Origin of the sequence: uncultured Pseudoflavonifractor sp. (assembly GCF_944387275.1) — a bacterium.
In the GTDB taxonomy this organism is placed as follows: domain Bacteria; phylum Bacillota; class Clostridia; order Oscillospirales; family Oscillospiraceae; genus Pseudoflavonifractor; species Pseudoflavonifractor intestinihominis.
Genome location: NZ_CALXEG010000005.1, coordinates 1 through 57,671, shown reverse-complemented (window position 1 = coordinate 57,671; position 57,671 = coordinate 1). Strand labels below are relative to the sequence as shown.

The window sequence follows — 57,671 nt, the reverse complement described above, 5'->3', positions numbered from 1 at the left end:
CCTGCCGCAGTTCGTCCAGCATGCCGCTCACCGCCCTCTCAGCTTCCAGGCCAGGTCGGAGAGGAAGAGGTCGTGCTCCAGACGCTCCGGCGTGGTGCCTGCGGTGATGTGGACGAACTCGATGTCCATCATCCTGGCCCAGTCCCTCATCTGCCCGGCGGTCACGTCGTAGCTGAGGACGGTGTGGTGGGCGCCGCCTGCGGTGATCCAGCACTCCACGCCGGTGGTCAGGTCGGGGAGGGGCTGCCACATCACCCGGGCCACCGGCAGGTTGGGCATGGGGAAGATGGGCTTGACGCAGTGGATATCCTGGCAGATGAGCCGGAACCGGCCGCCCATGTCCACCAGACTGACCACAATGGCCTTGCCCGCGTGGCCCTCAAACACCAGCCGGGCGGGGGGCTCCCGGTCGCCGATGCCCAGGGGATGGACCTCAATGCGGGGCCGTGCCGCCGCCACCGAGGGGCACACCTCCAGCATGTGGGCGCCCAGACTGTACTGGTTGCCCGGCTCCAGGTGATAGGTGTAGTCCTCCATAAAGGCGGTGCCGCCGGTCTGCCCCTCGCTCATGGCCTTGAGAATGGCGGTCATGGCCGCCACCTTCCAGTCTCCCTCGCCGCCGTATCCGTAGCCCTGGGCCATCAGGTGCTGGGTGGCCAGGCCGGGCAGCTGGCGCATGCCGTACAGGTCCTGGAAGTTGTTGGAGAAGGCCCTGCAGCCCTCGCCGTCCAGCATGGCCTTCATGGCCAGCTCCTCCCGGGCCTGGTAGCGGATCACCTCCAGGTCGGCGGGGTCCAGGTCGTAGCTCTTGCGGTACTCCTCCACCAGGGCATTGATCTGTTCCTCGGTGACGGCGTCCATGGTCTCCACCAGCCGGCCCACCGGCCAGGTGTTCACCTGCCAGCCCAGCTTGATCTGGGCCTCCACCTTGTCGCCTTCTGTGACGGCCACCTCCCGCATGTTGTCGCCGAAGCGCATCACCTTCAGCGAGCGGGAGAAGGCCACGCCCACGGCGGCGCGCATCCAGTCTCCCAGGCGGCGCTGGACGGCCTCGTCCCGCCAGTAGCCGGCGATGACCTTCCGGGGCAGACGGAGCCGGGCGCCCAGAAAGCCGTGCTCCCGGTCCCCGTGGGCGGCCTGGTTCAGGTTCATGAAGTCCATGTCGATCTCTTCGTTGGGGATGTCCCGGTTGTACTGGGTGGCCAGATGGCAGTAGGGCTTGCGCAGGTCCACCAGCCCGTTGATCCACATCTTGGAGGGGCTGAAGGTGTGGCACCAGGCCACGATACCGGCGCAGCGGGGGTCGTGGTTGGCCTCCCGGACCAGGTCGGTGATCTCACCGCAGGTCTTGGCGGTGGCCTTGTACACCAGGGGGCAGGGGAGGCGCCCGGCGGCGCTGAGGGCGGCGGCCGCCGTCTCGCCCAGCAGACGGACCCAGGCGTCCAGGTCGGAGGTGCAGGTATTGCAGTGGACCATGGCCGCCGGGGCCCCCGACGGGGTGGCCACCAGGTCGATCTCCGGGTAGACCCTGGACAGAGGCCGCTCCAGCACCACCATGGCGAACAGGGAGGTGCCAGCGGACACATTGCCTGTCCTGGGGGCCACACTGTTGGTGGCGGCCATGCCGGTGCCCGCGTCCCCCTCCGGGGGACAGCAGGGCACGCCGGGCTCCAGTGTGCCGGTGGGGTCCAGCAGCCGGGCGCCGGCAGCGGTCAGAGTGCCCGCTGCGGTCCCTGCCGGGAGCACCCTGGGCAGCACCTGCCGCAGTGTAAAACTGTGGCCGTGGGCCTGGAGCAGGCCGTCGAACCGATCCAGCATGTCCTTGTCGTAGTCCACGATGTCCGGACCGATGGGGAACATGCCGGAGGCGTCTCCCACCCCCAGCACCTTCTCCCCGGTGAGCTGCCAGTGGACATAGCCGGCCAGGGTGGTGAGAAAGTCCAGATGTGCCACGTGGGGCTCGCTGTCCAGCACCGCCTGGTACAGGTGGGCGGCGCTCCACCGCTGGGGGATGTTGAAGCCCAGACAGCCGGTCAGCTCCTCCGCCGCCTGGGCGGTCTTGGTGTTGCGCCAGGTGCGGAAAGCCGTCAGTTGGCGGCCCTGCCGGTCAAAGGGCAGGTATCCGTGCATCATGGCGGACACACCCAGAGCGCCCGGACGGCGCAGGGTGACGCCGTACCGCGCCCTGATCTGGGCGGCCATCTGGGCGTAGGCAGCCTGGATACCCTGCCACATGTCATCCAGATGGTAGGTCCACAGCCCGTTTTCCAGGCGGCTCTCCCAGCTGTATGCGCCGGAGGCCAGTGGGGCGTGGTCGGGCCCGATGAGGACCGCTTTGATGCGGGTGGAACCCAGTTCAATGCCGAGCGCCGTGCCGCCGCTGAGGACGGCCCGGGCCGTTGTCTCCTGTTCCATAAAAATGGCTCCTTTACGCTGGCCTGTGCAGGGTCAGCTCTGGGTTTTGCTCTCAGGAAAGATGATTTTCATGATGGGGAAGAACACCCAGAAGGCGATGCAGCACTGGAGGAAGGCGGCCACCAGGCCGCCGGGCCCCTCGCCGATGGTGCTGTAAAGCCAGGGCTGATATACGCCGTACAGGGCGTTGGCCCCCACGGTGATGACACAGAAGGCCAGAAAGTACCATATGGCCTGCCAGGCCACGTTGCCGTCGGACTTGAAGGTGACCTTCCGCTGCATGAAGAAGCTCACCACCTGGGAGAGGATCAGGGGGATGAAGGTGGCCAGAAAGTAGGCCAGACCGCCGTGGGCCAGGTAGTCGCCGGTGATGCCGTTGAGGGTGGTGTGCACCAGGGTGTTTACCGGTCCGGCGGTGAAGTTGAATACGTAGTAGGGATTGAGGCCGGTGACGGTCTCCCCGGCCACCGTCACGGTGGTGACAGCCGCCGGGTCGCCGATGGGCCCGAACAGGTGCAGGTCCACGTCCACCAGCCCGGTGGCCCCAAAGACGGGCTGGAGCACCGGGATGAGTACCACCTGTACCAGAGTGGCCAGGTTTCCTACCAGGAAATAGGTGATGAACTGGGCGATCTTGGGGTGGCGCCGCCACAGGTCTACCAGAGTGCGGATGGGGCCGGACTGGCCCAGCTTTTTTACGCTGCCGCTCATCTGCCGCCCTCCTCCCGGCAGGGCACGCTGGCCTGGGCGCTGCCGTAGGGGCTGTCGGCCCGGACCGTAATGGTACCGGTCCCGTCCGCACGGACAATGGCCAGAGCCTGGCCGTAGTAGGTGTCGGTGGTGTCGGTCAGGTAGCCCCGCTCATTGTAGGGGCAGGCGCTGCCCAGGGCCAGCAGCTCGCCGCCCTTCACCGCCACATGGATTTCCCCGCGGGCCAGGGGCTTGAGGCTGCCCTTTTCGTCCGTATATCTCAGGCGGATATAGCATAGCCCTCCGGCTGTCACCTGAGCCTGCTCTGGCTCCACGGCGAGACAGGTCTCCTCTCCGGCGCTGGAGAGGCTGGTGCGGCCTAGCTCGGCACCGTCGGAGCTGTAGACCACGGCGGTCAGCTCCCCCGGCTGCCAGGCCACCCGGAAGGCCGCCCGGCTGTCCCGGTCCAGCCGCTTCTCTCCCATGGGCCTGCCGTTGAGGATCAGGGCCACTTTGGCGCCCCGGGCGTAGACCTCCACCCGTGTCTCCTTGCCCTCACAGCCGTTCCAGGCCCAGGTCTCATGGGTGTTGCTCATGCGCCAGGCAGAGGGAGAGTGGGGCTCGAAGGCGTGGTCGGCGGGGACCACGCCGATGCGGATGGGGGACAGCTCAAAGGCCACCTGGGTGTAGGCGGTCTGGCCGGTGGGTGCGCCGGTCAGGTCCAGCACGCCCACGCCGGCGGCGATCCAGCCGGGGCCGTGGTCAAAGTCAGGGGCGTAGCTTTTGTACTCCATGGCCCCCAGGCCCACCTCGCCCAGATAGTCCATGCCCGTCCACACAAAGTCGCCGATGAGGGCCGGGTACTCCTTGGCCAGGTCCCAGAACCGGGCCGCGTCGGCGCAGAAGGTCTCGCTGCCCAGAATGACCCGCTGGGGGTACTTCTTCAGGTCCCGCAGATAGCGCTTTTCACCGTAGTTGTACCCGGCTACGTCCAGCCTGGCAAAGGCGTCCCGGGTCCTGACGTCGCTGCCGTGGAGGGTGGCGCCGAATTTCATGAAGTCCGCGCCCAGCAGACCGGCCAGGTTGTTGAAGAACTCGCTGCCCACGGCCTTCTTCTTCGCCGGGGCGCTTTTGCGCCGCTCCGCCTTGGCCGCCTCCTGCTCTGCCTTCTTGTCGCTGTACACGCCCAAGCCCATGGAGCTGAGGAAGTTGAAGAAGATGTTGATGCCGCAGGTCACAGGGCGGTCGTCCAGCTGGTGGAGGTACTCCGTCATCTGCCCGGTCAGCTCAATGCCACGCTTCTGGGCGGTTTCGGACACCTCGTTGCCGATGGAGTACATGACCACGCTGGGGTGGTTGAAGTCCTTGTCCACCAGGTCCCGCAGGTCATTTTTCCAGTTGTCCGGCACGTGGGAGGCGTAGTCATACCGGGTCTTGTGGATGTACCACATGTCGGCGTACTCGTCCAGCACCAGCATGCCCAGTCTGTCGCAGGCGTCCAGCAGGGCCTTGGAACAGGGGTTGTGGGCACAGCGGATGGCGTTATAGCCCGCCTGTTTCAGCAGGCGCACCTTCCGCTCCTCCGCCTCGGGGAGGGTGACTGCCCCCAGAATGCCGTTGTCGTGGTGGATGCAGGCGCCCCGGAGGATGACCCGGTCGCCGTTGATGCACAAGCCCTGCCTGCTGTCGCAGGCGACGGTGCGGATACCAAAGGATTCCTCCCGCACGTCCTCGCCGAAGACTGCCCGGCAGGTGTAGCACTTGGGGTGGTCCGGGCTCCACAGCTCCGCGCCGGGGAGGGAAATGTCCACCGCGCCGCCGGGATTGCAGCTGCACTCGGTGCGGGAGAGCTCCCGGTCCCCGTCCAGAATGGCGACCTGGACGTTGCCGGGGCAGGACAGGGCCAGGGACACCCGTACAGTGGGGTGGACATGGTCCAGCGTCTGGATCTTCAGGCCGTCGAGGCCGATGTGAGCTTTGGGGAGGACATGGAGCCATACCGGGCGGTAGATGCCCGCGCCAGAGTACCAGCGGGAGTTGGGCTGGTCGGCGTTGCGGGCAATGACCCGGAGCAGGTTCTCTTCTCCCAGCCGTACCCTGCCGGTCAGAGGGACGTAGAAGCCGGTGTAGCCGTAGGCGTGGAAGGCGATCTGCTCGCTGTTGAGCCACACCTCGGCGTTGCGGTAGACGCCCTCGAACTCCAGATATACGTCCCGGTCCGCCCACTCTGCCGGGGCTTCAAAGACCTTTTCATAGACGTAGTCCCGGCCCTGGAACCAGCCCGTGTTGGTGCCGCCCGCCGACTCCGCTGTGCGGGGCTCGGAGAGCATGGCGTCGTGGGGGAGGCTGACGGGAATGGCCTTGTCCTCCTCGCCCAGGTGGGCCACCAGCCAGCCGGAATTCAGGGAGAAAGTTGACATAATGAGACCTCCATATTTGAGACTCCGACCCGACCGGCAGAAGCTCCGGCCGGGTCGGACAGGGACGGCTTAGGCCTTTTTTTGGCGGAAGCAGCTGGACACCGTGGCCAGCACCGCGGCAGCCATCATCAGGCCCAGGAAGGTTATAATCATCTGGAAGGAACTTCCGGAGTTGCCGATGGCGATCTGGTTGAAATAATTGGACATGGTCATCAGTTCCCGCTTCAGGTAGAGGCCGAAGGCCAGCACGTAGCACACGCCGGGGGCAATGGGCAGGAAGGGAAGACCGGTGGCCCAGGCCGCCCCGGCGCAGACGGCACCGGCCAGGAGAAGGAGAAAGGCGGCGGGTAGGAAATCACCGACGGACTGGCCGTAGATCAGCAGGGCTAAGGCGGTGACAATGGCCAGCACGGCGGCAAAGAGCCCCACAAAAGAGCCTGCGGTTCTGTTTTTGAAGAATTCTTTCATAATGCACCCCACATTTCAGACAGATTGACAGGGAATGTCACTGGATTCCGGCGCTCCGCTTTTTGTGGAGAAGGGCGGAGGCATACAGCGCGCAGGCCGCCGCAGTGAGCACGCCGACAGTGCAGTCCGCGGCAATGATAACGGTTTTCCACCAGGGGTAGACAGTAACAAAGGTGGTGTCGGGATTCAGGCCGTTGATCAGGTTGGTGTGGACAAAGGCGTAGTAGAAATTGTGGTTTGCCTCCCGCAGCAGGCCCAGCAGGTAGCCGTCGTCGTTGGCTTCGATGTAATTTTTCAGCTCTACATTCCGCAGCTCAGCGCCGGGAACCACCATGTTGTAGAAGCCGGACATACACCAGAAGTCGGTGCCGCCTACCAGGCCCTCCAGGGCGTGCTGGTAGTTGTTCATGGCGGCGTCGGAGATGATGACGCCCTGGAATCCCCACTCGGAACGGAGGATCTCCCGCTGCAGCGCGGCGCTGTGGCCCACGTAGGTGCAGCCCATGCGGTTATAGGAGGTCATGGTGCCCAGGGCGCCGCCCTTGGTGAAGGCGCCCTCAAAGGCCTTCAGATAGATCTCCCGGGCGGTCTGCTCGGTCATAAAGGTGGCCAGGCCGTGACGGTTGGTCTCCTGGTCGTTGCCCACAAAGTGCTTGATGCTGGCGCACAGGCCCTTGGCCTGCATGGCCGCGGTCTCGCTGGCTGAGCAGAGGTAGGCCAGAACGGCGTCCTCGGAGTAGTACTCAAAATTCCGGCCGGAGAAGGGGGTGCGGTGCATGTCTCCGCCGGGGGCCCAGAGGTGGGAAACGCCTGCGAAGATGGCGTCCTCAGCCAGGAAGCTGCCACGTTTGGCCAGCATGTCCAGGTTCCAGGTGGCGGCTGCCAGGGACTGGCCCACATAGGCGGTGGGCGTGGCGGTCTGGTCGCCCTGGAGGTAGGGGCCGCTGACGCCGCCGGGGCCGTCCTGATTGCGGGATTCCGGCTTGTTGACCTTGTCCACAGCGGGGGAGGACCAGGTCTCATCGATGATGGAGACCATATCGTCCAGGGTAAGCTGGTCCAGGAATTCGTCCCACACGGGGCTGTCGTAGGTCTCGTCCTTCATGTCCACAAAGGTGATGCCGTTGTCCGCTCCCATGGTGAAGGAGCGGATGGAGGGGGCGTCGTCAGGCGTCTCGTAGAGGTGGCCGTCCAGCTCCCGGATCATGTCCTCAGTGGCGGTCAGACCGGTTACCGGCTGGGGGAAGGTGCCCTCCCAGTCCTGGCGGGTCAGGTAGGTCACGCTGTTATCGATCCAGTGATTGAGGTCCGCGTCGTCCAGCTGATTGGTGACCTGTACGCCGGTCTGGAGAGAGTATTTGTAGGTCTCCGTATCCAGTTGGGCCTGACTCCAGGTGTAGGTCTTTCCGGCGTCACCGGGGACGCTTTCGCCGTCCTGGTCCACCAGGCCGTCGGCGCCCTTGGCCGCCAGGACATTGTTCAGCGCGTCGTGAGCGTCGCTGCCGATGGCGAGCTAGTAGTCCCCCGCGTCCAGAATGTAGCCCTTTGCGTTAGTGTAGTCGTAGCTGGCCAGCAGATACTTGTCACACGTCACGGTGACCGGCTCAGACTGGCCGGGCTCCAGCAGGCCGGTCTTGCCGAAGCCCAGCAGCTGGATGGCGGATTTCTCCACCAGGTTCTCCCGGTCGTAGTCCGTGTAGGGCGTCTGGGCGTAGACCTGCACCACGTCTTTTCCGGCGGTGTCGCCGGTGTTTGTCACGGTCACGCTGACGGTGAAGGTGCCGTCCGCCTCTGTCACGCTGTCCAGGGTCTGCTGGAAGGTGGTGTAGCTCAATCCGTAGCCGAAGGGATAGACGACCTCATCCGCGTAGCTCCAGGCACCGTTCTGAGAGGCGAACACGCCCGAACCGCTGGACGCACCGCCCTGCCCCAGGACACAGTCTTCATAGCGGGTCTCATAGTACTTGTAGCCCACATAGATGCCCTCAGCGTACACCATGTAGTGGGTGACATACTTGTCGTCGTCCGCGCAGTAATCCGTGATCTCGGTGCTGTTTTCAAAGGTAAAGCTGCCGTAATTCTGCACGGAGGGGGCGGAGAGGGAGCTGGCGGCGTAGGTGTCCACCAGACGGCCGGAGGGATTGGCCGCCCCGGTGAGCAGGTTGACCACCCCACGGAAGCCCACCAGGCCGGGATTCCCGATCCACAGGCAGGCGTCCACGTGGTATTCGTCCAGCCATCCCAGTTCCAGCGGGTTGGGGCTGTTGTTGATGAGGATGATCTTGTCGAACTGGCCGGACTGGTAGATCATGTTCAGCATGTCCTTCTCATCCTGGTGGAGGGAGAGGTAGCTGACGCCGTCCTCGTCGGAGGTGGGCAGGTCGCTGTCCTCGCCGCAGGCCCTTGTGAGGACTACGATGGCCACGTCGTTGTAGTCGGAGAAGGTGGATTTCAGTTCGTCGGTATAGAAGGAGATAGGCTCTTCGCCGATGGACCAGGAGTCCGTGCCGCCGTAGGTGCCGGCGGACTGCTCGTTGGTGACCACGATTTTTCGGGTGGTGGGGCTGTTCAGGTAGGCCTGATAGAGGGCCTCGTTGATGGTGAAGCCCTCGTCCTTGAGCGCCTGATAGAAGCTAACCTCCCGGCTGGGATCGTTGTCGCCGCCGCCGGAGTTTCCGTGATACAGCGGCTTGGCGGACCCGCTGCCGAACAGGGTGACCCGGCGCTCGTCCTGCGCCAGAGGAAGCGCGTTGTTGTCGTTCTTTAGCAGAACCGCGCCCTCTTCCATCTCCTGGACGATGAAGGCGTCCTCGTCCGCGTTCAGGCGGTCAAGGTCCTCCTCCGTCAGGTGGTTGACATCGCCGTAGTCGCTCTTGTAAAAAGCGGTGTCCACCGTGGAGCTGGATTCCGACTCCACGGCCTTGCGGGTGGTGACGTTCAGGGCCGAGTTGATCAGGTTTTCATACCCCCAGGCCACGTTTGTCATGACAAACAGAAATGCCAGCAGGACTGCCAGCACTGACGTCAGACCCCGCCAGAGTGCTTCCTTTTTCATTCCGGAAAACCTCCCCTAAAATAATAGCCCATGTGGTGGTGCCGCCAGCGGTGCGCCTTCGCCGGCAGGACGGACAGGAATTTGCTACGGCCGTACCATTTGCTGAGTATACGGTATCAGACGGCAGAGGGTTTTACAATATATTTGTCTTGAAAAAATGTTTTATGGTCAATAAAACAATATAAATTTTAGAAAAGTTATAAAAAGAAATACAATATAAAAAATATATGGACTATAGTTGATAATTTCATTTATTATGATATAATAAATGAAAAAATAAAGAAAAATAAGAAGGGATGAGAAGAGAAAAAGAACGGAATTTGTATTGATTTTTGAGCAAAAACATATCTGATCTGTACAGAGAGGGGGCGGCGCTATGGCCTTTAAATATCTTCAGCTGGCAGCTCAGCTTCAGGCGGAAATCGCCCGGGGCACCTTCCCGGACAAGCTGCCCACCGAGCAGGAGCTGACCCAAATCTACTCGGTCAGCCGCCAGACGGTGCGGCAGGCGTTGGACAAGCTGGTGGAGCTGGGGCTCATCGAGAAGCGGCAAGGCAGCGGGTCCCGGGTGCTGGACCGGGGCCGCTCCGGCGGCAGCGACCGGATCGCGGTGGTCACATCCTATTTAAACGACTACATCTTTCCCACGGTCCTCCAGGACATCCAGGCGGTGCTCAGCCGGAAAAACTACTCCACCCTCCTCTACTCCACGCAGAACAAGGTGTCCAACGAGCGGGACATCCTCCAGGGCCTGCTTCACCAGCCGGTGGGCGGGCTGATCGTGGAGGGCTCCAAGACCGCTCTGCCCAACCCCAACCTGGACCTGTACGAGAAGCTGGACCTGGCGGGCATCCCGGTGGTGTTCATCCACGGCAGCTACGGGGCGCTGCCAGGGGCGGTGTGCGTATCGGACGACAACTTCGGCGGCGGGTATCAGCTGGCCCGCCATCTCATCGCCCGGGGCCACACCAAGATCGCCGGTATCTTCAAGAGCGACGACATCCAGGGCCACCAGCGGTATCTGGGCTACCTGGCCGCCATGCGGGACGCCGGATTGCCCCTACCGGACGACCGGGTCCTGTGGTACACCACCGAGGAACGGCGCTACCTGCTGGACTACGGCCACAACGACCTGCTGAAACACTTTACCCAATTTTACCTCAAGGACTGCACGGCAGTCATCTGCTACAACGACGAGATCGCCGACCGGCTCATCCGCATGCTCCTGAGCACCGGACACAAGATCCCTGCGGACACGGCGGTGGTCAGCTTTGACAACAGCTATTACAGCGACCTGTGCCCGGTGCGCATCACCTCTCTGGCCCATGAGGCCCACCGGCTGGGCGGTATGGCCGCTGAGCTGCTGCTGGAACGGATGGCCGGACGGCAGGTCCAGTCCCAGTCCATCACCTGGCGGCTGGTGCGCAAGGAGAGCGGCTGAACAGACAAGAGAAACGGGAGGAAAACCATGAAATACGGAACCATTTCCGGGCTGGACAAGCCCGTGTCCCGGCTGGTGCTGGGCTGCGCGGACCTGAAGGACACCGCTGTGCTGGACGCGGCGGTGGACGCGGGCGTCAATGCCTTTGACACCGCCCATGTATACGGCGGCAGCGAGGAGCTGCTGGGCCGCTGGCTGAAGGGCAGGGACCTGGATAAGCTGGTCATTGAGACAAAGGGCTGCCATCCCACGCCTCTGCGGCCCGACCGGGTGACCCCGGCCTGCCTGGTGAAGGACGTGGAGACCTCCCTGCGGCGGCTGGGGGTGGAGTGCATCGACCTGTTCCTGCTCCACCGGGACAGCCATCACGCCCAGGCGGGAGAGCTGGTGGAGACCCTCAATGATCTGAAAAAGCAGGGCAAGCTGCGGGCCTTCGGCGGGTCCAACTGGACGGCAGAGCGGATTCAGGAGGCCAACGACTACGCCGCCGCCCACGACCTGGAGCCCTTTACCGTGTCCTCCCCTCACTTCGGCCTGGCCTGTCAGATCCGGGACCCCTGGGGCGGCGGCGCGGGCTGCGTCACCCTGACGGGAGCCGACCGGGAGGGGGAACGGGCCTGGTACCGGGAGAGCGGCACGGCGGTGCTGGCCTTCTCCAGCCTGGCCCGGGGGATGCTGTCGGGCAAGATCTCCGCCGCTGACCCCAAGCGGGCGGACAAGCTGGACGCCGCCGGGCGGCGGGGATACGACTGCCCGGAGAACTGGGAGAGGCTGAGGCGGGCGGAGGTCCTGGCCAAGGAGAAGGGCTGTACCGTGGCACAGCTCTCCCTGGCCTGGCTGTTCCACCAGGACATGAACGCCTACGCCATCTTCTCCACCGGCAACCCGGCCCGCATCGCCGCCAACTGCGGCGCGCTGGAGGTGGCCCTCACCCGGGAGGAGTGCCGCTGGCTGAACCTGGAGGCGGACGGACGCTGAGAAATTCCCACCCATTACCTGCAAATATGGGCAAAACGCCTTTCCAGCGGACCGGAGAATGTGGTATACTGAGACGATAACAAAAAAGGGGGAAACCCAGGATGAATACCATGGTGATCGGCATCGCCGGTGGCACCGGCTCCGGCAAGACCACCCTGACCAAGCATCTCATCGACAGCTTTGGCGGCAACATCTCGGTGGTGTACCACGACAACTACTACAAGGCCCACCCCAACATGACCTATGAGGAGCGGGCCGCCCTGAACTACGACCATCCAGACGCCTTTGACACCGACCTGATGGTGGAGGACCTGCAGACCCTCTGCTCGGGCAAGACCATCCACTGCCCGGTGTACGACTACACCATCCACAACCGGTCCACCGAGACGGTGGAGGTCAAGCCCACCAAGGTGGTGATCGTGGAGGGCATTCTGATTTTTGAGAACAAGAAGCTGCGGGACCTGATGGACATCAAGATCTTTGTGGACACCGATGCGGACGTGCGCATCCTCCGCCGGATCCTCCGGGACGTGAAGGAGCGGGGACGCAGCCTGGACAGCGTCATTGACCAGTACCTCACCACAGTCAAGCCCATGCACGAGCAGTTTGTCCAGCCCTCCCGGCAGTACGCCGACATCGTGGTGCTGGACGGCGGCCACAACCTGGTGGCCCTGGAGATGATCACCCAGCGGATCAGGAGCCACGTGGAGGAGCTGTAACACCAAGTCCAACAGAACAGCCGCCCCGGAGGAGAAGGGTCCTTCCCCCGCGGGCGGCTTTTTGCGGAAAGTTTTTTTCACAGAGCGGGAACTTTTTGTCCATGGGGTCCGTCAAAGACTGCGGTTTCCCAAAAGGGGAGATACACACCCCATTTGATATTATGGATCAAAGGAGTTTATCTGATATGAACAAGAAGTTTCTCGCTCTGGCCCTCTCCGGGGCCCTGACCCTGTCCCTGCTGGCCGCCTGCGGCAGCCCCGACGCTGCGGGCTCCACGCCCCCTGTGTCCACGCCGCCCGTTACCGAGAGCCTGACGCCCAGCACCACCCCCACGCCTGAGGTCACCCCCAGCGAGACTCTGGAGCCCAGCGAGAGCGTCCAGCCCAGCGAGACCCCGGAGCCCTCTGAGAGCACGCAGCCCAGCGAGAGCCAGAAGCCCGCGGAGAGCACCAAGCCCAGCGAGAGCCAGAAGCCCACTGAGAGCACCAAGCCCAGTGAGAGCCAGAAGCCTTCTGAGAGCCCCGCGCCCAGCGAGAGCCAGAAGCCCTCTGAGAGCCCCTCCGCCTCTGTGGTCCAGTCCATCTGGAACGAGGTGTCCGGCCTGGAGCGGCCCCAGCTGATGGACGTGGACGCCACCCTGCTCTCCGACCTGTATGGCATCGAATCCTCCGACCTGGTGGAGTTCATCGCCAAGATGCCTCTGATGAGCGCCCACGTCACCGAGTTCCTGATTGCCCAGTGCGCCCCTGGCCGTGTGGACGCGGTGAAGGCCGCCTGCGAGTCCCGGCTGGAGACCCTGAAGGCCGGCAACCTGTACCCCGAGACCCTGAAGCTGGTGGACAACTACAAGCTGGTCACCAGCGGGGACTACCTCCTCTTCTGCATCGACGAGTACGCTGACCAGATGGTGGAGGCCTTCAACACCTACGCAAAATAACGCCCGTTTCGGGCAACATACCAGAGTGGGCGTGACGCCAGCTGTCCGCCCCCAATACTCTGGCGGGAGGGTTAGGATTGGTTTTTTCCAGCGTATTTTTTCTGTTCTTTTATCTGCCCATTGTACTGATCGTCCACTATCTCACACCGGTGAAATGGCGCAACGCCGTTCTGCTGGTCTTTAACCTGATCTTCTACGGCTGGGGCGAGCCGGTCTATATCGTCATCATGTTCGCCTCCATCGCCATCGACTACACCCACGGCATGCTGGTGGAGAAGTGCAAGGCCAAAGGCAACGACAAAGGCGCAAGGATGGCGGTGGCCTCATCGGTGTTCCTCAACCTGCTGCTGCTGTTCTTCTTCAAGTACTGGGACTTTATCGCCGGTACCCTCCAGAACCTGGGCATCGGGTTCATGCCCGTGTTGGGGCTGAGCCTGCCTATCGGCATCTCCTTCTACACCTTCCAGACCATGAGCTACACCATCGACGTGTACCGGGGAGACGCCAAGGCCCAGCACAGCATCATCAACTTCGGCACCTTCGTCACCCTCTTCCCCCAGCTCATCGCCGGCCCCATCATCAAGTACAAGGACCTGGGGGACCAGATTGACCACCGGGAGTACCACGTGGAGCAGTTTGCCTCCGGCGTGCAGGTCTTTGTGGTGGGCCTGGCGAAAAAGGTGCTGCTGGCCAACAACCTGGGCATGCTGTGGGACGCCTACAAGGCCATGCCCACCGACCAGCTCACCACCGCGGGCGCCTGGCTGGGCATGGTGGCCTTTGCATTCCAGATTTACTTCGACTTCTCCGGCTACTCCGACATGGCGGTGGGCCTGGGCCGGATGCTGGGGTTTGAGTTCATGCGCAACTTCAACTACCCCTATATCTCCAAGTCCCTCACCGAGTTCTGGCGGCGGTGGCATATCTCCCTGGGCTCCTGGTTCCGGGAGTATATGTATATCCCCCTGGGGGGCAACCGGGTGAGCAAGCCCCGGCTGTTCTTCAACCTGCTGGTGGTGTGGGCCGCCACAGGTATCTGGCACGGGGCCAGCTGGAACTTCCTCCTCTGGGGCCTCTACTTCGCCGTCATGCTCATCATCGAGAAGGCATTCCTCCTCAACGTGCTGAAAAAGGCCCCCGCTGTGGTGCAGCACCTGTACACCCTCTTCTTCCTGCTGGTGTCCTGGGCCCTGTTCGCCCTGGAGGACTTTGGCCAGATGGGCGCCTATCTGGCCGCCATGTTCGGCTCCGCGGGCGGCGGCCTGGCCGACAGCGCCGTCTGGTACTACCTGCGCTCCTACCTGCCCATGCTGCTGGTGGCCGCCGTGGCCTCCACGCCCCTGGCGGTCCGGGTGTGGGAGAAGACCCCGCAGAAGGCGGTCAAGATCGTGCTGCCCATCCTGCTGCTGGGGGGTCTGACCCTGTGCACGGCCTACCTGGTGGACGCCACCTACAACCCCTTCCTCTATTTCCGATTCTGAGCCGGAGGTAATCGCCATGACCAAGAAATACTGTATTTTCATCACTGCGCTGTTCTGCGTGTTCCTGGGCGTTCTGACCACCGCCACCGCCCTGTCGCCCGACCGGGAGACCTCCGAGCTGGAGAACCGGTCCCTCCAGCAGCTGCCCACCCTGGAGGCCTCCGACTTCAAGCTGGCCTGGCCGGTGGAGAACAGCGGCGACTTCTTCAACGGCACCTTTATGAGCCAGTTTGAGACCTACTGCAACGACCAGTTCATCCTGCGGGACAACTGGGTGGCCCTCAAGTCCACCTCTGAGCGGCTGTCCGGCAAGCAGGAGAACAACGGCGTCTACTTCTGCGACAAGGACACCCTCATCACCCGCTTTGACCAGCCCGACCAGAAGCGGGTGGACACCAACGTGGGCTATGTGAACCAGTTCGTGGCCAACGCCGGCGTGCCGGTGTACATGTCCCTCATCCCCGGCGCCGTGTCCATCTGGGCCGACCGGCTGCCCGAGGGCGCCCCCAACGCCGACCAGAAGGCGGTCATCGACGGCATCCAGGCCAGCAGTGACGCCATCTGGTACGACAGCTATCAGCAGCTGTGGGACCACAGGGACCAGGACATCTTCTACCGCACCGACCACCACTGGACCAGCCTGGGCGCCTATTACGGCTATGTCTCCCTGATGAACGCCCTGGGCATGGAGCCCGTGCCCCTGGACAGCTACACCAAGCAGACCGTGTCCGACAGCTTCTACGGCACTGTGTTCTCCACCTCCGGCGTCCGCTGGGTCAAGCCTGACGACATCGACATCTATGTCCCCGACCCCGGCGTGGAGGTCACCTCCTGGTTCACCGGCGAGCCGGAGGAGGGCGCACTGTACAACTGGGACCGCCTGGACATCAAGGACAAGTACACCTTCTTCATGGGCGGCAACCAGTCCCTGGGCGTCATCAAGAACCCCAACGTGGACGGCCCCAAGATCCTCCTCCTGCGGGACTCCTACACCGACAGCCTGGTGCCCTTCCTGACCCAGCACTTCTCTGAGATCCACCTCATCGACCTGCGCTACTACCGCTACTCCATCCCCCAGTATATCAAGGACAACGACATCGACATGGCCGTGGTGCTCTACAGCGTGTCTAACTTCGTCACCGACACCAACCTGTTCACCCTCCGCCAGCCCTGAGCTGGCGCGGCCTTGCCAGCGCCTGCATTTTAAGGTATCATAAATGGACGGACGCAGCCGCGTCCGTCCATTTTTTACGAAACAGGTGTTGACCTATGACCAAGCTGGCCGCCAGTCCCAAGGCGGTGCTGTTCCTGGGGGTGCTGGGGGCGGCCTTTTCCTCCTTCTTTGTCCGCTGGTCCCAGGCGCCCTCCCTCTTCACCGCCACCTGCCGCCTGGGCTGGACCGTGGTATTGCTGCTGCCGGTGCTGCTGCTGAAGCATCGGGAAGAGTTCAAGGCGCTGAACCGGCGGGACATCCTCTCCTGCGCCGCCAGCGGGGCCTTGCTGGCCCTCCACTTTGCCAGCTGGTTCGAGTCCCTCCGGTGGACCTCGGTGGCCAGCTCCACCGTGCTGGTGAGCACCGAGGTCATCTTCTGCGCCCTGGGCTTTGCCCTCTTCCTGAAAGGGAAAATTCCAAAGCTGGGGGTGGCGGCCATTGCCCTGGCCTTTGGCGGCAGCGTGGTGCTGGCCCTGTCCGACGGCGGCGGAGGCAGCGGCGCCCTGTACGGCGACCTGCTGAGCCTGGCCGGGGCGGTGTTTGTGGCCCTGTACACCCTCATCGGACGGGTGGAGCGGGGCCACATGTCCACCACGGTGTACACCTTCTTCACCTACCTGTCCAGCTTTCTCACCCTGCTGGTCCTGGACCTGTTCACCGGCACGCCGGTGGCGGGGTACCCGCCCAGGGAGTGGATCATCGGCCTGCTGCTGGCGGTAGTGTGCACCCTGCTGGGCCACAGCCTGTTCAGCTGGAGCCTGAAATACCTCAGTCCCTCCTATGTGTCGGCGGTCAAGCTGTGCGAGCCGGTGTTTGCCACCGTGCTGGCAGTGCCCCTGTTCGGGGAGCTGCCCGGGCCGGCACAGGCGGCGGGCGGCGTGTTGGTGCTTGCCGGCGTGCTTCTCTACACCAGGGCGGAATAGGAGACAAAAAACGGCGCTTCCGTGTGAGCGGAAGCGCCGTTTTTTGCAGTCAAAAATCCTTTTAAAATGACTTAATTCTACAAAAATGTTTAATATTATATAATTTTATATAAATATACAAAAATAGAAAAAAATAGAATAAAAGTGGGGGTTTATATAGAGAGTAACCGGTATTTCCCGGGAAAATATACCGATGCAAGAGGGAAGATATACCGTAAGGGGAAAGTTTTTCTCGACAAAAATCCCCATAAAACGCGCGCCTTCGCCCTCCGCGGCGGGAATCAGGTTTACCGATAGCAGCGGAAGGCAACATAATACCGGCTGGGCGGTCGAAAAGTGCGAAATATTACCCTTTCTAATTATTGGATAGTACAATATAATGTAGCCAGTGTGTAAAAGCAAAGGAGGAAAACGCAAGATGAGGGAAATGTTTGTAGGTACCCGGGAGGAACAGGGCGAGGATGGGCGGGCCGTCCGCTGCGATTACTACATCCTGATCGACCAGATGGAGGTGGGCGGCAGCTTTGCCTGTGAGAGCTACGGCGTGGGCATCGCGGAGTCTGACGGCAAACGCGTAGACCTGCCCAACATCACCACCAGCGCCGCCCGGATCGACGAGCTGATGGAGCTCCTGACCCGCAATGCAGTTACCCCCGCCTCTCTGCGCGACGTGGTGGAGGACTGGCTGTAAGCAACGCAGTCAGGGGCTCTCTTTGCGCCTGTCCCTTCCTTGGTACAACAACATGAACTGCTGAAACACACGCTATAACCTGCAAAAACAGCAGCCTGTCAGGCCATTGGCCTGCCGGGCTGCTGTTTTTTAGTCGTCCCATCCGCCGCTGTTCCATCCGCCGTCTCCGCCGGAGTCCCATCCGCTGGCGTCCCATCCGCTGGCGTCCCATCCGCCTGGGGACTGGGCGCCGCTCCCGGCTTTGGGCCGGGAACGGCCGGAGGGAGGAAAGCGGGGCTGGAAGGGGGTACCCATGGCCCGGTCCGCCTGCCAGGCCCGCCACAGCCGGATGGCGGCAAAGACCACCCCCGCGACCCAGGCCACGGCGATGATGACGCTCACTACCAGCAGGCAGAGCAGGGCCAGGACCAGGATACCGATGGGATTTTTGAACACGATGGACAGGATGCCCGCGTTGGCGAAGGTCTTGAGCGCGCCCAGCAGGGCGGGCAGCACAAAGCGGATGCCGTAGAACAGGCCCACGGCATAAAAGGCGCAGGGCACCATGGCCTTGAGTCCGGCGCACAGCAGGCCGATGACCAGCCCTGCGGCGGCGCACAGCCCCAGCCGGAGCAGCTCCCGTTTCAGCATCATGAACATGACCTCCTCTTATATGCGGCAGTCCCTGGAGATATAGTCTGCGTTCCCATGTGTGGCTCCTTGCGCTGTGCCGTCGGGTCGGCTCACCGGAAGGTGAAGTAGACGTTGAAGATGTTCAGCTCCTCGTCCACGCTGTGGTGGATCACGCTGGTGTCCAGCACGCCGGAGCCGCCGTCGATCTCCTTTAGCATGTCAAAGAGCTTGTACTCTCCGGTTAGGGCGTGGTCGGCCTGTTCCAGAGCCTGGGCGGAGGAGAAGCGGATCGTGGCGTCCCGCCCCTCGTTCACAGCCTGACGAAGGATTTCCAGCACGGCGTCGTAGTCGTACCCGTCCAGCAGCAGGCCGCTGCGGACAAAGTAGTTGCAGGCCGTGGCGGTGCACACGGGGAGGGGGAAGAGGTCGTCCGGCGTGTGGGTCCTGAACAGCTCGTCGGTGGTGACGCAGAAGTAGTTATAAGACACGTAGTCCGGGTCCTGCTCGCCGTCGGAGAAGAGGGGGTCGCCCCAGGTGGGGTCCAGATAGTACCAGGCGCCCTCCGCCCACACCAGGTTCCAGCCGTGGCCGGCGCCCCGGACCGTGCCTGTCACATAGGTGCAGGGAATGCCCAGCTGGTTGAGCAGGTACTGGGTGGCCTTGGCGTACCCGGCGCACACCCCGCGGCCGCTGACCAGGACGGTGTACAGGCTCTGGTCGTTGGCGTCCGGGTCGTACTCCGTCCGGCGGACGATCCAGTCATACACCGCCTTAATCTTGTCGTAGTCGCTCCAGGCGGGGTCGATGCCGCTGAGACACTCCTGGGCGGCGGCCTCCACCTGCGCAGTGGCCGCGGGCAGGTCGGCGGCGTCTATGCTGTACCGGAAAGTGAGGGTTATCTCGGTGGGGACTCCGCCGATCATGGTGGTGGTGAGGGTGTCCGTACCCAGCAGCCAGAAGAGCTCCGGGTAGTCGGCGCGCACATAGTCCACCATTCGGCTCAGGGTGTCTCTGTCAAAGCTGGTCTCGGTGATGGTGGGCTCCGCGTTCTGGACGGCGTCCAGCACCCGGAGATAGAGCTCCAGTTCCGCTCCGCTGAGCTGCTGCCGGCAGTAGCGCATATCGGGTTTGGGGGCGTTGTCGGAGACGATGGGCTGGGCGGTGGGCTGGGAGAGCACGGGAGCCTGGGAGGGAGCGGGGGAAGCGCCGGAGCGGAACAGGCCCAAGGGGGCGCAGCCGCTGCACAGCAGCAGGGGGAGGAAGAGGGCGGCGGCGAGAGAGAAAGAAAGCATGCGTTTCATGAAAAATCCACTCCTTTTGCCGGCGAGCCGGCGTGATGGGCCGGGGCACCGGCCTTTGTACAGGATAACGGGGGAGGCGCGGGATTGTCACGGCGATGGGGAAAAATTTTATCTTTTTTTCCGGGACGAGCCGTGACAATGGGAGGGAGACTCCGTTTTTTGTGACAAAGAACAAAGTACAGACAGCGTGAGACGCGGAGAGCGGAATATAAAGGAGGAAACCGAAATGAAGAAGCGAGACACGGTGCGGCTGGCGCTGACGGCGCTGGCCGCGGCGCTCTGCCTGGCGTGGAGCGGCCTGGGATGGGGAACGCCCTGTGCGGCGGCAGCGGAGAGCACCGGCAGCCAGCCCTACAACATCGCCCTGCTCATCGACAAGAGCGGCTCCATGAACGCCACCGACCCGGAGCGGCTGGCGGTATCGGCGGCAGGGATGTTCGTCAACTCCCTCTACGCCGAGAGCATGATGACACAGGCCGCCGGCAGGGACGGCGGGTGCTCCCGGGTGGGCGTCATCTCCTTCAGCGCAGAGGCCCAGACAGAGACCATCCCGGTGGAGCTGACCACTGAGGCGGAGGTGGCCTTTCTCACTAGCGAGATCGACGCCATCACCTATGATAAGGTGAACACCGGCGCCACAGACCTGGGCCGTGCGGTGCTCTCAGGCACTGAGATGCTCCAAAACGCCCAGGACGGCGTCCGGAAGAACATGATCATCCTCTTCACCGACGGCTATACCGACGCCCTCTCCGCCCAGGGGATGGAGCGCTCCGCCGCCATGATGGCCGAGGGCCTGGAGGCGGCCCGGCAGCTGGACTGCGAGATCTACGTGGTGGGTCTGAACTACCAGGGCCGGATCAACGACCAGGGCCGGGCGGAGATCTGGAACATTGCCAACAGCACCCAGTCGGGCGAGGGCCTGCTGCTCCCCGACAGCAACGACGCCGGCGGGGCCTCCCGTGTCAACTATCTGATCACCGACTCCCGCCAGGAGGTCAGCGACTTCTACAACGCCATCTTCGGCATGATGATGGGCTCCGCCGGTACGGACGTCCCGCCCACGGGCCCCTCGGGGCCGGGGCCGGAGGGCTGGACCTACTACGACGTGGACCTGACCAGCCCCGGCATCTTCTGCGCCAACATCTATATTATATCCGACGGCGACATCGGCGGTCTGGGCCTCTGGGACCCCAGCGGCGGCCAGGTGGACCTGAGCGGCAGCTCGGTGCGGCTTGTCCGCGGCAACGGCTACGCCCTGCTGACCATCATGACCCCGGCGCAGGGCGTCTGGACCCTGGGCACCGAGGGTCCGGTGTCCTACGACGTCACACTGGTGCCCGTCACCGGCATCACCCTTGAGATGGAGAGCCAGATCCAGGGCGGCAGTGCCGCCCTCAGGGTGACAGTGCTCTACATGGACCAGCCCCAGGACGAGGCGTTCTATGCCGCCCTCAGCGGCGCCTCCTGCACCGTCACACCGGAGGCGGGGGGCGAGGGCCAGACCATAGCCCTGGCCTACAGCGAGGAGGCGGGCGCCCTTGTGGGCACGTTCACCGTCCCCGCCCCCGGCCGGTATCGGGCGGAGGCGTCGGTGACCGCCGCACAGATGGCCCGCACCACAGCGCAGACCCTGGAGTTCACCATGGGCGGCGAGCCCATCCAGGTGTCCGTGGGCCACAGGGCCTCGGTGGACGTGGACCTGGCGGAGCGCTTCCTGGCAGGGTGGGACAATGTGACCCTGACGGTGGAGAGCGCCACCTGGACACCTGAGGAAGTGCTGGACATCACCCACGGCGAGGGCGGCGTCATTACCGTCCGGGGACTCCAGACAGGAGAGGCGGCCTTTACCGTCCACGCCGTGGACAGCCTGGGGCAGGTGTGGGACATCCCCGGCACCGTGGAGGTCACCTTCAGCCTGCTGGTGTGGCTGCCCCTGATTCTGGTGGTGCTGGCGGCCCTCATTGCGGCGGCTCTGGTGCTGCGGCAGCGGACCCTCCGCCTGCCCGGCGACTTCACCGTCACCTGCGCCTGCGGCGACGGGTACAGTGTGGAGACCATCGCCCCGCCCCGGGGCAGCTCGTTCACGCTGTACACCCTGATCATGAACAGCCTGGACCCCGGCTCAGGCAGCATGGGGATGCAGCGCATCGTCCAGGCGGTGAAGGAGGCCAGGGGAGCGCTGTCCTCGGGCAGCAACCGCATCCGCATGGTCACCCGCACCAGCGGGCGGCGCAAGTACAGGACCTATCGCCTGGGCAGGGACAGCCGTGCCCTGGGCGGAGAGGTTTTCCGGGACGACGAGAGGGGCCTGACCATCGAGGTGGAGTGGATTCCCCTGGAGGACTGAACCCCGCTCCGGCCCCGTGACCCATACACAACATCCAACATCGGACAAGAGAGAAAGGAAGGATTCCGTATGAACGATACTCACAAGAAGCGCGTAAAGGCCAACCTGCAGACCCTGGACTACCTGGAGGGCACCGGTGTCATCTCCACCCACAAGCGCAAGCTGGTGGACGAGCTGTTCCTCTTCATCTCCAGCGGCGGCAACGGCCACAAGAGCCTGTGCACTGTGCGCAAGCAGCTGGAGTGGAAGGTGGACCCCAAAGAGCTGGCCGACAAAGTGGCGTTTCTGGCGGTGGACGCGGCCTACAATGAGCTGGGCGAGCTGCAGGACAAGTACGGCTTTGACAGTACAGAGGTGCTCAAGCTGCCCTTTGAGGGGGCCCACGAGTCCATCAACCCGGCCATCATCTCCCCTCAGATGAAGGAGTGGGTGGACCCCGAGCTGTACGAGGTGACCGGCGGTAAGGCCATCACCATGTCTTCCCAGTCCGGCTTTGACAGCTCGGGCACAGCCGCATGGCGGCAGCCCGGCCGGGTCCGCCTCAGCCAGCCCAACACCATCGCCGCCCTGAGCACCGCCCTGACCACCGCGGTCAACCGCCTCCTGGAGGGCAAGCCCGCCGGCATGCGCCTCAACGTCATCTTCCTGGCCGGCCTGGCCGGCGGCACCAGCGGCGGCACCATGGTGGACCTGCCCTTCCTTACCCGGCAGATCATCCGAAATATCAGCGTGGCCCGGTACAAAAAGACCGGCGTGTCGGCCTACCTGATGCTGCCCAGCGCCTGCGGCAGCGAGCCCGACCAGGTGCGCCGTGATAAAGGCAACCGCAACGCATACGCCGCCCTCAAGGAGATCGACTACTTCATGGGCCTCCAGAGCCGGGGCGAGGTGTTCCGCCAGCAGTACGGCACCTTCAAGGTGGAGATCAGCGAGAACATCTTCGACTTCTGCACCCTGGTGGAGGGCGTGGCGGACGGCGGCGTGTTCTTCGGCGACCCGGCGGACACCGCCCGCAAGGTGGTGGCCAACTCCATCCTGAACATGATCTGCACCACCGAGGCCAAGGCGGGCAACGAGCCTTTCATGGTGGACTCCTTCCTCTGCAACCGGACGCCCATCAGCGATGTGGCGGTACGCCGGCAGAGCCACCGGGTCTTCCCCCGGGACGCCAACTACTGCTACAACGTCATCGGCTACTCCTCGTGTGTGGTGCCCATCGACCTGATGACGGTCTATGTGGCCAAGAAGGTCTTTGACAAGGTGTGGGAGCAGTTCGAGCGCTGCGGCGAGCCGGACAGCGCCCTGGCCGAGCGCTTCCTGCTGGAGGCCAACCTCTCCCCCAAGGAGGTCAAGGCGGCCATGCGCCTCAACCCCATGAAGGAGCGCTTCACCGCCAAGGCGGACGAGGTGTTCCGGGTGAAGGGCCCCTACTACATGGTCAACATGATGAACGAGATCCGCCGGGTCCTCCACGCCGACGGCAAGTTCGCCAGCTACGCCGCCGCCAAATCCAAGGGCCTGCTGGGCCGCAACGAGGACTGGGCCCGTGTGGAGCAGCTGTACGGCCAGCTGGAGCAGCAGGTGGTCATCCCCATGGGCAGCGGCCTCTACGACGTGTACACCTTTGTCATCAAGGAGCTCAAGCGGCTCATCGAGCGCAACGCCGGCCTGCTCACCAACACCGAGGAGCACCAGGCCCTGTTCCAGCGCTCCTTCTCCTGGTCCCCCATCGACCTGACCGGCGGCAAGGAGGCCACCAAGGTGGTCATGAACTATCTGGACGACCTGCTTCCCCAGAAGGAGATCACCCGCAAGGCCAAGGCCTTTGTGGATCTGCTGTGCAGCAAGAAGGACGAGTGGACCCAGCTGGATCCGCCCGAGGGCAAGGGCCAGGCGGCCTTTGACGCGGCGGCGCTCATCCGCCAGTTCATCCAGGACGAGTTTAAGCAGGTGGTGAACGACACCATGGAGAGCTTTCTGGTCAAGCTCTACTCGGGCAACAAGGACGCCAAGATCCCCCAGCTCCCCCCTGACCAGGACCAGGACGGCCACAAGCCCCTGGCGCTGGCGGCTGAGACGCTGGTGGACAAGCTGAGCACCCAGGCCGGCGCCCTGCTCCAGACCCGGGCCGGCTTCTCCCTGAACGACTGCGGCTGCAGCAAGTACATGACCGTGCCCGACGGCTGCCGCTGGCTGGACAAGCACATCGCAAACTATGCCGTAGGCCACGGCGTAGTGGACGGAAGCGACAGCGTGTACCGCAGCTCCGCCCGGGACGAGATCGTCCTCTACCGGCTGTACGTCTGCGTGCCCGCCTGGGCCCTGAGCTGGGTGGAGGAGGCGGAACAGACCTATGAAGACAACCCCCGCGAGGTGGGCCTCCACATGGAGCACGGCGACAACGGCCGCGACTGGAGCCGCTTCCCCAATCTGTTCAACCAGAGCCTGTTCCACGGTATGGTGCCCAAGTGGGACATGCGTGAGGCGGTCCTGGCCAAGGAGGCTGTTGAGGACCTGAAGCGGGCCGATGAGCTGGGCCTGGAGGTACGGACCAACCCCGGCGCCGCCGGCGCCACGGCGGAGTACGCCATTTACCTGCCCAATCCGGGGACCGCAGCCGGAGACCTGCTGGCAGCGGCCCAGCTGGACAAGGACCAGACCTATACCATGGCGGAGCTGTGCACCATTCTGGCGGACAAGGAGATTCCGGACAGCGACGGCTTCCCCAAGCCCGCCATGGTGAGAGAGGACCTGAAGTACGTCAACCAGGTGATGACCACCACCGACAACCCGGCCCCCGCTGACCTGGGCGAGCGGCTGGCTGAGCGGGGCCTGCGGCGCAAGATGGCCGTCTGGACGGAGCTGAAGGCGGCCTTCCCCGTGGTGGAGGAGCTGAAAGCCCTGCTGGAGGCCCACAACACCGCCGCCGGTATCCGGGAGAAGGAGGCCCAGCGGAGCCAGACCTTCCTCAAGTGCCTGACGGGCGGCCTCATCGCCTACGACGACCTGCGTGCCTGCTGGAACATGGAGCTGGGGGACGAGAAGCCCCTGAGCGGCGAGCTGGAGAGCCGTCTGGAGCGGGACTGCAAGGAGTACTACGCAGCCCAGGCCTTCTACGCCATCAGCGACGACGACTATGAGCGCTTTACCGACGCCCTGGCCGAGCAGAAGGAGAAAGCCACAGACGCCGACCTGAAGGCGGCCAGAGAGCAGCGGGAGGCCCTGCGGGACTACTGCGAGAAGCTGCGGGGTCTGAAGCGGGCCGACAAGGAGCTGGGCATCTCCTACGCCATGGCCTCCCGCGACTTCGAGGACAAGGCGGGCGAGGAGCTGGCAAGCAAGATCCGCCGCTTCTACGACTGGATGATCGACGAGCTGTAAGCAGGATATGGACGCCGGACGGAGCCCTTTGGGGCCCGTCCGGCTCCTGACCGGATGCCTGGAGAGAGGATGGATGCCGGTGAGAGCCAATTTGAGAGAAGAGCTCCGGGGCCGCGTGAAGAACGTGCTGCCGCGTGCAGACCTGCTGCCCCGGAAGAGCGCGGCGGTGCTGGCCTGGCGGGAGGACGATGAGGCTGCCGCAGGGCTGTGCGCCGCCGCGGCGGAGCGGTTTCAGGCGCTGTACCGCCCCTGTCCTCTGGGAGACAGGCCGGAGCAGGACCTCCGGGCCTGCCTGGAGGCTCTGGCGGAGGAGCGGAGAGAGGGGGCGGTGGTGTGCCCCGACGGGGCGTATGTGCTGTGGGTGTGGAACCGGGAGGCGCCTGACAGTCTGGACGGGCTGCGGGCGGCCTTCCGGGACCGGCTGCCTGTCCGGGTGGAACAGTGCCGTCTGACAGCGGAGCTGAGCTGCACTCACAACGGATGGAGCCGCCTGTGGCTGGTGGACCCGGGGGTGCCCGGCGGAGCGGACACCCTGGCCGCCCTTTTGCTGGCGGGCAGTCTGGATCAGCCCCTGATCTCCGGCCATCCCGGGCTGCCGGTCCGGCTTCAAGCTACTCTCCACAGCGCGGTGGAGCGTGACCTGGCCCGGCAGCTGCGGGACAGGCTGGAGGCCCTCACCGAAGGGGACCGGTCCGAGGCCGGAGCGCGTTTCCAGGCGGAGTTCGGACCCACCGAGCGGGACATGGAGGCGGTGCTGGCCGGAGTGCCCCGTCTGCGCGACCTGCCCGTCACCGGAGGGGACGGCCTGGAGGAGCGCCTGGGCCTGAGCGGAAAGGGCGTTGTAAGTCGGCTTGCCCGGGTTTTTGGCGGTGAGGCCGCCGGAGGCGGGACCATCTCCGCCCGCGCCCTGCTGGAGGAGCTGCTGGGCCGCCCGGAGGGCCGTCCGCCCCAGGACTGGCTGCTGGACCGGGTGACGCCGGTTCTGCCCGTGCTGTGCCGGAACTACATTGAGCGGCTGGAGCTGGCGGGGCGGTGCTACCGCCAGCCCCTGCGGCTGATCACAGGCGAGGCCGCCGGGCTGGCCCTCTATTTTCAGGAGCAGGCCAGGGCGGAGCAGCGGAGCGGGAAGCTCCGTCTGGACCGGGCCCTGGGCCGTGATATCACGCCCCGGGGCGCCCATCCCGCCCAGCTGCTCGCCCAGGTGGAGAACGAGCTGGAACTGTGGGAGTCCTGCGTCCGCAGCGGCGCGGAGGCCGCCTGGTGGGGGGAGATCAGCCGTTTCTTCCAGGCGGACAGCGGCCTGATGCGGCAGGCGCGGGACAAGCAGGAGGAGCTGACCCGGGGACTGACCGTTCTCAGCGCCATGGAGCTGGGTCCGGGGCGGCAGCGGGCGGACCTGCCGGGGGACTGGCGGGATGCGACCCCATCCACCCTGCTGGCCGGGCTGTACAGCCGGGCGGAGTTCACCGGCGAGGACGCGGCGGTGCTGGCCGAGGGCGCCCGGAGGCGGGCGGAGGATGCCTTCCGGGCCACGGGCCGGGAGGAGACGGTGCTCCTGTGGGACAGGGACAGCCTGGACCTGCTGGCCCGGAGCACAAGCGCAGCCGGACAGCCCCTGTTTGAGGACCGGGAGGGGGAGCTGATCGCCCGGAGCAACACGGGGCTTGTGCGGGTGCTGCCCGTGGACGGGCTGGGCCGGCGGCTCATGTGGGAGCTGCGGATCAGCGCCCGCACGGACGGCGGAGAGGAGGGCTGAGAGGTGGAACTGAACCTGTTTGAGGACCGGCGGTACTTTGTCACCTGGACGGAGGAGGAGCTGGAGGGCCGGGGCAAGGCCCGGCTGGTGCTCCAGCCTGTCCGCTGCTTTGGGGGAGGCTGCACCGGGCCGGTGGAGCTGACGGTGTACCCGGCCCGGGACTTTCGCCCCCGGAGGATGGATGTCCGGCTGCCCGATGGGCTGTACCGCTGCTTCCTGGCCGACGCCGACAGCGGAGCGCCCCTGATCCCGGCCCGGGATGTGTTCTTCGGCCGGCGGCAGCGGGTAGAACTGCGCAGCCAGCGGGAGCAGGGCGGCTTCCGCCGGTTCACCATCATCAGCCCGATGCCCCTGGGGGCGGGGGACTGCGGCCTGGATTACGGCATCTTCGGCACCGTGCCCCTGCCGGAGGCGGAGCAGAACGGGGAGCGGTATCAGCTGTCCTTCCTGCTGCGGCCCCGGCGGACGCTGCCGGTAAAGCTGAGCTGGGCCGCACATTTGCAGAAGATCCTGACGCTGCCCGAGACCCTGGAAGACACCGCCGGCGGGCAGTGACGGCGGAGAGAGAGGAGAGAGAACATATGGAGTGTATTTGTCCCTACTGCGGTCGGAAGGGGAAAAGTTCCGACCTGTGTTTTGATTTCAGCGAGCAGTTCAAGCTGTGGAAGAAGGCCTATTTTTCCGCCTGCGCCCGGGAGGACGTGGAGCGGTTCAGCAGCGCCTTCGACGGCCTGGTGAACACCTGGAGCAACCGGGGCCATGGGCCCACCTTCTTCTCCGAGTCCGAGCTGCTGGGCCATACCAGCGACCTGACCTCCACCGGCGCCCGGGACGTGTTCCGGGGCATGCTGGCCATCCCCACCTCCCTATGGAAGAAAAAGCTGCGGAATCAGCGGGACAGCGTTCCGGCCGAATACCGGGAGCTGGTGGAGTTCATGCTGGGCGACGGCTTCGCCAAGGGGGATCACGTGCTGCGGATGGAGGTGCAGTACTACCGGGAGGGGGACGGCGACGTGTACATCACCGCCGTCCGGGACACCCACGGCAACGTCATCGCCGACCAGCGCCACTGTCCCCACTGCGGCGGCGTCATGTCCTACTGGGCGGGGCGGTATCCCGAGGTGGTGCTGACCGTACTGGGCGGCCCCCGGATCTCCAAATCCACCGCCCTGGCGGCCTGTGCCGACGTGTTTGTCCACGACCGGGCTTCCTGCGCCATCAGCTGGCAGAGCTACGGCGTCCGCACCGTGGACGCCGGCGAGGTGCGGGAGAAGGGCGACAAGAGCTGGCTCCGATTTGAGGCCGACTGCCTGGAGCCGTACAGCGCCAACCGGAAGGTGGAGGCCACCAAGACCGGCAACGCCGAGGCCATTCCCCGCTTCTCGGTGCTGGTGCGGGTGGGCCGGAAGACCAATCTGATCCTCACGGTGGTGGACCTGCCCGGCGAGTACAATCTGGACCGGGAGCGGCTGGGCGTAGCCGACGCCATCTTCAAGGAGTACCAGAATTTCTATCAGAATGTGGACTGCGTCTGGTACTGCACCGACGAGCTGGAGCTGCGGCAGATCAGCATCCGGGACGAGGACAAGGCAGACCAGGCCAAATACGGGTACAGCGAGGGCCGGCAGGCCACGCCCACCGACGAGCTGGCGGCCCGGATGAGCCAGCTGTCCTCCCTGTTCCGGAAGGACGTGCCGGTGGTGTTCCTGCTGGGCAAGAGCGACACCATTGAGGCCGGCGGGACGTTCCGCTCCATCCTGTACCGGGACGACTACCGGCCGGGCGCCAGCAGCGACTGGCTGGAGGCGGAGGGAAACCGCACGCCGGTGCTGCGGGCCAAGGACTTCTGCGACCGGGCCCACCGGCTGCGGATGTACCTGAGAGAGCAGAATCCCCGGCTCATCCAGGCGTTTGAGAAGTATTTTCCCGTCCATACCTTCCTGGCCACCTCCAACTACGGCCACGGCTTCCGGGAGGACGGGACCCCCGCCGGGGAGCGCTGCCCCTTCCAGACCGAGGCGCCTTTCCTGTGGATGCTGGCCATGCTGGGCTATCTGCCGGCGGCGGAGGGGGACAGGGAGTATTACACCGTGGACCGTGCGGACCAGGAGGGAGCGGACCGGCTGACCTGGGAGAACCTGGGGATGTACGGCCGGAGCTCCGGCGGTTACCGGTCCCACAACAGCCGCCGGAGCGGCGTGCTGGGGCTGTTCAGAGGGAGGTAAGGATGATGAACAGAGAGAATTTGGCGGGCGAGATCCTCAAAGGACATGCGGGGCAGTACCGGACCTTCTCCTGCCCCAAGGGTGCGCTGACCCGGGAAGAGGAGGAGCAGTGCCTCAGCGGCACCCTGCCCGGGGACCGGAGCCGGGGCAACCAGACCCTGCGGTGCGTGCCCTGCGGCGGCCGGCTGCTGCTGGTGTCGGCCTACAGCGCCGCCCAGACCGACAGCACCGTGGGCGCGGTCTACCAGCACGCCGTCTTCTTTGAGAACTTCCAGCAGTGGTTTGAGGAGAGCACCGCCCATGAGCTGGCGTTTTTCCGCTTTGCCGGGGAATCGGATTTCCGCAGCGTGGCGGACCAGCGGACCGAGCTGTGCAGCGGCTGGGGCAGAGCGGGGGCGGGCCTGGGAGAGGAGCGGTGCCAGCTGTCCCTGAGTCCAGGGCGGCAGGCTGAGCTGGCCTGCTGCTGCCTGTCCAGGGGCATGACCAACGACTTCGGCAGCCTGGTGATCCTGGTGCCCGGCAGCCAGGACTACGCCGCCTACTGCCGCACGGTCGTGGAGGACGTGCTCCGCTGTGTGCCCATCGGGCTGTGGCGCTACCTCAGCTTTGCCACCAACCCGGACGAGGTGGGCAAGCGGAACTTTGCGGTCCTCTTCGCCCCGGAGGGCACCATGGTGCGGGCGGGGGAGCGGTCGGCCATCCGGCTGGACGAAGAGAACTGGCCGGTGAGCCATACCCTCCGCCCCGAGACAGCGGAGCTCATCCGCCGGGGGGCGGAGGACCCCGCCCTGCTGCGCACGGTGGCCGCCCGGCTGGAGCGGGAGGAGGAGTTGGAGCAGCTGACGGAGGAGCGTTATGTGAACTTCTGGCGGCAGTACCAGCTCAGCGGCAAGCCCATGGACTGCACTGCCCTGCGGCAGTACAGCAGCCAGCTGGGCCAGCACCTGAGCCGCCGGGAGCGGGACCGGCTGGAGGAGGAGCTGAGGAGCCGCCTGAGCGCCCCCGGCAGCCTGGAGCAGGCCATGGGGCAGGACGGGACGCTGATGGCGGTCATCACGCCGGAGGAGCTGGACCAGGCCCTGTCGGTCTACGGCCCTGTTTTCCGGGCCCTGGACCGGGGAGTGGACCGGATTTTCTCCGCCCGCCTGCTGGACCGGATTCTCTCCTCTGGGCGGCGTACCCTGGAGCAGCTGGCGGAGGACGGCAGACGCCTGGACCGGTGCGGCAGCGCCGGAGAGAACGGACCGCTGGACCGGGAGGCGGTGCGGCAGCGCCGGGAGGAACTGGACCGGGAGACGGAGGCCGCCAACCGCCTGCGGAAGGAGGCCTTTGAGCGGGCCATTCCGGCTGCATGGGACTGGGACCGGCTGCGGGAGTTGCTGGACGGGCTGAAGCCCTGCCGGGAGGAGGTCCGGCACAGCTGCCGGAGCGCTCTGGCCCGTCTGGCGGCGGAGCACCTGGAGGAGGCCGGACTGTCCGAGAGCAGAGCCAGGGAGTTCTACGCCCAGATCACCGGACTGCTGGGCGGCGGACCTGAGCTGGCGCCCCTGGAGGCCTGGTACCGGACGTGGCAGCAGCACCTGGAGGAGCGGCGGGCCGTGCTGGAGGGCATGACCAGCTATCGGGCCTATCTGGCCCTGGGCCGCCGGGATGAGGCGTGCCTGGACCGTCTGCTGGACTGGTTTGACAACAGCGGTTACCGGAGTGCAGGGGTAAAAGACCTGCTCCAGGCGGCAGAGCTGGAGTGGGGGGAGGCGTGGCCCCGTCTGCTGGACCGGCTGGAAGATTTGCTCCGGGTGCTGGGGCAGCGGCACAGGCTGGGCGTCTGGCTGGAGCCGGGGAAGCGCTGGGAAGACCTGTACTCCGAGCTGCTGGCCTGCCGGATAATCGGACAGAAGACGGGCGAGGGCAAGATCTGCCTCTGGTACCAGGGGGCGGGAGAGGCCCGGCCCATGAAGCTGTCCAAGGTGCTGGAGACGGTGGAGATGCTCCAGCCCGTGGTGCTGGACGGAAAGCGGGACTCCGGCGGCTGGTACAACCGGGAGGCGCTGCGGGTGATCCTGGACGCGGGCATGGTCAGCCGGGAGGAGGTGGCGCTCCTCCGGGACGTGCTGGACGCCAAGGATCTGGACCTGCTGGACCGCAGCGGGACCCGTGAGGGGAAGAAAAAGCCCCGGCGGCCCTTCAGAGTGCCGGCCGTGTGGAAGATCGCGGTCCTGGCGGCCGTCGCCCTGGTCCTGGGGGTGCTGCTCTTCTCCCAGTGCAGCGGGCCCCAGCCCTCCGGTGCGCCGGATACGGAGCAAAGCGGCACGCCCGGTGGGGGCAGCGTCCACCCCTCCGCCGGCCCGGATGGAGAAATTGTGACCCCCTGGCAGCCGGATACAGAGTAACAGAAAAGCAGCAGAGGCCGCAACGCGGCCTCTGCTGCTTTATTGATGGGCTCAGCGCTCCTTGAGCAGTTTGTTCAGCTCCTCCATAAAGGTGCTGATGTCCTTGAACTGGCGGTACACAGAGGCAAAGCGGACATAGGAGACCTCGTCCACATCCTTGAGCTTTTCCATGACCAGCTCGCCGATACGGGCGGAGGGGATCTCCCGGTCCATCTCGTTCTGGAGGGTGAGCTCGATCTCGTCGGCAATGTGGTTGAGGGTGTCAAAGGGGACGGTGCGCTTCTCACAGGCCCGGAGCATGCTGTTGAGCAGTTTGCTCTTGTCAAAGGTCTGACGGCTGCCGTCCTTTTTTATCACCACCATGGGAAGGCTCTCCATGGTCTCATATGTGGTAAAGCGCCTGTGGCACACCAGGCATTCCCGGCGACGGCGGATGCTGGCGCCTTCATCCGAAGGGCGGGAATCCACCACCTTGCTCTCGGGATTGGAACAGAAGGGGCATTTCATAGCCGACTCCTCCTCGCTGAAAAATATCGTGTGGGTTATCTTATAAGAAAGTATAACACGGGTGGGACGGATGTGGTATTACTATTTGGAAAAATTTTTGTGTGAAGCGGAATTTTTTCGTATAGTTTCCGGGGGACGGCGGGAATAATAGGGCCAGTGAAAGCGAGGTGAGCTTTATGCAGAACGAGAAGCAGAACAAAACCAACATGGATCCCCAGGATAAGACCAACGGCCAGAATCCCCAGAACAAGAAGAAGGACCAGGCTCAGAACAAGAGCAGCCGTCCCGAGCAGTACTGAGCCGCAGAGAGAGCCGTCCGGAGGAGGGTGTACCCTTCTTCCGGGCGGCTTTTTATATTGAAAAACAGAGACAAATTGGCCTGAAAAGAGAAGGAAAATGCAGAGAAAAAGGATAAAATGTTGCGTGACGAAAAAATAAAAAATATTTGAAAAACATGCTTGACAAATCGCGAGATTCTGGTATAATAAATCCTGCGCTTGCGAGTGATGCGAGAGCGCGAAAGAAATAGCGGGATTGTGTAAGGGTAGCACAGCAGACTCTGACTCTGTATGTGAGGGTTCGAATCCTTCTCCCGCTGCCAAGAAGAAACCCTAGAGCCTCAACGGTTCTAGGGTTTTTCTTTTTCCTGAAGTAAAAGAAAGAATGCCCGCGGAGTTTCATGGAGAAACCCTGTGGGCATTTTTCGTTTTTCTCCGGCAGTCAGGTCGATCGATGACGTCCATCCGTCTGCAAAGCGCGACATCACCCGCTGGCTGCGGATATCAAATATGCAAAAACAGTGCGGCTTTGTCTTCACCAAAAAAGACTGGCAGAGCATATAGTCCGAGAGGATATGGCCTTTACAGGGACAAACTCCCCCGGAGAGACCGGGCCGGCCCCTCTGGGGGAGAAAAATCTGATATAGATCAGAGAATATTTTTCAGAGAGAGCTGCTCGGCCTCATAGAGCAGGCGGATCTGGGTGATGAGCCGGGCATTGGCGGCGGAATACTCGCCGCTCTCCTGACAGGCGATGAACTCCCCCACCTCCTGAAAGCCGCTGTTGATGTCATCGGTGTCGGCGTGGCGGAGGAGCACGTGGAGGTAGAGCGTGTGGGCGTCCCAGTCCTGAAAGGCGGCATCTGTGAGGCGGGCAGCCTGGCCCCAGTCGCCCGCCTCCGCCCGGGCCTCTGCCTGGGTGAGCTGGTCGGCCAGGGAGGCGGTGAGCCGGTCCAGGTAGCTGGCGTTGTACAGGGTGGCGGCAAAGAGGGCGGCCAGAATGCCGCAGGCGATCCACAGCCGTCTCACGTGGCAGTCACGTCCTTTCGGGCCAGATAGACCTGATTCTGCCCGTCTACCGTGAGCAGGAACACGTCCCCGGCGGATTTTATCTTGTGGGCCTCCAGCTGACGGTCCAGCCAGGTGCGGTTGAGCCCCCTGGCACGGAGGTTGTGGTCCAGCACTCTGCCGTCGTTGATAACCACCACCGGCAGGCCCGGATCAGCGGTCTGGATGCCCATCTGGGCGGCAGTGACCGGCAGGTCTCCGGCCCGGGGCAGCACGGAGATCTGGCCGTTGGTCTCCAGAATGGCGTACTTGACGGTGGAGATATCAGTGACCCCCTTCATCCGCAGCTCCTCCATCAGCTCATCCACGGTGAACCGGTTCCGCTTCATCTCTTTTTGCACGATCTTCCCGTCCTCCACAATGATGCTGGGCCTGCCGCAGATGACGGCCCGGAATCGCACGCTGCGCATGGTGAGCACGGAGATGGCCATGGTGATGCACAGCAGGGTGAGGATGGGGATAATGCCCGAGAGCAGGGGAATGCCGAAATCCTGCATGGGCACGGCGGCCAGATCCGCGATGAGCAGGGCCAGCACCAGCTCAGACGGCTCCAGCTCGCCCACCTGCCGTTTGCCCATGAGCCGCACTCCGGCAATGATGAGAATATAGAGGATAATGGTGCGCAGAAAGGCAATGATCATGGAAAGACCTCCCGCATAGAGCTTGATCAATGTCAGTATGGCCGTCCGGACAGCAGATATACCAGGAAAAGTTACAGATATAAAGATTATATAAGAAAAATTCTCATAAGATCTAAAAAACATAACAAAATACCCGCTTGATGCAACGCGCGAAAGAGACGAAGAAGTGGGGAAAAGGGGATGCCCGGCGTTGACGAAAGGGGGAGAAGCACATAAAATAAGAGACAAATATGCCGGGGAGGTGCTTCCCATTACCAAGCGGAAAAAGAGACTGATCTGTGCCGGCGTGCTGGCGGCGGCTGTGGTGGGCCTGGCTGCGGGGCTCGACAGCCGGCTGACCGTGCCCCACTACCGGATCGAAAGCGAAAAGCTGAGCGGCAGCGTGCGGGTGGCGCTGATCACCGACCTCCACTGCTGCGACTACGGCCCTGCCCAGCGGGACCTGCTGGACGCGGTGGCGGCGGAGGCGCCCGACCTGGTGCTGCTGGGGGGCGACATTGTGGATGACGACCCCAGCCTGCCCGTGGAGAACGCCTACACGGTGGTGCGGGCCCTGGCGGAGCAGTACCCCACCTACTATGTCACCGGGAACCACGAGTTCTGGAGCGGCCGGGTGGAGAAGATCAGGGAGAACATGGCGGACTGCGGCGCGGTGGTGCTGGCGGGGAACTGGGAAGACGTGGCGCTCAACGGCCAGAAGCTGCGCATCTGCGGTGTGGACGACCCGGCGGTGGGCGCGGCGGCGTGGACAGAGCAGCTGGCAGAGGTGGGCGCGGCGGCGGATGGGAGCCGTTTCACCATCCTGGTGACCCACAGGCCCGAGCGGGTGGAGGAGTACATACGATATGGCTTCGACCTGACCGTGGCGGGCCATGCCCACGGCGGTCAGTGGCGGGTGCCCGGGCTCATCAACGGCCTGCTGGCCCCCAACCAGGGGCTGTTCCCCAAGTACGCCGGCGGACGGTATGACCTGGGGAAGCAGGTCATGGTGGTCAGCCGGGGGCTGGCCAGGGAGAGCACCCGGATCCCGCGCCTGTTCAACCGGCCCGAGCTGGTGGTGTTGGACTTGGCGTCCGGAGAGGATGGGTGAGCAAAAAATAATTTTGCTGCATACAAAGATTTTTGAATAAAGAGACCGGTTTACCAGCAGAAAAGCCAGATTCCAGGGGCTATTTTGTATAAAATTACGATTTTTACTTATGCTGAAAAAAGACAGTTGCCCAAAACGGGCCAAGTAGAGTACAATCAATAAGATAACAGACTGTCAGAGTGCCCTCCGGCGGAAGCGGCGGCGGGCAATGCATGGGAAAGGGAACCGTTTCGGTTCCCTTTCGTGTAGCATGGAAGAGATTTCGGCATATTTTTGCGCTCTGACAGCGAATGATAGGAACGAAAGGCGTGATACAAACGATGAAAGCGACCTTGATCCTGGCCAACGGCATGACCTTCGTGGGCCGCAGCATCGGCTCCACCGCGGACCGTGTGTGCGAGATGGTGTTCAACACCTCTATGACGGGCTATCAGGAGATCCTGACCGATCCCTCCTACGCCGGACAGGGCATTGTGATGTCCTATCCCCTTATCGGCAATTACGGCGTGAACCACGAGGACAACGAGTCCTCCCGTCCCTGGGCGGAGGCCTTTATTGTCCGCCATCTCACCACCCGGGGCAGCAATTTCCGCTGCGAGGGCGGCCTGAACGAGTACCTGAAACAATATGATATCACCGGTATTGAGGGCGTGGACACCCGCGCACTGACGAGAATACTCCGCAGCGAGGGGACCATGAACGGCATGATCACCTGTGCGGAGCATTTTTCTGTCCAGGACTGTCTGGAGAAGATCAAGGCCTACCGGGTGGAGGGCACGGTGGAGGCCGTGACCCGCAAGGCGCCCCAGGTGTACCCCGCCATGGGGGAACAGCAGCTGCGGGTGGCCCTGATGGACTACGGCGTGAAGGAGAACATGATCCGCTGCCTCCAGAAGCGGGGCTGCCAGGTCACGGTGTATCCCGCCCACACCCCTGCCGACACCGTCCTCTCCGGCGGCTTTGACGGCGTGATGCTGTCCAACGGCCCCGGCGACCCGGCGGACAACACCGCCATCATCGAAGAGGTGAAGAAGCTCTACCAGTCCGACCTGCCCCTCTTCGCCGTCTGCCTGGGCCACCAGCTGCTGGCCCTGGCCACCGGCGCCCAGACCCGGAAGATGCGCTTCGGCCACCGGGGCGGCAACCACCCGGTGAAGGACCTGGAGCACGGCCGGGCCTATATCACCAGCCAGAACCACGGCTATGTGGTCACCAAGGAGAGCGTGGACCCGGCGGTGGCCGAGATATCCCACGTGAACGTGAACGAGGGCAGCGTGGAGGGCCTGAAATACAAGCGGCCTAACTGTTTCACCGTCCAGTTCCACCCGGAGGCCTCCCCCGGACCCATGGATACCGAGTATCTGTTTGACAACTTTGTGGACATGATGAAGCAGAAGGGAGGGGCGCGGTAATGCCCAAGAATCCGAATATCAAGAAGGTGCTGGTGCTGGGCTCCGGCCCCATCGTCATCGGTCAGGCCGCTGAGTTCGACTACGCCGGCACCCAGGCCTGCCGGGCCCTGAAGGAAGAGGGCGTGGAGGTGGTGCTGGTCAACTCCAACCCCGCCACCATCATGACCGACAAGGACATCGCCGATCATGTGTATATCGAGCCCCTGAACCTGGCCAGCGTGGAGCAGGTCATCGAGAAGGAGCGGCCCGACTCCATCCTGCCCACCCTGGGCGGTCAGACCGGCCTGAACCTGGCCATGAACCTCCACGAGCAGGGCATTCTGCAGAAGTACGGCGTCCGCCTGCTGGGCACCAGCCCCGAGTCCATCCGCAAGGCGGAGGACCGGCAGGGCTTCAAGGACGCCATGGAGGCCATCGGCCAGCCCTGCGTCACCAGTGACGTGGTGGAGAGCGTGGAGGACGCGGTGGCCTTTGCCGCCTCCATCGGCTACCCCGTCATCGTCCGCCCCGCCTACACCCTGGGCGGCACCGGCGGCGGTATTGCCTACGACGAGCCCTCCCTCCGGGAGATCGCCGACCGGGGCATCCACCTGAGCCGGGTGGGCCAGGTGCTCATCGAGCGGTGCATCTCCGGCTGGAAGGAGATCGAGTTCGAGGTCATGCGGGACTCCGCCGGCAACGTGATCCAGATCTGCTCCATGGAGAACATCGACCCCGTGGGCGTCCACACCGGCGACTCCATCGTGGTGGCCCCCACCCAGACCCTGGCCAACAAGGAGTTCCAGATGCTCCGCAAGGCCTCCCTGGACATCATCTCCGCTCTGGAGATCGAGGGCGGCTGCAACGTGCAGCTGGCCCTGAATCCCGACTCCTTCGAGTATGCGGTCATCGAGGTCAACCCCCGTGTGAGCCGCTCCTCCGCCCTGGCCTCCAAGGCCACCGGCTACCCCATCGCCAAGGTGGCCGCCAAGATCGCCCTGGGCTACACCCTGGACGAGATCCCCAACGCGGTCACCGGCAAGACCACCGCCTGCTTTGAGCCCACCCTGGACTACGGCGTCCTGAAGATCCCCCGCCTGCCCTTCGACAAGTTCACCACCGCCAGCCGCACCCTGGGCACCCAGATGAAGGCCACCGGCGAGGTCATGGCCATCGGCAACTCCTTTGAGGGCGCTCTGATGAAGGCCATCCGCTCCCTGGAGCTGCCGGTGAAGTCCCTGCGCCTGCCCGGCCTGGACGAGCTGTACACCGAGGAGATCGAGGAGCGGCTGGTGAACATCGACGACCAGCGGCTCTTCGTGGTGGCCGAGGCCCTGCGCCGGGGCTTCTCCCCTGAGAAGATCAACAAGATCACCAAGTACGACCTGTGGTTCCTGGACCGGTTCAAGCTCATCGTGGACATGGAGGACCGGCTGGACCACGGCCACCTGGACGCCGACACCCTGCGCCAGGCCAAGGAGATGGGCTTCTCCGACGCCTGGATCGCCGCCCTGTCCGGCAAGGAGCGGAAGGAGATCAAGGCCCTGCGGGAGAGCTGCGGCATCAAGCCTGCCTTCAAGATGGTGGACACCTGCGCCGCCGAGTTTGAGGCCCAGACCCCCTATTACTACTCCACCTACGACGAGGAGAACGAGGCCGCTGAGGAGCTCCACATGCCCAACGTGGGCGAGCTGGCCCCCCACATCCCCGAGGCCCCCTATCTCGCCGCCGCCACCGCCGCCCCCCACCGCACCGAGGGCGCCAGCGAGCGGAAGAAGGTGCTGGTGCTGGGCTCCGGCCCCATCCGCATCGGCCAGGGCATTGAGTTCGACTACTGCTCGGTCCACTCTGTCTGGGCCTTCAAGCGCCTGGGCTATGAGACCATCATCATCAACAACAACCCGGAGACCGTGTCTACCGATTTCGACGTGGCCGACAAGCTGTACTTCGAGCCTCTGACCCCAGAGGACGTGGAGGCCGTGGTGGAGCTGGAGAAGCCCTGGGGCGCGGTGGTCCAGTTCGGCGGCCAGACCGCCATCAAGCTGGCCCAGGCCCTCACCGACATGGGCGTGCCCATCCTGGGCACCCCGGCCGACGGTGTGGACGCCGCCGAGGACCGGGAGCGGTTTGACGAGATTCTGGAGCAGTGCGGCATCCCCCGGGCCAAGGGCCGCACCGTATTCACCACCGAGGAGGCCCTCACCGCCGCCAAGGAGCTGGGCTACCCCGTGCTGGTCCGGCCCTCCTACGTGCTGGGCGGCCAGGGCATGGAGATCGCCTACTCCGACAAGAACATCATCGACTTCATGAAGATCATCAACATGACCGTCCAGGAGCACCCCATTCTGGTGGACAAGTACCTGATGGGCCGGGAGTTGGAGGTGGACGGCGTGTTCGACGGGGAGGACATCCTGCTCCCCGGCATCATGGAGCACGTGGAGCGCTCCGGCGTCCACTCCGGCGACTCCATTGCCGTCTATCCCCCTCTCCACCTGGAGGACAAGCACAAGGACATGATCCTGCGCTACACCCGGGACATGGCCAGGCACCTGGGGGTCATCGGCCTCATCAACGCCCAGTATATCCTCTACAACGACGAGATCTACGTCATTGAGGTCAACCCCCGCTCCTCCCGCACCATCCCCTATATCTCCAAGGTCACCGGCGTGCCCATCATCGACCTGGCCACCAAGGTCATGCTGGGCCAGAAGCTGAAGGACCTGGGTTACGGCACCGGCATCTACCCCGAGGCCAGCTACTACGCCGTGAAGATGCCCGTGTTCTCCTTTGAGAAGCTGACCGACGTGGACACCGGCCTTGGCCCTGAGATGAAGTCCACCGGCGAGTGTCTGGGCCTGGCCGAGTCCTTCCCCCAGGCCCTGCTGAAGGCCTTCAAGGGCGCCAACATGAAGGTGCCCAAGCGGGACGGCCGGGTCATCGTCACCGTGAAGGACGAGGACAAGGGCGAGATCGTGGGCATTGCCCGGGGAATGGCCGACATGGGCATTGAGATTCTGGCCACCTCCGGCACCGCCGACGCCCTGGAGGCTGCCGGGGTCAAGTGCCGCCGTGTGGCCCGTGTGTCCGAGGCCCACCCCAACATCCTGGACATGATCGCCTCCGGCTCTGTGGACCTGGTCATCAACACCCCCACCCGGGGCCGCAAGCACAGCTCCGACGGCTTCAAGATCCGCCGCTCCGCCGTGGAGCACTCGGTGCCCTGCGTCACCGCCATCGATACCGCCCGGGCCATCCTCACCGTCCGGGAGCAGGGCCGCAGCGCCGACCTGCGTCCCATCGATATCACCACCATCTGAACGCTGTGAAAACAAAAAGCCCGCACCGGGAGGAAATTCTCCGGTGCGGGCTTTTTTGCAGAAAGGAGCGGATGAATTGCGCAAACGCTTGATATTGTCTCTCTGAAGCACTCCCCAATAAATCTGGTCTTAACAGATGATAAATATACTGATTTACTGATTCGTGAATTCTAAAATTTTTAAAATCGTCATGTAGATTTCGCGAGCACAATGCGGAAGACTGCGGCGATTATTCCAGAGATATTTTGTGTTCCCTGATGAAAAAACCCCAAAGAAAGCCTATGGAAAAGCCCAACAAATGAATCACAAGAGAAGCTACCCCGAAAAGATTTGAGAGAATAAAAAAGAAGGCGCAATAAACGAACCCTTTTTGATTCCTGTATACATGCCACAATGCTTTTTTACGAACCAGCCAATGCGCCAGGAGGCCAAAGCAGGAAAAAACAGCAGGCGAAGCGCCGTAATTGAAGCTATTGGGATAGAACAAAAAAATGGATGCGCCTGCAATCACCAGGCTCGTATGGTACATCAGAAAGAAGAATGCCGTACCAATCTTCTGTTCCAGGTAGCTGCCCACCCACCATAAGGCGAATATATTGGCCAACAAGTGCCAGATGGTGGTTTGCACATATCCATATGTCAGTAGGCGATACACCTGGAAATCTTCAAAGACCGTTTTATACGACGCCCCCAGAAAGTCGGCAATACAGCCCCCTCCCCATATCGCAAATCTGAACGGATCACAATCCCGCGATACGATCCCATTCGTGACAAAGAGCGTACTCATCACGACAACGGCAATCCGGGTAAAGCTATTTTTTACAGAACTTGTTTGCAATTTGCCGGACTCCTTTCAGCAAACAATCTTTCGGGAAATAATATATCTTATATTAACAGGTTCACTTATTGCTGTCCATCCATTACTGTATATACAAGAAAATGAAGAACAAAAGTCAGCCCCCCGGCTCAGCCGGGGGGCTGACTGATCTTTTGGACGGCCCGGACAGGCCGCAAAGGCCTGCTGTTTCAGTCCTCCAGCGCAATGGCCGCCTCGGCGGCCAGCAGCAGCAGGCGCTTGAATTCCGCCCGCTCCTCCGCTGTCATGGCCTGAGTCATGCGGGCAAAGCAGGCGTCGATCTGGTCCTTGATGGCGGGGTACACCGCCCAGGCTTTTTCCGTGGGGCAGATGTCGTAGGTCCGCTTGTCCCTGGCGTTGGTGGTGCGGACGATGAAGCCCAGCTCCTCCAGCTTGGTCACCGTCTTGGCGATGACGCTCTTGTCCAGGGAGAGGCGCTTTGTGATATCGTCCTGGGTCAGGGCCTTGAAATCACACACGATCAGGATGACCACCGCCTGGGCGGCCGTGAGGCCGTACTGGGCGCAGCCGTTGTTGAGCCAGATGTGGGATTTCCGGTACAGGATGGAGATGGACTTGAACGGGCTGTCCATGATGTAAGGCATAATGCAGGCCTCCTCTGTGTGGTGGATGGGGATATTATTATAATCTATTTTGGTGGCACATGCAACCAGATATTGACGCGGGCTCAGTTCCGTGCTATCCTAATATAGTGGCAATTGCCACTATATTAGGACTGACACACAAAGGAGCTTTATCTGCATGGAAAAAACCGAAAAAATCTGGAACAGGAGATTCATCCTCCTGTTCATCACCAATCTGCTGGTTCTGGCAGCTTTTTACGCGTCCATCCCCATCATCCCCATCTACTGCCAGGAGATCGGGATCACCGGCTCAAAGGTGGGCATCGTGCTCACCGCCATGTCCGTGGCCACCATTCTGTTCCGTCCCGTGGCGGGATATCTGCTGGATAACTTCAACCGCTACCGGGTCTACCTGCTCTTCCTCACCCTGTTCTGCCTGTCCTTCCCCGCCTTCATCGTGTTTCCCGCCTTCGGCGCGCTGATCCTGGTCCGCCTGTATATGGGCGCGGTGTACTCCGTGTGCGCCTCGGCCACCATGACGCTGGCCGGAGACGTGCTCCCCGTGGCCAAGATCACCGAGGGCATCAGCCGCTTCGCCTTCACCGTGTCCATCGGTATGGCGGTGGGGCCCTATGTGGGCCTCCAGGTTCAGGACAACATGAGCAGCAAGGCCTCCTTCCTCACCATCTTCGGCATTACCGTGGTGGCCCTCATCTGCGTGTCCTGCTGCAGGATCCACTACCCCAAGGTGGAGCGGAAGAAGTTCTCCATCAAGGACTCCATCTACGGACCCGCCGTCCCCTTTATGCTCAACATGATGTTCCTGATGATCCCCTACGGCGCGGTCATCGCCTACTCCTCCATCCTGGCCCAGGAGAAGGATATCACGGCCTTCCTGCCCTACTTCTACATCTGCCTGGTGGCCGGCATGCTGGTGTCCAAGCTGTCCACCCAGAAGATGATCGACGCCGGAAAACACCGGGTCCTGGTCTACGCCAGCCTGGCGGTGCTGATCGTCACCATGGTCAGCTTCCTCTTCCTGAGCACCGGCGTGCATCTGCTGGTGGCCGGTTTCTTCTTCGGACTGGGCTACGGTATCCTCCAGCCCCTGTTCCAGGCCTTTGTGACGGGCACCACGCCTGCCCCCAAGCGGGGCGTGGCCAACGCCACCTACATGCTGTCCTATGATATCGGCATCGGAATCGGCTCCCTGCTGATGGGCTTCATGCAGGAGAGCATCGGCCTGACCGTGGGCTTTGCCGTGACCGCCATCGCATATGTGGTGGGCGGCGCGGTCTATACGGCCTATGTGGACGGCTACTACCGCAGGCTCAAGACCGCCTGATACCCATCCTCGCACTGAAAAGCAAAAAGAGCGGACTGATTTTTCTAAAATCAGTCCGCTCTTCTGCGTCCCGGAGGAGTTATTTTTGCTTTTTCCCCGTCGCCTTTGTGCCGCCGGAAGCGGGGGAGGGGGCCCCATGGCTGCGGCCGTAGATCACCGCGGAGGTCAGGGCGGTCAGCGGGACCGCCAGAATCACGCCCACGGCGCTGGAGACAGAGCTGATGACCTCAATGCCCATGTAGCTGGAGGACATCAGCTGGTGCCAGGACAGGCTCAGGGAGTACATGTACAGGATCAGCACCGTGCTGCTGCCCAGGATGGCCAGAATCAGCGTGTTGGTCATGGTGCCCACCATATCCCGGCCGATGTTCATGCCGGACTTCCACAGCTCTCTGGCGGTCAGCTGGGGATTTACCGTTTTCAGCTCGCTGAGGGCAGAGGCGATGGACATGGCCACATCCATGACCGCGCCCAGGGCCGAGATGATGACGCCCGCCACCAGCAGGCCGCGGATATGGACGGGAGTACCGGTCTGGCGCAGCTGGAGCAGCGCCTCGGCGTCGGTGGCGCGCAGCCCGTCCAGGTGCAGCAGCTTCTGGGCCAGCAGGCCGAAGAGCATGGCCAGCGCCATGCCCGCAATGGTGCCAATGCAGGCGCAGGCGATCTTTTTGCTGCACCCGCCCAGAATGACGAAGCAGACGATGGCGATCAGGGAACAGAGCAGGAAAGCGGTGGGGATGGGGGCCCAACCCTTCATCAGCAGCGGCAGGAAGACCAGCAGCAGCATGGCCACGGTCAGCGCCAGGCCCAGAATGGACTTGGCGCCGGTCTTGCCGCCCACCAGCACGGTCACAAGCACAAACAGCGCCACCACCACCAGGATCATGGGGGTGCGGTTGTACTCGTAGACGGTGGCGGTGTGATCGCCGTTGGAATAGGTGTTGACGATCATCACAATGCTCTCGCCCACCTGAGCCGGCTCGCCGTACAGCGGGCCCACGGCGTTGGTCACCATCAGCGTCTCGCCCTTGTACTGGCCGGAGGTGACCTCCACCAGCAGGGTCTGCTCCCCACGGTAGGCCCCTTCGGACACCTCGTCCGCCTCGCAGTTGTCCGCGAGGATCTGGAGTACGGTGCCCGATTCATACTCGGCATAGGCCGTGGGGGACTCTCCCTGTTCCTCCTGGCTGCTGTGGGCGTATCCGTACAGCCCCGCGAGAATGCCCAGGATCACCGCCAAGACCAATACGGTCGGCAGAATGGTCCTGAGGCGGGAGGAACTCCTGGTTCTGGAAATTTTCATTGGCCGCTGCTCCTTTCGGGATGGTTCTGAAGCTTTTGGGGAGGCGCTCCCCGGAGAAATCTCTGTCCCCCGCCTTCAAGGGGGAAAAGCCACCCTCCCCGCTTCAGGAAGGGTGGCTTTGGACCCGCTTGGAATTACTCGGCGTCCTCCAAGAGGATAAAGCAGTGGATCACCTTTGCGGCCTGAGCTCTGGTAGACAGGCCCTGAGGCGCCAGGGTTCCGTCGCCAAGGCCGTTGACCAGACCGTTTTCAACCGCCCAGTCCATTGCCTCCACAGCGAAGCTGCTCACTTCGCCGCCGTCGGCGAAGACATCCAGGTTGGAACCGTCGGATTCCGTCTTGACGCCGCTCATGCGGTAGAGCATGGTCATCATCTCCTCACGGGTGATGACCGCGTCGGGGGAGAAGGTGGTGTCGGACGTGCCGTTGACCACGCCGATGTGGGCCAGGTAGACGGCGGCGTCGCGGTACCAGTCGTCCTTCAGGTCGGTGAAGGGGTTGTCCAGGCCTTCCAGCTCGGATTCGTCCACATCCAGATAGCGGTAGAGGATGGTGACCATCTGAGCGCGGGTCATGGTCATATCGGGGGCGAAGGCGCTGCCGCCGACGCCCTGCATCAGACCGGCCTCAGTCACATAGGCCACGTGCTCGTAGTACCAGGCGCCCGTGTCAAGGTCGGCGTAGGCGGTGACCAGCATATCGCCGCAGACGGTGCAGACGCCGTTGACATAGTTGTGGCCGGTGGCGGGGATGACCGAGCCCTTGGCGATTCTGGCGCCGCAGAACTTGCAGTAGGTGTCGCCGGTGTAGCCGTCCTCTGTGCAGGTGGCCTCCTTGGCGTTGCGGATCTCCGTCTGGGTGTGGGAGCAGTAGACGGGTTCGTAGCTGCTGGCGGTGCAGGTGATCTCGCCGCGGTCGCGCACGCGGATGCGGGCGTAGTTGTCGTAGGCCACGGCATAGGTGTCGTCATAGGAGGCGAGACCGGTGGCCTCGATGGTGCAGCCGGTGGACAGATTCTCAATGGCCTTGCCGGCAGTGATGTAGCCGTCGATGAACACGCGGGCCACTGCGCCGGAGCTGTCCTGGACGTAGATGGACTCCACCAGGTCGTTGGCCGTGGTGATGTTCACGACAGTGCCCTTGATGGTGACCAGCATGCCCTCCACGGAGCGGTCGTTGATCTGGGCGGCGGTGACAGCGGTGGGAGCCACGGGCTGGACCTCGCCCACCTTCTCGATGGAGCTCACGCTCAGCTGGATCTCGCCCTGATAGGCGCTGGTGATGCCGGAGACGCGGACCACATCGCCCAGCTTGTAGTTGCCGTCAACAGGGAAGAGGTTGATGCCGCCGGTCTCGTCCTGGACGTAGATGCAGTCGAAGAAGGCGGTCTCATGGTCGTAGCCGGAGGCGTTGGAGGTCACCACGCCCTCGACGGTGTAGCTGTAGCCCAGCTCGCTCTGGCTCTTCACCTGGGAGATGGGGGTGATCTCAGTGGGGTTCAGCACCTCGAACAGGTTCTCACAGAAGGCGTTGTTGGCGTTTTCAGCGGGGATCTTCAGGTCAAAGTCGTTCATGAAGGCGGCGCCGGCGACGAGGATCATGCCCTTGTCCGCCTGCTGCTCCATGGCCATGACCAGCAGGCGCTGGTCGCCCTCGGCGTAGGGGTACTTGACGGTGTCGCCGCCCAAGCCGTCGCTGTCGGCGTCCTTGGAGATGGTGGCGCTGTTGGCGTAGAGCACGGGGGAGACGGTGTCGGGCAGCACGGAGACAGCGGCGCCGTCGCCGTCCACCGCGTAGATGGAGGAGCCGCCGTAGTAGCTGAACAGGTCCGCGTCGGTCAGACCGTCGGTGAGGGCGTTTTCGCCGTAAGCGCTGAGGGACAGGCTGAAGGAGGCGTCGTCATAGGTGCCGTCGTCAGCCAGTCGGAGGGCGGAGCCCAGCGCCTCCAGAACACGGTTCTGGGTGGCGGCCACGTGGGGCTCTGCCTTGTCGTTGCTGTCGCCGCTGCCGGTGATAATCAGCGTACCGCCGGCGTCATGGAACGCGACCAGAGCGGCCAGCTCGGCTTCGGAGTAATCCTTTGCCTCGGACAGGCGGCGGGAGGGGGTGTTGAGCAGGATGGCGGTGTACTTGCTGGTATCGCCGCAGGCGGCGATGAGGGCCTCGGAGGAGGTCAGCAGCTCCACACGGATGGCGGACTGGTTGGCCAGGGTGGTGAAGTTGCCCATGAGGTCCTTGTTGTAGCCGCTCACATACTCGTTGCTGTGGGAGGCGTCCACGCCGATATAGGTCAGGGAGGAGGCGTCCTGGACATCCAGCTCCACGGAAGAGGAGAAGGTGTACTCGGTGCTCTCCAGCTCCACCACTGCGGTGACCGTGATGGTGGTCAGCTTGGCCGCGTCAGGCGTGTAGTCCCAGGACAGGTCCAGGGTCTCGCCGGCGGGCAGGGTGTAGGTGGTGTTGTCCACCCAAAGGACCTGAGAGCCGTTGGTGGTATAGGTCACGCTCTTCACCAGCGCGTCGGAATCCTCGCTGTTGTACAGCTGGGTGTTGATGGCGACCTTTTCGCCGGTGACGGGAGCGGAGGTGCTGGCGCCCACGCTGGAGATGCCCAGCATCAGGCTCTCGCCCACCCACACAGGCGCGGTGACGGCCAGATCGCCGTCGGCCTGGGTCACGCGGACATAGTAGTAGGAGTAGTTGGGGGTCAGCTGAGCGGACAGAATGCCGGTGGCCAGCTCATCGGGGGCGTCCCAGGTGTAGGCCACCTTGCCGGAGTTGACGATCAGCTCCACCTTGGCGATGGAGTCCGTGTCGTCGGGGTCCATGACGGTGATGTCGAAGTTCAGCGTGTCGGGGACGGTCTCGATGATGGTGCCCATGGGCAGATCGTTGACCATGTAGGTGATCTCGAGGTTCTTGTCCTCGGTGGAGTAGACGCGGTAGTTGCGGATGGCGTCGTAGATGCCCTCTTCGGTGAACTCCTCCACCAGGACCACGTCGCGGGCGTCGTTGGCGTTGCCCCACTTGCCCTTGTGGTTGTCCTGGTTGTTGGTGGGGGCCAGATGCCAGCCCTTGTCCAGCGCCAGGGTGTACTGCTCATAGCTGGGATAGTAGCCGCTGCTGCCGATCTGGCCCTCGCCGTTGCCCACCTCCACCAGGTAGATGCGGCTGTCGGCCTCGGGGCTCCAGTAGCTGAAGTCGGTGAAGTTGCCGAAGGTGGTGCCCGGGTGGTTGAACTGGGAGATGGAGTCGGCGCCCTCGGGCTGGGACAGCAGGTCGTAGTAGGCCCGCAAACCGGCGTCGGAGGTCTTGTTGTTCAGGGTGGTGTTGTTGCGGGAGACGATACCCTCGGTTACAAAGGTGTTCATGTGGCCGGGGCCGCCGGACCAGGTCATCTCAAAGCCGGGGATGGCGATGATGTCGGAGTGGCTGACGTTGAACTCGGCGATGGTGTTCTTGTAGGTGGTCCAGCGCTCCTGACTGTAGGCAGTGGCCTTGCTCAGGTCGTAGAGGGCCTCCTCGGGGTTGGCCTCGCCGGACTTGTCGAAGTAGTTGGAGTGGTCGGTAAAGGCCACGAAGTCCACGTTGGCCTCCTCAGGCAGGGAGGCAATGTACTCCAGCGCGCCGCTGAGGGTGCCGGAGCCGTCGGAGTATTCGCCGTTGTGGGAGTGGAGCTGGCCGAAATAGAGCTGGTAGTCAGACTCGCCCACCGTGAAGCTCCAGGTCTTGCTGGTGCTCTTGCCGTCGGTGCGGGTGACGGTGACTGTGACGGTGACGCGGCCGTCCGCCATGTCGGCGTTGGGCTTGTAGGTCAGCTTGCCGCCGTCCAGGACGGCATCCACAGGCGCGTCGTTCACCGCCATGGTGACGGTGGGGTTCTCGCCCACGTTGGTGAGCACGGCGGAGATCTCGGGGCGCTTGTCCTCTCTGGTCTGGGAGTTGGCGGCGGGGGAGACCTGGGAGATGCCGGGCTCGTCCTTGACCTCGATCTCCACGGTGGAGTGGATGGCCACGTCTTTGTTGTCAAGGCCGGTCACAGTGACCACCAGGTTTTCGCCGGTGATCAGTTCAGCGGGGATGGTGGCGGTGTAGCGGCCGTCGGAGACCGTATAGGTCAGCTCGGTGTCGCCCAGGGAGACCGTCAGCTCCTTCACGCCGAAGAGGGCGTCCACGGTGAAGTGGAGCAGGTATCTCTGCCCGGCGTAAGCGGGCGCCAGATTGCCGAACACGGCCTGGGGATCGTTCACCACGCCGTCGGTGATCTTGTCGCTGGAGCAGGGGTAGAAGTGGTAGGTGAACACGTCGCGGTCGGTAACCGCGTACATGCCCCAGGTGGTGAAACCGCCGGAGAAGTACTGCAGGTACTGGGTGTTTCCGTCAAACGTAGCGGTTCTGCTGCCCATTCTGTACCCGCCGTTGTACTCGCTCACCACCCAGTCGGCGTCCTCGGAGGCCTCCTGAGAGTAGTAGGCGTTGTTGCCGGTGCCGGTGGAGCACAGATAGCCGAAGGACTCGTTGTGGAACCGGTAGTAGTCGCCGCTCTTCTCCACGGTGAAGATGACCGCGCCGTTGTCGCACTCAGCCTGGCCGGCCTTGATTACGGCGCTGGCGGAGGAGATGGAGCAGGAGTACACGTCGGAGATGTCGCCCGTCATGCCGGAGAGCACGCCCTTGGCGGCCTGGTTGAAGATGACCACCTGGTCGTTCTCCTCGGGCAGGCCGGGCCGCTCCTGGCCGTCCAGCTTGTAGATGCACACCGGCTTTTGGGAGCCCTCGCCGTAGCAGGAGAAGATGCCGATGGTGTTGTAGCGGATGGTGTTGGCCTTCTTGTCGATCTTGGAGGTGATGTTGGCGCTGCCGTCCTCATCAATGGTGATGGTGAAGGAGGCGTTGATGTCCTTCTCCGCCTGGGTGCGGAGCAGGTTTCCGCTGTCGGGGGAGGCGTAGAGATAGCCGGTGTTGTCGCCGTTGGTGGCGTACAGAGCGAAGGTGTTCTCCTCGATTCCGGACTCCAGGGTGATGATCTGGGCAAACTCATCGTAGCTGAGCTTGTCGTATGCCTTGATGACAGTGGCCTGGTCCCGGTTATTGGCCTTCTGGGAGGTGCCAAGGGCGTAGTCCAGGTCTCTGGTGACGATCAGGATCTGGTCGCCGGAGACCAGCTGGGAGACGTCGGTCACCAGCTGGGCCTGGTCCTCACCCAGCACAGGGGGCACGTAGATGGTGTACTCGAAGGAGACCTCGCGGCTGTCCTCCATGTCCGCCTTTGTGGCCTTGACGGTAAAGACGCTGTCCTCGGTGATGGCGATGGGGCCGGTGTACTCGGTCCACTCGGCGCTGTCGTTGACCTTGTAGAGGATGGTGGCGCCCTCGGTGGAGCAGGTGAAGGAGATCTCGGTGCCGGAGTAGACCACGCCGGACTTCACGTCCGCCTTGGGGGCCGCTACCACATTGGAGGGCTGGGCGGTCCCGGTGACCCGGTAGAACTGGACGCCGCAGTTCTCCTCGCTGGAACTGTAGGAGGCGGACCAGCAGAGGCTGTTGGCATCCCACTGGAGGGTACCGCCCATGTTGCCTCTGGCGTAGAACACATCGGTCTTGCCGTCCACCGGGGAGAGGGTCCAGAAGACAGGATCGCTGACCAGCGCTACGTGGGGGCCGCTGCTCTGGGAGAGGTACCGGCCGTCCGGGGCGGCAAAGCTGAACTTGCCCTCCTCATTGACATCCACGGTCCAGATGTGCTCCTCACCGTAGCCGGAGAGCTTGTTGTCGGCACTGAGGATCAGTTCGGTGCCCGCCAGATCCAGGGTGCTGTCGTCGCTGAGAGGCTGGCTGGACATGCCCACGCTGGAGGTGGGGTTGTAGATCACGACCTGATCCCCTGCGGCCAGGGCGTCGGTAAAGCCGCCCGCGCCGGTGGTATAGAACTGGAACAGGAACGCGCCGTTGTAGGCGTTGAACTTGTAGGTGGTGAAGTTGCCGTTGTAGTACTCCAGACCAAAGGGATTGCTGCTGTCGTCCGCGGCGTTTACGCTTTTGATGAAGAAGCCGTTGCCGTTTTCGGACGCCTCCACAGTCCACAGGCTGTAGTCGCTGGGACCGGCCTCAAAGGTCAGGACGTTGGAGGCGGTCCCGGCGGTCAGGTACTCGCCGGCGTCATTCTGGAAGGAGTAGTAGCCGTCCGCATCCACGGAGACGGCCAACTCCGCCATATCCTCCGTGACGGCCAGCTGGTCCTCTGTCACCACTCCATCCGTGGCAGCCAGCATGTTGCCGCTGGCGGTGGCGGTCAGGACCTTGGCGTTTCTGGAGTTGTAGATGTAGACCTTGGAACCGTCGCCGATTTCCGTGGTCAGGTCGGCCATCACACCGGTGGGGTCCGATGTGACGGGAGGCTCGCTGGGCTCGGGCTCAGAGGGGTCCGTGGGGTCGGGAAGCTCGGAAGGGGTGGCATCGGGGTCCAGGACCCAGAAGCCCAGCGTCTGGTCTTTGGTATTGCCGGTGGTATTCTCATAGGCCCGCCAGTCGGGAGCGCCGGTATAGACCCCCAGATAGCGGGTGGTGCCGTTGCTGTCCGGGGCGGACAGGTACCCGCTGTCAGCCAGGGTCCAGACAGCGGCCGTATCGCCGATCCGGACACAGTTGTTCTTGTTCTCGGAGATATCGATGTAGAGGTATCCGCCGCCGGTCTGGAGGGTGTAGCCGCCCTCCGCGGAGGCGATGGACCAGCCATAGTCCGAGCTGGCGCCGGGGGTGGTCAGCGTGGTGCCGCTGACTACGCCGGTATCACCCAGCGGCTGGGACAGTGAGCCCTTCCCGACCGTGGGCAGGACATAGGTGACGTTGTCCTTGGTCATGGTGACGGCCACGGTATCATCGGCGGAGATGTCCTCCAATGATATCTTGGTCCAGGCCGTAGCGGCGGACTCTTCTGCAGAGGCCGTCAGGGGAAGCATGGAAAAGGATAATGCGATGATGAGCAGACATGACAATACTTTTTTCGCTATACTTTTCATTTTTTCCTCCTTCTTTACGCAATAAATGATCCGGCACCCAAACCATTCGCTCAAAAATCATTCTAGCATTTACGGTATGGAAAGAATATCCCCATATGTCTATTTTGATTATGTTTTACAAGAACCACGAATGAAAAACCGTCATTTTTACAAAAACCAAACAGAGTAAAAGATAGATGCTCTGCACGTAAATACGAAAAATAAGAAACATGAAACATTTAAATAGATAAAATGTCCAAAAAACAAGAGATAAAATTTGGCATAAACGTCGCGAGTTAAGATAAAAAACGTTATAGTTTTGTATAAAATGCGATCCGCGCTTTTAAACATACCATAGGCAAAAGCTGTATTACCAAGCAAAACACACTTCCAGGAGGGGAGAGGTCTGTATGCTTGATGTGCGGACATAGAATAAATGTGCACTATGGATGAATATTTACCAGGGTACTATGTTTACATAAAACAAGATGTCTGCCGGATTCTCTATTCCATGTCAGTGTATGTCCTTGGCCGCAGCTCGAGCGCTGTTGACGCCGCTGCATGCTCCGAGTGGATGATATAGGAAATATTGCTTTGCCGGATGTCCGGGGAAGAGGGATGTTACCGCTCTGTAACTTGACGAAAAACCACTACTTGTGTAGTATAACCTTGATGACTACAATTGACGTCAATTGGAGGAGCGCAATATGAAACGACTGCCCGACACAGAACTGGAAGTGATGAAGGCCCTCTGGTCTCTCGGCAGGGATGTGCCCCGTTCGGCCCTGGATCACGCGTTGAGTTCTTTTCAGTGGTCCCGCAACACCATCAATACCTACCTGACCAGGTTGGTAGAAAAGGGCTTTGTAGCGGTCCAGCGGGATGGAAAAAGCAACTTGTATACGCCCTTGGTCTCCCGGGAGGAATACCTGTCCTTTGACAGCCGGTCCGTGCTCAAGCGGCTCTACGGTACGCCGCGGAACTTTATGGCGGCGCTGGCCAGGGACGGCCTGGACCGGCGGGAGCTGGATGAGCTGCGAGCCTTTCTGGAAGAGCTGGAGGGAGGGCAGACCGATGACTGATTTTCTCGCCCGCCTGGGCACGCTGTCGCTGGGAGGCGGCGTGGCGGTGCTGCTCCTCATTGGGGCGGGGCGCATGAGCCGGAACCGCTATGCCGCCCGCTGGCGCTGCCGGGCCTGGAGCATCTTGTGCCTTCTGATGATTCTCCCCGTCCCGATGTTCGCCCTTCCGAACCCCGTCAAAACGCCCTCCACGCTGATCCGTCTGCAACTGCCCGCTGACCACGCGGTATCAAACCGGCCCACTCTGGAGACCGGAGAGAGGCAGCCCGATCCACAGGATAATGGCGGACATGCTGCCGGCAATCCCGCGTCCCCCACAGGCACCACTTCCGCCCAATCCCCCCAGCACCAGTCCACCCCCCAAGTCTCCCAAGTTCCCCAGACGCCCGCAGCAGCCGCTGTACACTCGTTTTCCGTTCCTGCCATGCTGCTGGCCATCTGGGTGACAGGGATGGTTGTCCTTCTGGTACGCCATGTGGCCGCCCATCTGATCTTTTGCCGGTGGCTCAAGCGCTGGGCGGCTCCTGTCACAGATCGGGAAATCATACAGGTCTTCCGCCGGACGGGGGACCGGCTGGGACTGCGCCGCCGTCCCGCGCTCCTCTCCTGCCCCGGCCTGGCTTCCCCCATGCTGTGCGGCCTTTTCCGCCCTGTGCTGCTCCTCCCACAGAGGGAAACCCATGGGGAGGAATTGGAACTCACCTTGGAGCATGAGCTGACCCACTACCGCCGCCGGGACGTGTGGTGGAAAGCCCTGGCTCTGCTGGCCAATGCCGTCCACTGGTTCAACCCCTTCATGTGGTGGATGGTCCGCCGGGTGGAGTATGATCTGGAGCTGGCCTGTGATGATGCAGTCCTGCAAACCAGAGGACAGGCGGGGCGGGCTATCTATGGCCGCACCGTGTTGGACGCCCTGGAGGCGCTGAGCGCCCAGTCCTTCGAGAAAAAATGACGCCCATCCCTGCGCCGCTCATTTCACAAAATTAAGACGAGAAAGGAGCTTCTCCGATGAAGCGCACATCCCATGCTGTCTGTCGTTCTTCTTTTACCACCTGCTTCTTGGGAAGTGCCGGAGAAAACCGGGAACGGCTGCGCAATATCGTTACCGGCGGGGAAAAACGTTCTGGCCGATGGCTGTTTCCCCTGTCTATTCTGATCACACTCTTTTGCTGTTTCTTTCTGGTGTCCTGCCGAACAGAGGAAGGGGAGCGAACCACCCTCTCTGCGCAGCCCACAGACGCTAAACCTGTCTTCTCCCTGACGGGACCGGGGGAGGAAACCGTGCCCTTCTCCAATCTGCTGGGCCTTCAGGGGACCGTGCGTCACGAAGTGACGGAAGATGGAAACCATTGGTATACCTATCAGGCGCAGCTTGGCGACGGGACCAGCTTTGAGTTGGCGGACACTTCCGGCGCGGTGTTTCATCTGGACCTGGATGGCGATGGACAGATGGAGCCGGTGGACTACGATGCCTCCGTGGGCTCGATCTGTGTCTGGCGCCGCTGGCCCGACGGTTCCATACGGAAACAGGAGCTCGGAGAGGCGGCAGCCAATCACTTTGGCCTGAAGGGGGAGCCCTGGCGTCTGGTCAATCTGACCTTCCACCCCGAGGACACCACTGTGACCATATCTTCCGCAGAGAAAGAGGAGACCGTTCCGTTGTCCCTTCTGCTGGAGGAGGCCCGCAGCGGTTCCATCGTACTCGCCGCACCGGATGCGCAAAATCCGGAGGGAACCCCTTTGAGCACGGTGCTTCCCTTCGGGACCTACTCGGTTTTCTATGAGAAGCTCAACCTGGACGGGGAGGGAGAGGAAGATGACTCCCTCATCGTCACCTGCTTTGACTACGACAGTCCGCAGGGAGCGCTTGCCGTGGCAGAGGCCACTCTGGGCACAGGAGCGACTTTGACATGGACATGTGACGACACAGGGAGTCCGAACATCCTGCCCGCTCACCTCATCTCTGCGGAACGGCAGTCCATCGTGCTGCGCATGCTCCACCGCGCTACCAACAATGGTGCAGCTGCCTATTATATATTGGACGCGGAAAACGGGGTCCTTACGGAAAAAGCCAGGCTTGGAACAATGGAAGGTGCGGACTCCGGCGACCTGGCCCCAGACGACCAGCTGCAATTTGATTCCGCTCTGGATAGCCGCCCGGACGGCCTGGATACCCTGCGGATCTCCACCATGTATCCTGACAAATGGCATACCCGCTATGGCAGCTTGTTCTGGGATGGGGCGGAGCTTGTGTGGGAGACCGACACGCGGTTCATTGACACCGAATCCCTGACCCTGGCCGACGGCCGGGAACTGACAGTCAAGCTGTCCGGGCCGGTCTCTCAGCTGGAGGAGAGCGACTATTATAACCCCTGTTACGACCTGGTGGAGATCTGGGACGGAGATACCTTGCTCCAGACCATAACACCCTCCCTCCCGCTGCCTGAGCCATATGTGTTTGACGAAGATACCAAACGGGAGATCACCATTCTGGAGGAGAATTACCTCCCCGGTTTTTCCGCCGCGGCCATGTTACATAATGTGGACATCCGGGACATCAACTTTGACGGTTCAGAGGATCTGGGGCTTCCCTGCAACAGTACCCACTACGACCCCCACGCCTGGTATGTGTGGGATGGGGCAAACCAGCAGTTCCGCTACGCCTTTTCTCTGGAAGGGTATCCCACCATAGACACGGAGGAGCAGCGGATCATCGAACATCGCTTTGAGGAGGGGGACCAGGCCTACTCCTTCAATGCACGGGGGCAGCTGGTCTGGATGGGGCCGACAGATACCCTGGAAGAGAGTCCCATCTCATAAGCCATGCCACTTGCCAAAGGAGGTTTTATGCACACACATGTCCCATCGCCGCCGCGGTCCCCGTTTACCACCCGTTTTTCGGGCACTATGCGGGAGAACAAAGAGCGGATACGCAACATCTTTAACGGCGGGCACAAGCGTCCTGGGCGGTGGCTGCTGCCCATTGCCGTCTTGGCCATACTCTTTTGCTGCTTTGCTCTGATCTCCTGCCAGAGGCAAGAACCTGCTCCATCCCTTGTGATGGACACGCAGTACTACGATGAAAACGGTAATTACATCGAAATCCCTGTTTTGACACTGCCGGAAGGGGAGAAGCACACCGAAGGCGTCACGGAAATCAACGAGGCGCTATCTGAACTGCGGGCGTTCTATCAGCCTGTGCTGGCAGGTACGGCTGAGGATGCCGGCCTGGCAGGCCGCGAAAACCGGTGTCTCCTCTATCCGGCGGAGACAGAGCGCTATCTCAATCTCCTCTTCTTCCGGGATACCTATCACACCGATCTGAACACCGGGCACATCACTTCTCTTGTCTACGACAAGAGAGAAGGGGTGCAAGTCACGCTGGATCAGGCGCTGGAGATGGTCGGGCAGACAGAGGAGGGGCTGCTCCGAGCATTGGGGGAGCAGTATGACCCCATTCTGGCGGAAGAGATCCCGGATATCCAGGTCTGTATCCAAAATCAGGCCCTGGAGGGGTTCCACATGGGGCAGGACGGCCAACCCGTTTTTTACCTCACGGCGCGGGTGGATGACGCCGGCGACGGGGCGGAAGATGCCATCAGCGGCGCGGAACACATCTATATCTGGTCCGACGGCTCCTTTACTCAATATGACCAGTACGCCGTCTCCGACCTCCAGCCCCTGGTGCCTGCAGAGGAGTGCCTGGATCTGGAACCGCCGCTGTGGCGGCAGTGGTTCTTTGACGGCGGCGCGCCGGAGGGAGGCTTCTCTCCTCCTGTCAGTGCGCAGGATAGAAGCCAGTTGGAGACGCTGTATGGAGCTGTGGCCGATCAGATGGTTTTCACCGAAACGGAACTCGTCCCATCCATGGCCCAGGCGTCCCCCACGCTGCTCCAGGCGTACGGGCAGGGAGGCTATACCGTGGCCGCCGCTACGTTTCAGGATGCTTATAATACTTACCTCGTGATCGGTGTCATAGACGATGCAACTGGATCGCTTACTGATACCCCCTATATTTCTGCCAGTCAAGGAGGGGCTGCCCATGCGATCCTCTTCCAGGAGAATGGAAAGACTGGTATACTATATACATTCAATCACATGGATCAGGGGTCGCTTTACGGAGAATACGGCGCGGTCGGGCTGGAAGGGGGACGTCTCCTCTGGTCCTGGCCGGTGCAGGGCTCCCTTACGGACGGCGATTCCCAGCTCCGGAGCGACTATGACGCCTGGTGTGGGGAGTATCTGGCGCTCATGGCTCCGGGCGGGGTAGACCTGTTCCAGCGGTCCCAATCTGCCGCCGACGACGGGGAGGGTCCCCAGTGGATTCCCTATACCACGGAAAGCTTCTATCCGGTTCCGGAGCAGGATCTGCCCTTGGGCGTCTACGACGGCATCCGGGCCTGGCTGGAGGAATTCACCCGAAAGGAGTACAACCCCTGGGCGATCCCCGATGCGTCGGCGGTATGGCAGATATCCTCCATTACCCCGGAGGAGGGGAAATGGAGCGGGGAAGGAGATACGGTCTACTCTGTGGTTGCCCGGGCCGATTGTGAGAAAGATCTCTATCTCAAAGCTTCCATCCGCTTCAATCACACCAACGGAACCGTTTCAGAGGTCCTGACTTCCGCCGCAGGGTCTCAGGAAGAACTGAATATTGGCTTCTCTTACAGCACATATTCCCTCACCCTGTCAGATGGCCGGACGCTCACCCTGGAGTTTGAGGAAGTCCCCTTGCCGGACTTGGATGACGCCGTTTTGATCCGTCAGGTAAAAGTGCGGGACGGCGCCTCCCTCCTGCAAACGATCACGCCCGGAGCGGTACAGGATGATGGGCAGCACTTTTACGAAGGATTCTATCGCCACACCGACACAGACGAGGTGCCGGGCGCTCCCGACCTGCAGGATATCAACGGCGACGGCTCCGCCGATCTGGGCCTGCTGGCAAATGAGACCTTTCCCCACAATGTGAACTATGCTTATTTTCTTTGGGACGATCAGGCGGGGCAGTTGGTCTATTCCGGTCTGTTTTTCGTGCCCCTGGAGATAGAAAGTCCGGGACAGGTGATCGAAACGGAGCACGGCGGCCCGCAGCCCATCCGCCGCCGGTATATCTTTCCATCTGATCATTCCGACATGAATTACGGTGTGCCCCTGTTGGCCGGGTTTGACTCCCGGGGCTTTCTGCCGCCGGAAGAGACAACCCTGCCCATTCCGGAAGAGGGACTCACATTCTCCTTCTCCAGCGGAGCGGGCGCCTGGAGGACCTACTTGACACTGCTTCCGGACGGCACCTTTTCCGGAGAGTATAGCGACAGCGATATGGGTTCCAATACAGTCTACCTGTGTCGATTCCGGGGCGCCTTTTCAATGTTCACTCCCATGGGCGACCATAGATACGAGCTCACGCTTACAAATCTTGAGATTACGACCGGGTACCCTGTGGAAGAAGAATGGATGGAGGATGGGACCCGTTATGTCGCCTCTATTCCGTATGGACTGGACGGAGGAAACGAGTTTTACCTCTACCTGCCTGGCACTGCGGCGGACTCCATACCGGCGCGCTGCCGCTTGTGGAACGGGGGAGCCTATGGACTGTATCCGGGAGCCACCCTTTCCGGGTACAGTCTGTGTAACCTGCGGGCGGGGTATGGATTTTTTACTTGATCTGAATCCTCTGCCTGAAGGTTGGCCGATAAGGTAGAATAAGTTTCGCAAAAAGAAAAAGAGACATGGTTTGCAGATCTCTGGTAGAATGAAGTCGCGACAC

At 62.6% G+C, this 57,671-nt stretch carries 39 protein-coding genes and 1 tRNA gene (1 of these 40 running past the window's edge); 24 read left to right on the top strand and 16 right to left on the bottom strand.

Features of this window, described 5'->3' with window-relative positions; all coding sequences use genetic code 11:
- The 7 genes from Q0K23_RS02530 to Q0K23_RS02500 form a co-directional block, all read right to left on the bottom strand.
- Nucleotides 1-22, bottom strand: the beginning of a protein-coding gene (locus tag Q0K23_RS02530; protein ID WP_294517491.1) for an L-ribulose-5-phosphate 4-epimerase. 683 nt of this gene lie to the left of the window's left edge; 22 of the gene's 705 nt are visible here — the first part of the coding sequence; the start codon lies at nt 20-22; its stop codon lies off the left edge, out of view.
- A 5-nt stretch (nt 23-27) separates the two neighbouring features.
- Nucleotides 28-2,415 carry an L-arabinose isomerase gene (araA, locus tag Q0K23_RS02525; protein WP_294517489.1) on the bottom strand — a complete coding sequence of 796 codons (2,388 nt, stop codon included), beginning with the start codon at nt 2,413-2,415 and terminating at the stop codon, nt 28-30.
- 33 nt (nt 2,416-2,448) lie between these two features.
- Complete coding sequence (locus Q0K23_RS02520) at nt 2,449-3,126, bottom strand: GtrA family protein (RefSeq protein WP_294517486.1); 678 nt, start codon at nt 3,124-3,126, stop codon at nt 2,449-2,451.
- On the bottom strand, nt 3,123-5,525 hold the full coding sequence (locus Q0K23_RS02515) for a glycoside hydrolase family 2 TIM barrel-domain containing protein (protein WP_294517484.1): 2,403 nt from the start codon (nt 5,523-5,525) through the stop codon (nt 3,123-3,125). The genes Q0K23_RS02520 and Q0K23_RS02515 overlap by 4 nt, the downstream gene beginning before the upstream one ends.
- A gap of 69 nt (nt 5,526-5,594) precedes the next feature.
- Entirely contained in the window at nt 5,595-5,993 is a 399-nt protein-coding gene (locus Q0K23_RS02510) for a hypothetical protein (protein WP_294517482.1), read from the bottom strand.
- Between the two features lie 37 nt (nt 5,994-6,030).
- Nucleotides 6,031-7,437: a glycoside hydrolase family 3 N-terminal domain-containing protein gene (locus Q0K23_RS02505; RefSeq protein WP_294517480.1), complete on the bottom strand. Its 1,407-nt coding sequence runs from the start codon at nt 7,435-7,437 to the stop codon at nt 6,031-6,033.
- 69 nt (nt 7,438-7,506) lie between these two features.
- Entirely contained in the window at nt 7,507-9,048 is a 1,542-nt protein-coding gene (locus Q0K23_RS02500) for a glycoside hydrolase family 3 C-terminal domain-containing protein (RefSeq protein WP_294517477.1), read from the bottom strand.
- A 376-nt stretch (nt 9,049-9,424) separates the two neighbouring features.
- Between Q0K23_RS02500 and Q0K23_RS02495 the strand changes: the two genes are divergently transcribed.
- The 8 genes from Q0K23_RS02495 to Q0K23_RS02460 all read left to right on the top strand — a co-directional run bounded on the left by Q0K23_RS02495 (nt 9,425) and on the right by Q0K23_RS02460 (nt 17,432).
- On the top strand, nt 9,425-10,489 hold the full coding sequence (locus Q0K23_RS02495) for a GntR family transcriptional regulator (RefSeq protein WP_294517475.1): 1,065 nt from the start codon (nt 9,425-9,427) through the stop codon (nt 10,487-10,489).
- Nucleotides 10,490-10,516: 27 nt separating this feature from the next.
- Nucleotides 10,517-11,467: an aldo/keto reductase gene (locus Q0K23_RS02490; RefSeq protein WP_294517473.1), complete on the top strand. Its 951-nt coding sequence runs from the start codon at nt 10,517-10,519 to the stop codon at nt 11,465-11,467.
- 101 nt (nt 11,468-11,568) lie between these two features.
- Nucleotides 11,569-12,186 carry a uridine kinase gene (gene udk / locus Q0K23_RS02485; RefSeq protein WP_294517471.1) on the top strand — a complete coding sequence of 206 codons (618 nt, stop codon included), beginning with the start codon at nt 11,569-11,571 and terminating at the stop codon, nt 12,184-12,186.
- 185 nt (nt 12,187-12,371) lie between these two features.
- The gene (locus Q0K23_RS02480; protein WP_294517469.1) at nt 12,372-13,124 is read left to right on the top strand and encodes a DUF4358 domain-containing protein; all 753 of its coding nucleotides are present in this window, start codon (nt 12,372-12,374) and stop codon (nt 13,122-13,124) included.
- 77 nt (nt 13,125-13,201) lie between these two features.
- The gene (locus tag Q0K23_RS02475; protein ID WP_294517467.1) at nt 13,202-14,605 is read left to right on the top strand and encodes an MBOAT family protein; all 1,404 of its coding nucleotides are present in this window, start codon (nt 13,202-13,204) and stop codon (nt 14,603-14,605) included.
- A gap of 16 nt (nt 14,606-14,621) precedes the next feature.
- Nucleotides 14,622-15,779: a DHHW family protein gene (locus Q0K23_RS02470; RefSeq protein WP_294517465.1), complete on the top strand. Its 1,158-nt coding sequence runs from the start codon at nt 14,622-14,624 to the stop codon at nt 15,777-15,779.
- Nucleotides 15,780-15,874: 95 nt separating this feature from the next.
- Nucleotides 15,875-16,741, top strand: coding sequence for a DMT family transporter (locus tag Q0K23_RS02465; RefSeq protein WP_294517462.1), 867 nt, complete (start codon nt 15,875-15,877; stop codon nt 16,739-16,741).
- 418 nt (nt 16,742-17,159) lie between these two features.
- Nucleotides 17,160-17,432 carry a DUF6514 family protein gene (locus tag Q0K23_RS02460; RefSeq protein WP_294517459.1) on the top strand — a complete coding sequence of 91 codons (273 nt, stop codon included), beginning with the start codon at nt 17,160-17,162 and terminating at the stop codon, nt 17,430-17,432.
- Nucleotides 17,433-17,561: 129 nt separating this feature from the next.
- Here the strand turns inward: Q0K23_RS02460 and Q0K23_RS02455 are convergent, their stop codons facing one another.
- Together Q0K23_RS02455 and Q0K23_RS02450 are read right to left on the bottom strand one after the other, a co-directional pair.
- On the bottom strand, nt 17,562-18,065 hold the full coding sequence (locus Q0K23_RS02455; protein WP_294517456.1) for a hypothetical protein: 504 nt from the start codon (nt 18,063-18,065) through the stop codon (nt 17,562-17,564).
- Nucleotides 18,066-18,154: 89 nt separating this feature from the next.
- A complete protein-coding gene (locus Q0K23_RS02450) occupies nt 18,155-19,345 on the bottom strand; it encodes a transglutaminase domain-containing protein (protein ID WP_294517453.1) in 1,191 nt (396 codons plus the stop codon).
- Between the two features lie 226 nt (nt 19,346-19,571).
- Between Q0K23_RS02450 and Q0K23_RS02445 the strand changes: the two genes are divergently transcribed.
- From Q0K23_RS02445 to Q0K23_RS02420, 6 genes are all read left to right on the top strand, one after another.
- A complete protein-coding gene (locus Q0K23_RS02445; protein ID WP_294517451.1) occupies nt 19,572-21,692 on the top strand; it encodes a VWA domain-containing protein in 2,121 nt (706 codons plus the stop codon).
- A 69-nt stretch (nt 21,693-21,761) separates the two neighbouring features.
- Nucleotides 21,762-25,073, top strand: a complete 3,312-nt coding sequence (locus Q0K23_RS02440; RefSeq protein WP_294517449.1) for a tubulin-like doman-containing protein — start codon at nt 21,762-21,764, stop codon at nt 25,071-25,073.
- Between the two features lie 79 nt (nt 25,074-25,152).
- Nucleotides 25,153-26,829, top strand: coding sequence for a hypothetical protein (locus Q0K23_RS02435; protein WP_294517447.1), 1,677 nt, complete (start codon nt 25,153-25,155; stop codon nt 26,827-26,829).
- Between the two features lie 3 nt (nt 26,830-26,832).
- Nucleotides 26,833-27,384, top strand: coding sequence for a hypothetical protein (locus Q0K23_RS02430; protein ID WP_294517444.1), 552 nt, complete (start codon nt 26,833-26,835; stop codon nt 27,382-27,384).
- Between the two features lie 26 nt (nt 27,385-27,410).
- Nucleotides 27,411-29,054, top strand: coding sequence for a hypothetical protein (locus Q0K23_RS02425; protein ID WP_294517442.1), 1,644 nt, complete (start codon nt 27,411-27,413; stop codon nt 29,052-29,054).
- A 5-nt stretch (nt 29,055-29,059) separates the two neighbouring features.
- The gene (locus Q0K23_RS02420) at nt 29,060-31,444 is read left to right on the top strand and encodes a hypothetical protein (protein WP_294517439.1); all 2,385 of its coding nucleotides are present in this window, start codon (nt 29,060-29,062) and stop codon (nt 31,442-31,444) included.
- A 51-nt stretch (nt 31,445-31,495) separates the two neighbouring features.
- Here Q0K23_RS02420 and nrdR read toward each other — a convergent pair whose 3' ends face one another.
- Nucleotides 31,496-31,951, bottom strand: a complete 456-nt coding sequence (gene nrdR, locus Q0K23_RS02415; protein WP_294517436.1) for a transcriptional regulator NrdR — start codon at nt 31,949-31,951, stop codon at nt 31,496-31,498.
- A 176-nt stretch (nt 31,952-32,127) separates the two neighbouring features.
- Between nrdR and Q0K23_RS02410 the strand changes: the two genes are divergently transcribed.
- Both Q0K23_RS02410 and Q0K23_RS02405 read left to right on the top strand, forming a co-directional pair.
- A complete protein-coding gene (locus Q0K23_RS02410) occupies nt 32,128-32,250 on the top strand; it encodes a hypothetical protein (protein ID WP_294517433.1) in 123 nt (40 codons plus the stop codon).
- Nucleotides 32,251-32,478: 228 nt separating this feature from the next.
- A tRNA-Gln gene (locus tag Q0K23_RS02405) sits at nt 32,479-32,552 on the top strand.
- Between the two features lie 325 nt (nt 32,553-32,877).
- Here the strand turns inward: Q0K23_RS02405 and Q0K23_RS02400 are convergent.
- Together Q0K23_RS02400 and Q0K23_RS02395 are read right to left on the bottom strand one after the other, a co-directional pair.
- Nucleotides 32,878-33,258, bottom strand: coding sequence for a DUF4363 family protein (locus Q0K23_RS02400; RefSeq protein ID WP_294517431.1), 381 nt, complete (start codon nt 33,256-33,258; stop codon nt 32,878-32,880).
- Nucleotides 33,255-33,938 carry a DUF421 domain-containing protein gene (locus Q0K23_RS02395; protein ID WP_294517428.1) on the bottom strand — a complete coding sequence of 228 codons (684 nt, stop codon included), beginning with the start codon at nt 33,936-33,938 and terminating at the stop codon, nt 33,255-33,257. Before Q0K23_RS02395 ends, Q0K23_RS02400 begins: the two co-directional genes overlap by 4 nt.
- 241 nt (nt 33,939-34,179) lie before the next feature.
- On the opposite strand from Q0K23_RS02395, the gene Q0K23_RS02390 reads away from it, so the two are divergent.
- From Q0K23_RS02390 to carB, 3 genes are all read left to right on the top strand, one after another.
- Nucleotides 34,180-35,028: a metallophosphoesterase gene (locus Q0K23_RS02390; RefSeq protein WP_294517426.1), complete on the top strand. Its 849-nt coding sequence runs from the start codon at nt 34,180-34,182 to the stop codon at nt 35,026-35,028.
- A 320-nt stretch (nt 35,029-35,348) separates the two neighbouring features.
- Nucleotides 35,349-36,440 (top strand): carbamoyl phosphate synthase small subunit, encoded by a 1,092-nt coding sequence (locus tag Q0K23_RS02385; RefSeq protein ID WP_294517424.1) that lies wholly within the window; start codon nt 35,349-35,351, stop codon nt 36,438-36,440.
- Nucleotides 36,440-39,736, top strand: a complete 3,297-nt coding sequence (gene carB / locus Q0K23_RS02380) for a carbamoyl-phosphate synthase large subunit (protein WP_294517422.1) — start codon at nt 36,440-36,442, stop codon at nt 39,734-39,736. The genes Q0K23_RS02385 and carB overlap by 1 nt, the downstream gene beginning before the upstream one ends.
- Before the next feature lie 229 nt (nt 39,737-39,965).
- Here carB and Q0K23_RS02375 read toward each other — a convergent pair whose 3' ends face one another.
- Together Q0K23_RS02375 and Q0K23_RS02370 are read right to left on the bottom strand one after the other, a co-directional pair.
- Complete coding sequence (locus Q0K23_RS02375; RefSeq protein ID WP_294517420.1) at nt 39,966-40,574, bottom strand: rhomboid family intramembrane serine protease; 609 nt, start codon at nt 40,572-40,574, stop codon at nt 39,966-39,968.
- 188 nt (nt 40,575-40,762) lie between these two features.
- On the bottom strand, nt 40,763-41,197 hold the full coding sequence (locus Q0K23_RS02370) for a MarR family winged helix-turn-helix transcriptional regulator (RefSeq protein WP_294517418.1): 435 nt from the start codon (nt 41,195-41,197) through the stop codon (nt 40,763-40,765).
- Nucleotides 41,198-41,354: 157 nt separating this feature from the next.
- Between Q0K23_RS02370 and Q0K23_RS02365 the strand changes: the two genes are divergently transcribed.
- Nucleotides 41,355-42,521, top strand: a complete 1,167-nt coding sequence (locus Q0K23_RS02365; protein ID WP_294517416.1) for an MFS transporter — start codon at nt 41,355-41,357, stop codon at nt 42,519-42,521.
- 79 nt (nt 42,522-42,600) lie between these two features.
- Here the strand turns inward: Q0K23_RS02365 and Q0K23_RS02360 are convergent, their stop codons facing one another.
- Nucleotides 42,601-43,824, bottom strand: coding sequence for a YibE/F family protein (locus tag Q0K23_RS02360; RefSeq protein ID WP_294517414.1), 1,224 nt, complete (start codon nt 43,822-43,824; stop codon nt 42,601-42,603).
- Nucleotides 43,825-43,958: 134 nt separating this feature from the next.
- Complete coding sequence (locus Q0K23_RS02355; RefSeq protein ID WP_294517412.1) at nt 43,959-50,843, bottom strand: S-layer homology domain-containing protein; 6,885 nt, start codon at nt 50,841-50,843, stop codon at nt 43,959-43,961.
- A gap of 686 nt (nt 50,844-51,529) precedes the next feature.
- Between Q0K23_RS02355 and Q0K23_RS02350 the strand changes: the two genes are divergently transcribed.
- The 4 genes from Q0K23_RS02350 to Q0K23_RS02335 all read left to right on the top strand — a co-directional run bounded on the left by Q0K23_RS02350 (nt 51,530) and on the right by Q0K23_RS02335 (nt 57,568).
- Nucleotides 51,530-51,904, top strand: coding sequence for a BlaI/MecI/CopY family transcriptional regulator (locus Q0K23_RS02350; protein WP_294517410.1), 375 nt, complete (start codon nt 51,530-51,532; stop codon nt 51,902-51,904).
- Nucleotides 51,897-52,856, top strand: coding sequence for a M56 family metallopeptidase (locus tag Q0K23_RS02345; RefSeq protein ID WP_294517408.1), 960 nt, complete (start codon nt 51,897-51,899; stop codon nt 52,854-52,856). Before Q0K23_RS02350 ends, Q0K23_RS02345 begins: the two co-directional genes overlap by 8 nt.
- A gap of 329 nt (nt 52,857-53,185) precedes the next feature.
- Entirely contained in the window at nt 53,186-54,724 is a 1,539-nt protein-coding gene (locus Q0K23_RS02340; protein WP_294517406.1) for a hypothetical protein, read from the top strand.
- Nucleotides 54,725-54,751: 27 nt separating this feature from the next.
- Nucleotides 54,752-57,568 (top strand): hypothetical protein, encoded by a 2,817-nt coding sequence (locus tag Q0K23_RS02335; protein ID WP_294517404.1) that lies wholly within the window; start codon nt 54,752-54,754, stop codon nt 57,566-57,568.
- Nucleotides 57,569-57,671 lie beyond the last annotated feature (103 nt).

Coding starts and splice junctions, on each gene's coding strand:
- araA (WP_294517489.1), bottom strand. CDS start 2,415: ATGGAACAGGAGACAACGGCCCGGGCCGTCCTCAGCGGCGGCACGGCG.
- Q0K23_RS02520 (WP_294517486.1), bottom strand. CDS start 3,126: ATGAGCGGCAGCGTAAAAAAGCTGGGCCAGTCCGGCCCCATCCGCACT.
- Q0K23_RS02515 (WP_294517484.1), bottom strand. CDS start 5,525: ATGTCAACTTTCTCCCTGAATTCCGGCTGGCTGGTGGCCCACCTGGGC.
- Q0K23_RS02510 (WP_294517482.1), bottom strand. CDS start 5,993: ATGAAAGAATTCTTCAAAAACAGAACCGCAGGCTCTTTTGTGGGGCTC.
- Q0K23_RS02500 (WP_294517477.1), bottom strand. CDS start 9,048: ATGAAAAAGGAAGCACTCTGGCGGGGTCTGACGTCAGTGCTGGCAGTC.
- Q0K23_RS02495 (WP_294517475.1), top strand. CDS start 9,425: ATGGCCTTTAAATATCTTCAGCTGGCAGCTCAGCTTCAGGCGGAAATC.
- Q0K23_RS02490 (WP_294517473.1), top strand. CDS start 10,517: ATGAAATACGGAACCATTTCCGGGCTGGACAAGCCCGTGTCCCGGCTG.
- udk (WP_294517471.1), top strand. CDS start 11,569: ATGAATACCATGGTGATCGGCATCGCCGGTGGCACCGGCTCCGGCAAG.
- Q0K23_RS02480 (WP_294517469.1), top strand. CDS start 12,372: ATGAACAAGAAGTTTCTCGCTCTGGCCCTCTCCGGGGCCCTGACCCTG.
- Q0K23_RS02470 (WP_294517465.1), top strand. CDS start 14,622: ATGACCAAGAAATACTGTATTTTCATCACTGCGCTGTTCTGCGTGTTC.
- Q0K23_RS02465 (WP_294517462.1), top strand. CDS start 15,875: ATGACCAAGCTGGCCGCCAGTCCCAAGGCGGTGCTGTTCCTGGGGGTG.
- Q0K23_RS02460 (WP_294517459.1), top strand. CDS start 17,160: ATGAGGGAAATGTTTGTAGGTACCCGGGAGGAACAGGGCGAGGATGGG.
- Q0K23_RS02455 (WP_294517456.1), bottom strand. CDS start 18,065: ATGATGCTGAAACGGGAGCTGCTCCGGCTGGGGCTGTGCGCCGCCGCA.
- Q0K23_RS02450 (WP_294517453.1), bottom strand. CDS start 19,345: ATGAAACGCATGCTTTCTTTCTCTCTCGCCGCCGCCCTCTTCCTCCCC.
- Q0K23_RS02445 (WP_294517451.1), top strand. CDS start 19,572: ATGAAGAAGCGAGACACGGTGCGGCTGGCGCTGACGGCGCTGGCCGCG.
- Q0K23_RS02440 (WP_294517449.1), top strand. CDS start 21,762: ATGAACGATACTCACAAGAAGCGCGTAAAGGCCAACCTGCAGACCCTG.
- Q0K23_RS02425 (WP_294517442.1), top strand. CDS start 27,411: ATGGAGTGTATTTGTCCCTACTGCGGTCGGAAGGGGAAAAGTTCCGAC.
- Q0K23_RS02420 (WP_294517439.1), top strand. CDS start 29,060: ATGAACAGAGAGAATTTGGCGGGCGAGATCCTCAAAGGACATGCGGGG.
- nrdR (WP_294517436.1), bottom strand. CDS start 31,951: ATGAAATGCCCCTTCTGTTCCAATCCCGAGAGCAAGGTGGTGGATTCC.
- Q0K23_RS02410 (WP_294517433.1), top strand. CDS start 32,128: ATGCAGAACGAGAAGCAGAACAAAACCAACATGGATCCCCAGGATAAG.
- Q0K23_RS02395 (WP_294517428.1), bottom strand. CDS start 33,938: ATGATCATTGCCTTTCTGCGCACCATTATCCTCTATATTCTCATCATT.
- Q0K23_RS02385 (WP_294517424.1), top strand. CDS start 35,349: ATGAAAGCGACCTTGATCCTGGCCAACGGCATGACCTTCGTGGGCCGC.
- carB (WP_294517422.1), top strand. CDS start 36,440: ATGCCCAAGAATCCGAATATCAAGAAGGTGCTGGTGCTGGGCTCCGGC.
- Q0K23_RS02370 (WP_294517418.1), bottom strand. CDS start 41,197: ATGCCTTACATCATGGACAGCCCGTTCAAGTCCATCTCCATCCTGTAC.
- Q0K23_RS02365 (WP_294517416.1), top strand. CDS start 41,355: ATGGAAAAAACCGAAAAAATCTGGAACAGGAGATTCATCCTCCTGTTC.
- Q0K23_RS02360 (WP_294517414.1), bottom strand. CDS start 43,824: ATGAAAATTTCCAGAACCAGGAGTTCCTCCCGCCTCAGGACCATTCTG.
- Q0K23_RS02355 (WP_294517412.1), bottom strand. CDS start 50,843: ATGAAAAGTATAGCGAAAAAAGTATTGTCATGTCTGCTCATCATCGCA.
- Q0K23_RS02350 (WP_294517410.1), top strand. CDS start 51,530: ATGAAACGACTGCCCGACACAGAACTGGAAGTGATGAAGGCCCTCTGG.
- Q0K23_RS02345 (WP_294517408.1), top strand. CDS start 51,897: ATGACTGATTTTCTCGCCCGCCTGGGCACGCTGTCGCTGGGAGGCGGC.
- Q0K23_RS02335 (WP_294517404.1), top strand. CDS start 54,752: ATGCACACACATGTCCCATCGCCGCCGCGGTCCCCGTTTACCACCCGT.